The organism is Streptomyces sp. ISL-10, from assembly GCF_018614575.1.
Lineage (GTDB): Bacteria > Actinomycetota > Actinomycetes > Streptomycetales > Streptomycetaceae > Streptomyces.
On sequence record NZ_JAGGOJ010000017.1, the window covers coordinates 228,022 to 275,321 of the forward strand.

Sequence of the window (47,300 nt, forward strand, 5' to 3'; positions counted from 1 at the left end):
AGGTTGTTGCCGGGCTTGATGTCGGCGGCCGGGCCGTTCTCGACACGGTCGCCCTGGTTCAGGCCTCGCGGCGCGATGATGTAGCGCTTCTCGCCGTCTGCGTAGTGCAGGAGCGCGATGCGCGCGGTGCGGTTCGGGTCGTACTCGATGTGAGCGACCTTGGCCGGCACGCCGTCCTTGTCGTGACGACGGAAGTCGATCACGCGGTAGGCGCGCTTGTGGCCACCGCCCTGGTGACGGACGGTCACACGACCGGTGTTGTTACGGCCGCCCTTGCTGTGCAGGGGGCGGACCAGCGACTTCTCCGGCGTGGACCGCGTGATCTCGACGAAGTCGGCGACGCTGGAGCCACGACGGCCCGGAGTCGTCGGCTTGTACTTGCGGATACCCATTTCTCAGTCCTCGTCCGATATCGGACGACTCGACCTCCGTCAGGAGGTCGGGCCGCCGAAGATGTCGATACGGTCGCCCTCAGCAAGGGTCACGATGGCGCGCTTGGTGTTGGCGCGCTTGCCGAAACCGGTGCGGGTGCGCTTGCGCTTGCCCTGGCGGTTGATCGTGTTGACCCCGGTGACCTTGACCGAGAAGACCGCCTCGACGGCCTGCTTGATCTGGGTCTTGTTGGCACGCGGGTCGACGATGAACGTGTACTTGTTCTCGTCCAGCAGCGCGTAGCTCTTCTCGGAAACAACCGGCTTGACAAGAATGTCGCGCGGGTCCGAGTAGGTCTTGCTGGTGATAGTGGCCTCGGACATCAGGCCTCGCTCCCTTCGGTGTCGTTGGCGGCCTTGGGGCCGGACACGAAGGACTCGAAGGCGGCCTGGGTGAAGACCACGTCGTCGGAGACGAGCACGTCGTACGTGTTCAGCTGGCCCGGCTCCAGGATGTGGACCTGGGGCAGGTTGCGGGCGGACAGCCACGCGGCCTCGTCGCTGCGCTCGGCGATCAGGAGCAGGTTCTTGCGCTCCGAGATCTTGCCGAACAGGGACTTCGCGGCCTTGGTGGAGACCCCACCGTCGACCACGCCGGAGACGACGTGGATGCGGGAGTGGCGCGCCCGGTCCGAGAGGGCACCGCGCAGGGCGGCGGCCTTCATCTTCTTCGGGGTCCGCTGCGAGTAGTCACGCGGCACGGGGCCGTGGACGACGCCACCGCCGGCGAACTGCGGCGCACGGGTCGAACCCTGGCGCGCGCGGCCGGTGCCCTTCTGGCGGTAAGGCTTCTTGCCACCACCGCGGACCTCGCCACGCGTCTTGACCTTGTGCGTGCCCTGACGGGCAGCGGCCAGCTGCGCGACGACGACCTGGTGGATCAGCGGGATGCTGACCTTGGCGTCGAAGATCTCGGCCGGGAGCTCAACGGTCCCGGACTTGTCGCCCGCGGGCGACAGGATGTCAATGGTGCTCATAGTCCTCAGGCCCCCTTGGCCGCAGTGCGGACCAGGACCAGGCCGCCGTTCGGACCAGGAACTGCGCCCTTGATGAGGAGCAGGCCCTTCTCCGCGTCAACGGCGTGAACGGTCAGGTTCTGGGTGGTGACCCGCTCGTTGCCCATGCGGCCCGCCATGCGGAGGCCCTTGAACACACGGCCCGGGGTGGCGCAGCCACCGATGGAGCCGGGAGAGCGGTGCTTGCGCTGGGTGCCGTGACCGGCGCCGAGGCCCTTGAAGTTGTGACGCTTCATGACACCGGCGAAGCCCTTGCCCTTGCTCTTGCCCGTGACGTCGACCTTGACGCCGGACTCGAACACCTCGGCAGTGATCTCCTGGCCCAGCGTGTACTCGCTGGCGTCAGGGGTGCGGAGCTCCACCAGGTGGCGGCGGGGGGTCACGTCGGCCTTGGCGAAGTGGCCCTTGAGGGGCTTGTTCACCTTGCGAGGGTCGATCTCGCCGAAGGCGATCTGGACCGACTCGTAGCCGTCGATGTCATTCGTACGGACCTGGGTAACGACACAGGGCCCGGCCTTGACGACGGTCACCGGGACGACACGGTTGTTCTCGTCCCAGACCTGGGTCATGCCGAGCTTCTCGCCCAGGACGCCCTTGATCTGCTTTGCCATCTCTTCCGCGCCTCTCAGAGCTTGATCTCGATGTCGACGCCGGCCGGAAGGTCCAGGCGCATCAACGAGTCAACGGTCTTGGGCGTCGGGTCGAGGATGTCGATCAGGCGCTTGTGCGTGCGCATCTCGAAGTGCTCGCGCGAGTCCTTGTACTTGTGCGGCGACTTGATGACGCAGTACACGTTCTTCTCAGTGGGCAGCGGCACCGGGCCTGCGACCGACGCACCAGTGCGGGTCACCGTCTCGACGATCTTCTTCGCCGAGGAGTCGATGACCTCGTGGTCGTAGGCCTTGAGCCGGATGCGGATCTTCTGTCCCGCCATGGCTACTCAGTAGTCCTTTGTCTAGTGAAACGCTCTGGTACTCGGTGGGTCTTGCTCTCTTCTCCGACCCACGCGGTCGGGCGTGTCGCACTCCCTCTACGCAGATCTCCCGAAGGATTTCCCAACCAAGGGGGTGCGGCCTGCGGCCGCGTATCGGGGGAAGAGCTCCCGCCGAGCGCCTGGCCGGTACCCCGCTGACACTTCCCGGAAGATTCCCGTACGTCCGACCCGCATGGGGTCGACGAGTACTGTGGGACTCGCTTCCGGTCCTCCCGGCGGGAGGCGCGCAGCATCGGTACTCAACCGAGCAACCCGGACAGTCTGCCACACGGTCCGGCCCCCTGGCCAATCGAGCCGAAGAGATTACCCCGAGGGGGTTGACTGTCAAACCGCGGCACGCGGAAGACCAGGTTCCACCAGGGCCTCCACTTCCGCTCAGCCAGGTTCCGACAGGCGCTCACGCGGGGCTCCTTGGTCCAGCACGAGCGGCAACCCGGCGAGCAGGCCCGCCATGCACGTGCGGCCAGGGCGGCGGGCAGATCCAGCACCCTCGGGCGCGGCGTCGTCCCCTTGCGCACCCCTATGGCCGCGGCCATCCCCGTCACGATCACCCGCAAGCGCCGCCCGGTCAGGGTCCGCCGAGGCGGTCGACCGGGTCCCTGGCCACCGTGCCCGCCAGAGGACGCGTTTGCGCCTCCCCGCGGAACGCCGAGACGCGGCAGCGACCGCCGGGGGCGTCCACGCCGGACTCGAACCGGGAACCGATCACCGCCCCAGAGCGATCACGACCCTCGCCGCTTCTCCGGCCCGGCCCGCCCTCACCCGGTCCTCGCGCCTGCTCACGCCGTCCTCGCAAGGCCGGTGGCATCCGCCGCGGCCCCGTCGGATATCCGCTGGAGGCCCCGTCCCCGCACACCTAGAGTGACGGTGCAGTCGGCAATGACGGGGGATCGATCACCATGCGTACGCACTATCCGCGCACGCCGCACCTGCCCTGGTCGCCCGGCGTTGCCGCGGACGATGTACGGGTCACCGGTCTGTCCGGCCTGCGCGGGCGCGAGGTCGTCGTCACCGAGAAGCTCGACGGCGAGAACACCACGCTGTACGCCGACGGCCTGCACGCCCGGTCCCTGGACTCGGCGCACCATCCGTCCCGGGCCTGGGCCAAGGCGCTGCACGGGCGGATCGGGCACGCCATACCCGCGGGCTGGCGGGTGTGCGGCGAGAACATGTTCGCCCGGCACTCGCTCGCGTACGACGACCTGGACAGCTACTTCTACGGCTTCTCCGTATGGGACGCCCACGGCCGTTGCCTCGACTGGGACCTGACCGTGCCGTTCCTGCGCGATCTGGGCGTCCCCGTGCCGCGCGTGCTGTGGCGGGGCGTGTTCGACGCGCGGGCCGAGAAGGCGCTGCGCACGATGCGGCTCGACCTGACGCGGCAGGAGGGATACGTCGTCCGGACCGCCGAGGGATTCGCCGCCGAGGACTTCGGGCAGCGCGTGGCCAAGTGGGTGCGCCCCGGTCATGTGCAGACCGGTACGCACTGGATGCACGCGGCCGTCGTGGAGAACCGACTCGGCCCGAACGCCGCTTTGTGGGCGGTGCGTTCCGGCGCGTCCGCCGACGCGGAGGCGCTCGCGGCCGCGGTCGGGGTGCCCGGCGGGGACGCGGCCGCCCTGGGCAGGCTGGAGGCGGCCGGGGCGACGGGCGACGCCCGGCTCGCCGGCGTACTGGCCGCACTGCTGCACGGCACGCGGCGGGCGTGGCTCGCGCCGAAGCTGGCTCCGCTGCTCGGGATGCCACTTGCCCGGCGCGTCGGGGATCTCGTCGGGCTCCACCCGGCGCTGCACCGGCCCTACCCGGACGCGGACCGGCGTACCGGTCTGCTGCGGATGGCGTACGCCGCCGATCTCGGCGTCCTGCACGCCGTCGCACGGGCGACCGCCCCGACCGCCGGGGCGCGCGAGCAGGTGGAGTGGTCCGCGCTGCACGCGGAGGACGCGCGCCCTGTCGAAGGGCTGCGGGACGCCTTCGCCGGCCTGGACGACGACGCGGCCGCACGCTGCCTCGCCGAGTCCCGCGAGGCGTACGCGCTCGGCCGGATCGGCTCGGCCGAGGAGGCCGTCGCGGCGACCTGGCGGTGGCGTACGGGCGGCTTCCCCAAGCTGATCCAGATGGTGGGGCCGTCGGGCAGCGGCAAGAGCACGTTCGCACGCGGGCTCCCCGGGGTGGACGCGTACGTCTCCCTCGACGACCTGCGCGAGGCCCGCGGCGCGCGGTCCGACCAGAAGGCCAACCAGGAGGTCCTGCGCACAGGGCTCGGCAGGCTGGACACCGCCCTGGCCGCGGGAGGCACCGTGGTGTGGGATGCGACGTCGCTCAACCAGCAGCAGCGTTCCCTGGTGCATACGGTCGCCCGGCGCCGCGACGCCCTGATCACCCATGCCGTGGTCCTCGTCGACGAGGACGAACTCGTCCGCCGCAACGGCGAACGCGAGCACCCCGTGCCGCGTGAAGTCCTCGCCGCCCAGCTGCACCGCTTCGGCCCGCCGTACCCGGGCCAGGCGCACCGCACCTGGTACATCGGGGCGAGCGGGACCGTCGAGGAGGAGGCGTAGAGGTGCGCACCAGCGACGAGATCTACCACCGGGTGCGCTGGGACGCGCGCTTCGACCCCGCCCGCTTCGTGATCGGGGTCCTCCAGCGCGGGGCGCCGCCCAAGCGGGTGCCGCTGCCCGCGTTCGTGCCCGGCGGCGACATCCCCTGGCACCGGGTCCTGTTCTTCGAGGCCGACGGCGAGGTGGTCTGGGACCGGACGTCGGGCATCGACCGGATCGACGACACGGACGCGGGGCGGGTGCGCGAGGCTCGTCGGCTGCGGGCCCCGTTCTTCGCGGCCCGCACGCCGCACGTGTGGGACGGCGCCGACTGGGTGCCCGCGCGCACGCCCCGGGGCGCCGCGCCCGCGGGCCGGCTGCGCGTGCTCACGTGGAACACCCTGTGGGACCGCTACGACGCCGACCGCATCGACACCGCGCTGCGCAGGCCGCTGCTGATGGCCGCCCTCCGCGCCGCCGACGCCGACGTCATCGCGCTCCAGGAGGTCGAGCCCCGGCTGCTGACGATGGTGCTGGCCGAGCCGTGGGTGCGTAAGGCGTACACCCTCGGCACCGATCCGGGGGCGCGGGACGTCGACGAGTGCGGTCTGCTCCTGCTGAGCAGGCTGCCGGTGCGGGAGGCCGGTCACCACGAACTCGGCTCGCACAAGGCGGTGACCGCACTGGTCGTGGAGACGGGCACGGAGCCGGGGGCGGAACCGCTCACGGTGGCCGCGACCCATCTGAGCAGCGACCACTCGGAGAACGGCGCCGGGCGCCGCGACGCCGAACTGGCCCGGATCGCCGAGGGACTGGCGCAGCTGGACGGCGATGTCGTGCTGATGGGCGACTTCAACGACGGCACGGACGCACCGGGCACGGCCCTCGGGATGCGCGACGCCTGGAGCGAGGTCCACGGCCCGGACGACACGACCCCCACCTTCGATCCCGGCGTCAATCCGCTGGCCGCGGTCTCCTCGCTGACGGGGCGCGCCTCCCGGCTGGACCGGGTGCTGCTGCGCGCGGAGGGACTGCGGGTGCGGGAGGCCGTGCTCTGCGGCGACACGCCCACGGGCGAGGGCCTGTACATCTCCGACCACTACGGAGTGGGGGTCGAGTTGGGTCTCGCCGGGGCCGAGTCCGGGGAGATGCTGGACCTGCGGCCGACGTCCCGTACGGCGCTGGCGTGGCTCCCGCCGCACGAGGTGTGGCCGCCGCTGCAGGACATCCGCCGGGACCACGACCCGCAGATCCACCGCTGGCCGCCACACGTCAATCTGCTCTTCGGTTTCGTTCCGGAGCACGCCTTCGAGCGGGCGGCGCCGCTGATCGCGGCGGCCGCCGCGGAGAGCGCGCCCTTCGACGCGCTGCTCGACGGCGTGCAGTGGTTCGGCCACCGCGAGGACGCCACGGTGTGGCTGGACCCGGCGGCAGGCGGTGAGGAGCCGTGGGCGGCGCTGCGGGATGCGCTGGTCAGACGCTTCCCGGCCTGCCGGGGCCGCCGCGAGGGCTTCACCCCGCACCTCAGCCTGGGCCGGACCACGGATCCCCACGCCCTGGCCACCCGGTGTGCCGAACGGCTCGCCCCCGTGCGGGTGCGGGTCGGCGAGCTGGCGCTGCTCTCGCGCCGCGGCACCGAGCCGATGCGCGTCCGGGCGACGGTGGCACTGGGCACGGGCGAGGTGCGCTGGGTGCCGGAGGAGGTGTTTGCGGGCGAAGTGGCGGTGGACGCCGCCGAGGCCGCCCGCGCCGGGCGCATCGCAGAGCGCGTCGCGGCCGCGCTCCCCGACGGCGTCGTCCACGTCGTCGGCTCCCGGGCCATGGGATGCGCGCTGCCCGGCGCGGATCTGGACCTGGTCGCCGCGCTGCCGGGCGACGTCCGGCTCGCGGACGTGCGTGCCCGATCGGCGGCGGCCCTGCCCGAGGCGTCCGGTATGCGCGAGGTGGTCGGCGCGCGGGTCCCCGGCCTGCGGATGAACGTCGGCGCGCTGACCGTGGACCTGGTCGTGGTGCCCACCGGAACGACGGCCCCCGCCCGGGCCGTCGACCGCCGCACCGAACTGGGCGAGGCGGCGGCGATCGCGCTCAGCGCGGTCAGCGACGCGGAAGCGGTCCTCGCACTGGTCGGCGACCGCCGCGAGGTGTTCACCCGGCTGGCCAGGGAGGTCAAGGCGTGGGCGAAGGCGCGGGGCCTCGACTCGGCGCCGTTCGGCGGACTGCCGGGGCTGGCGTGGTCCGTGCTGGCCGCCCGCACCGTCCGCGAGGCCGGCGATCTGCCGCCCGCCGAGTTGCTGCGGCACTTCTTCGCGACGTGGGCGGCCTGGGACTGGCGCGAACCAGTGGGCACGCCCCTGCCGGGTGGGCCCGGCCTGCCGGTCACGATCACGACCCCGTCCGAGCCCGTGCGCCCCTGCAGCGATCAGGTCACGCCGGGCATGCGCGACCTGCTCACGCAGGAGCTGTTCCACGCCTGGGAGTTGCTCGGGACCGGTTCCACGGAACTGCTGCTGCGCCCGCCGCCGCTGCACCGGCGGCACGCGGCCTGGGCGGTCGTGACCGTACCCCCGGGCCCGGACGAGGGACGGGTCCGGGGCCGGATGCGCGCGCTGCTCACCGAGCTGTCCGAGGTGGCCCCCGACGCCCACGCCTGGCCCCGGGCCTGGGGCACGGACCCGCTGCGCCTGGCGATCGGGCTCGGCGCGACCCCGCCGGACCGGGCGGTGATCGACCGGATCGCGGACCGGTGGCTGCGGGGGCTCCCCGGTGTGACGGTGACGCGCGCCGACGGCGGGGACGCACCGACCCTGCACTGACGCGCACCGACGGCGGGGACGCACCGACCCTGCACTGACCACGCGGCCGCGCCACGGGAAGACCCGATGCCCCCACCTGGCCGGGCTGGGGAAGACCACATGCCCCCACCCAGCCGCGCCGTGGGAAGACCACACGCCCTGACCCGCCGCCCGGCCGAGACCACCTGACCCCACCCTGGCCGGCGGCCAAGGCCACACGTGCCGCCAGGCAACCCCACACCGCTCGCCGCCGTCTTGCTGATCGCGGAAGGGCCCTGACCAGCCCGTCCGCACCAGGGGGATCACAGTACGCAGTCGGGGGCGCCACACACTGCCCGTCCGCTGCGGGGGGAAGCGGACGGAGCATCACCAGTGAACGACAGAGCTGTCTGCGCGCTGCCCATGGCCGCGCGCGAGGACGACCGGAAGGCCGGCACCCGACCGAGGCCGCGCCGCCGCAGTGTCGTCGCCGCCCTCACCGCACTCGCCGCCCTGGCCGGCACCGGCGCGCTCGGCGGCTGTTCCGTACCCGCCCCGCGGCGATCGGGCCCGGTGGCCGATCCCGCGCCCGGCATTCCGATAGCCAGCTCCCGGCGTGCGCAGCTGATGCAGATCCTCGCGCACCCGGACGACGACCTGTACTTCATGAACCCGGACACGCAGCAGATGCTGGACGCCGGAGTGCCGCTGGTCTGCGTGTACGTCACCGCCGGCGAGGCCGACGGGAAGAACCACATACCGGGTGACTGGGACGTTCCTGCCGACAAGACCGCGTACTCCTCGGCCCGCCACCAAGGACTGCGCCAGGCGTACGCCGAGCTGCTCGGGCTCGACAGGTTCACCGACTGGCAGAAGGGCGTCGCGACCCTGCGCGGCGACCGGCGGGCCGAGATCAACACCCTGGCGAACGGCGTCCGCCGGGTCGAGCTGATCTTCCTCAATCTCGCCATGCACACCGCCCGGGGCGACCGTATGGGCCTGCCGAGCCTGTGGCACGACCGGGCGCTCGGACTTGCGACCGTCGTGGCCGACGACTCCCCCGTCCGCAAGGCCGACTCGTACGACTACGACCAACTCGTCGATGTGCTCGTCGGACTGATGGAGCGTTACCGGCCGACCGTCGTACAGACCCTCGACCCGGATCCGGACATCCAGCACAGCGACGAGGCGACGCGCAAGAAGGACAGTGAGCAGCGCGGCTACTCCGACCACGCCGACCACACGGCGGTGGCCTCCTTCAGCTGGGCGGCCATGGTCCGCTGGGTGGCCGAGGCGACGCAGGACGGCGGCGAGGTGCCCGCCTTCGTGGCGACGTCCTTCCGCGGGTACTACAACCGGCACTGGCCGAAGAACCTCCCCGCCGCCGTGCTGGGCCGCAAGGCGTCGCACCTCGTCCCCTACGGCGGTGACCCCGACTGGGACTGCGGCAACGCGGCCGGCTGCGGCGACTACAACGTCGGCGGCAAGCGCCCGCTGAAGAACAAGAAGGGCTGGGTCCGCTCCACCCACCACCGTTACCCCGGCCCCCGCACCGCCGTCGTGAAGGAACCGGACGGACGGCTGTCGGCCTACGGGGTGCTCGGGCTGCGGGCGGTCCGCTGGCGCGAGAGCGACCCCAGGAGCGGTCGCTGGGGCGAGCCCGCCGACCTCGGCGGCGGCCCGCTCGCCCCCGCCCTGGGCGCCGCCGCGCTCGAGGACGGCAGGCAACTGCTGTTCGGGCTGCGGTTCTCGGCGGTCAGCGGGCACGGCGGGGACAACGCCCGCGAGATCGTGCTGCTGGAGCAGCGCTCCCCCGGCGGGCCCTTCCTCGCCTGGCGCGGGCTGGGCAATCCCGAGCGCGACGACGACCGCGGCCGGCGCATCGGCGTACCGGTGGCCGTCACCGCGCCGGACGGCCGGGTGCATCTGTTCGTGCGCAACGCGGACAAGGGCGTCAGCACCCGGGTGCGGGACGCGGTCGGCGGCTGGAGCGGCTGGCAGGACCTCGGCGGCGGCGAGATCCAGGACGGCCTGACCACCGTCGTCGACACCGAGGGCCGCGTCCACCTCTTCGGCGCGGGGCACGACACCGTGCACCACTGGGCCCAGGACGCGCCCGGCGAGCCCATGACCCTGCATCCGGGGGGCCGGCTCCCGGCGGCCGTGGACGTTCCGGCCGCGCTGGCGGATGTCGACGGGTCCCTCCAACTGCTGTACCGGCAGGAGCGGTCCTACGAGCGGGCCACGCCGACGGACTCCCGCGGCACGGCGGCGGCCGGGCTCACCCGCGTACGTCCCGACGGCAAGCGGCTGCCGGCGATCCGCTTCGAGGGGTACGGGCCCGTCCGCGCGGCGGTCGGGAAGACCGGTGCCGCCCTCCTGGGCAGGGACCTGCACGGACGGATCCAACTCCGTTTCGCCGGCCGCCTGTTGACCCGTACGGCCGGGGTGCAGAGCATCGACGTGCCCAGCCTGCACATGAGCGGCGACGGCCCGGCCGTCGTGGGCCTGGGCGCGGACGCCCACCCGTGGACCTGGTGGCCCAGCGCCGGAACGGACGGCTGACGGCGCCCGCCACAACCTGGGACCCGTCGTCGCCGGACGGGCCCACGACAGCGAAGCGGGAACGCGAGACCCCCGGCATCCGGGGCCACCATCAGATCGGCGACCGTGCCCTCAGCCGCCGCAGCATCCGCGCGTCCTCGAAGCCCACCTCCCGGGCCGCGCTCTCCACGGTCGCACCGAGGCCGACCAAGTGCTCGGCCCGTTCGACCCGCAGCGCCTGCTGGTAGCGCAGGGGCGTCAGGCCCCCGGTGGCGCGGGCGAACAGCCGGGTGAGGGTGCGCCCGCTCACGCCGGCGAAGGCCGCCAGATCCGCCAGCGGCAGCGCCTCGGTGAACCGGGTGTCGATGAGGTCCTGGACCTCGTGGACGGTGTCGTCCACATGGGACCGGTGCCGCAGCATGGCGCTGGTCTGCGGCTCGTTGCCGTTGCGGCGGGCGTAGACGACCATCTCGCGCGCGACCCGGGCCGCGACGGCCGGGCCGTGCCGCCCGGCCACCAGGTGCAGCGCCAGGTCGATGCCGCTGGCGATGCCGGCCGAGGTCACCACCCGGTCGTCGGTGGTGAACAGCACGTCCCGCACGACGACCGCCCTCGGATGCCTCGCCGCCAGTTCGTCCTGGAGGTGGTGGTGCGTGGTGCACCGCCGCCCGTCCAGCAGCCCGGCGAGACCCAGGGCCTCGGCGCCGGCGCAGACACTGGCGACGGTGCCCCCGGCCGCATGGTGGGCGCACAGTCGTTCCAGCACCGACGGGCCGGGGAGCGGGCCGCCGCGCAGTGCGGGCGCGCGCCAGCCCGGCACCACGATCAGGTCGTCCGGTCCCAGCTCCGGCCAGTGGGTCGATGCCGCCAGCGGCAGGCCCTGGGCGCTGGGCACCTGCTCCCGCTCGGCGACATAGGCGAGCCGGTAGGGATGCCCGAAGTCCGCCGCGGTGCCGAAGGCCTGGGCGGGTCCGGCCAGGTCGAGCAGATGGACGCCGGGGACAAGGACGAAGACGACCTGGCTCACGCCGCGGACGCTCCCGACTCCGCCTCCAGCTCGGCCACGGTGGCGATGCGGGCGAACCGGTCGCGCAGGACCGCCTCGGTCCGCTCGATGATCGCTTCGGCGCTGAGTCCACCGATCGGGTTGGTGGTGGTGGCGTCGCTGACGAAGACCATCCGGTAGCCGAGGTCGCTGCCCAGCCGGGTGGTGGTCTCCACGCACTGTTCGGTGCGGATGCCGCACACCCACAGCTCGCCCACGCCTTCGGCGGTCAGGATCCGCTGCAGATCGGTGGTGGTGAAGGCGTTGTGCGACGTCTTGTGCAGCACGGGTTCGCCCGCCGCCGGACGCCGGAGCTCCGCCAGGAGCCGTACGTGTCCGAGCTCCGGGTCGAACACATCGCCGCTGCCGGGCTCGGTGTGCAGCACCCACACCACCAGGTCTCCGGCCGAACGGGCCAGCCCGACCAGCCGGTTGACCGGCTCGGCGATCTCCGGGTCGGCGATCTGCTCCCACAGGGGGCGCGCCCGGAAGGACTCCTGGACATCGATGACTATCAGCGCTCGTCTCATGGCACCCATTCTGACCAGGCAGGACAGCATACAGAAAGGCCCGATCGGGACCGGCAGCGGAACGATCAGGTCAGCCCGGGGCACCCGGTACGCACACCTGCGCGCAGACGCCGAAGGGCCCCGCACCAGCAGGTGCGGGGCCCTTCTTGCAGCTCAGGGAGCTACCAGGTCGAACCGTCGAAGTTCCGGGGAACTTACTTGACGATCTTGGTGACCTGGCCGGCGCCGACGGTCCGGCCACCCTCACGGATGGCGAACTTGAGGCCTTCCTCCATGGCGACGGGCTGAATCAGGTTCACCGTCATGGTGGTGTTGTCGCCCGGCATGACCATCTCGGTGCCCTCGGGGAGGGTCACGACGCCGGTCACGTCCGTGGTACGGAAGTAGAACTGCGGGCGGTAGTTGTTGAAGAAGGGGGTGTGACGGCCACCCTCGTCCTTCGACAGGATGTAGGCCTGGGCCTCGAACTCGGTGTGCGGCGTGACCGAACCGGGCTTGATGATGACCTGGCCGCGCTCGACGTCCTCGCGCTTGATGCCACGGAGGAGCAGACCGACGTTCTCACCGGCCTGGCCCTCGTCGAGCAGCTTGCGGAACATCTCGATGCCGGTGACCGTGGTGGTGGTCTTCTCGGTCTTGATACCGACGATGTCGACGGTCTCGTTGACCTTGAGGACACCACGCTCGATACGACCGGTGACGACGGTGCCACGACCGGTGATCGTGAAGACGTCCTCGATCGGCATCAGGAACGGCTTGTCGACGTCACGCTCGGGCTGCGGGATCGCCTCGTCGACGGCGGCCATCAGGTTCAGGACCGACTGGCCCCACTCCTTGTCGCCCTCGAGAGCCTTGAGCGCCGAGACCTTGACGACGGGAACGTCGTCGCCCGGGAACTCGTACTCGGAGAGGAGCTCACGCACCTCGAGCTCGACGAGCTCCAGGATCTCCTCGTCGTCCACCATGTCGGCCTTGTTCAGGGCGACGACGATGTACGGAACGCCGACCTGGCGGGCCAGGAGCACGTGCTCCTTGGTCTGCGGCATCGGGCCGTCGGTGGCGGCGACCACGAGGATGGCGCCGTCCATCTGGGCAGCACCGGTGATCATGTTCTTGATGTAGTCCGCGTGACCGGGGCAGTCGACGTGGGCGTAGTGACGCGACTCGGTCTGGTACTCGACGTGCGCGATGGAGATGGTGATACCGCGCTGGCGCTCCTCAGGAGCCTTGTCGATCTGGTCGAAGGCCGAGGCCTCGTTCAGGTCCGGGTACGCGTCGTGCAGCACCTTGGTAATGGCGGCCGTGAGGGTCGTCTTACCGTGGTCGATGTGACCGATGGTGCCGATGTTGACGTGCGGCTTAGTCCGCTCGAACTTCGCCTTCGCCACTGGGGTCCTCCTGTGGAGTGGTTCTGTACGCCTTACTCATCGGCGCCAGGTGATCTTTGCTGGGAAGCCGGCCGCCGGGGTTACGACCCTGAAGGTATCGGGGCGAACCCCCGGCGGACGGTGTCAAGCCTAAAGCGTGAACCCGGGTGAGTTACTCGCCCTTGGCCTTCGCGATGATCTCCTCGGCGACGTTCCGGGGAACCTCGGCGTAGGAGTCGAACTGCATCGAGTAGCTTGCGCGACCCGAGGTCTTGCTGCGGAGGTCTCCGACGTAGCCGAACATCTCCGAGAGGGGCACGAGGCCCTTCACGACGCGAGCGCCGCTGCGCTCCTCCATGGCCTGAATCTGACCACGGCGGGAGTTGATGTCGCCGATGACCTCACCCATGTAGTCCTCGGGCGTGGTGACCTCGACGGACATCATCGGCTCGAGCAGCACGGGCGAAGCCTTGCGCGCGGCCTCCTTGAAGGCCTGCGAGCCGGCGATCTTGAACGCGAGTTCGGAGGAGTCGACCTCGTGGTAGCCACCGTCGAGAAGAACGACGCGAACGCCGGTCATCTCGTAGCCCGCCAGGATGCCGAACTGCATGGCCTCCTGCGCACCCGCGTCCACCGAGGGGATGTACTCCTTGGGGATGCGGCCACCGGTGACCTTGTTCACGAACTCGTACGAGGCGTCGCCGCCCTCGATCGGCTCGATCGCAATCTGCACCTTGGCGAACTGACCGGTACCACCGGTCTGCTTCTTGTGCGTGTAGTCGTGACGCTCGACGGCCTTGCGGATCGTCTCGCGGTACGCGACCTGCGGCTTGCCGACGTTGGCCTCGACCTTGAACTCGCGGCGCATACGGTCGACGAGGACGTCGAGGTGAAGCTCGCCCATACCACCGATGATGGTCTGGCCGGTCTCCTCGTCCGAGTGAACCTGGAAGGAGGGGTCCTCCTCCGCGAGACGCTGGATGGCGACACCCAGCTTCTCCTGGTCACCCTTGGACTTGGGCTCGATCGCGACCTGAATGACCGGCGCCGGGAAGTCCATGGACTCCAGGATCACCGGGTTCTTCTCGTCGCACAGCGTCTCACCGGTGGTGGTCTGCTTCAGGCCCATGACGGCGACGATGTCGCCGGCGCCCACCGAGTCGATCTCCTCACGCTTGTTGGCGTGCATGCGGTAGATCTTGCCGATGCGCTCCTTCTTGCCCTTGACGGAGTTCAGCACCGAGGTGCCGGCCTCCAGGCGACCCGAGTAGACCCGGATGAAGGTGAGCTTGCCGAGGTGCGGGTCGCTCGCGATCTTGAACGCGAGCGCCGACAGCGGCTCGGTCTCGGACGGCTTGCGGCGGACGATCTCCTCCGGGTCCTTCACGTCGTGGCCCTCGATGGCCTCGACGTCCAGGGGGGAGGGGAGGTAGCGCACGACCGCGTCGAGCAGGGGCTGGACGCCCTTGTTCTTGAACGCGGTGCCACAGAACACCGGGGTGACCGTGGTGTCGCCGCCCTTGCCGGACGCGATGGTGATGCGACGGATCGCGGCGTACAGCTGCTCCTCGGTGGGCTCGACGCCCTCCAGGTACAGCTCCATGATCTCTTCGTCGTTCTCCGCGACCGTCTCGACCAGCTTGCCGCGCCACTCCTCGGCGGCCTCGGCGTGCGTGGCCGGGATGTCGACGACGTCGTACATCTCACCCTTGGTGGCCTCGGCGGACCAGACAAGGGCCTTCATGCGAACGAGGTCGACGACACCCTTGAAGTCGGCCTCGGCGCCGATGGGGAGCTGCATGACGATCGGGGTCGCGCCGAGGCGGTTCACGATCATGTCGACACAGCGGTGGAACTCGGCACCGGTCCGGTCGAGCTTGTTGACGAAGCAGATGCGCGGCACGCCGTAGCGGTCCGCCTGACGCCAGACAGTCTCGGACTGGGGCTCGACACCGGCGACACCGTCGAACACGGTGACAGCGCCGTCGAGGACGCGGAGCGAACGCTCCACCTCGACGGTGAAGTCGACGTGACCCGGCGTGTCGATGATGTTGATCGTGTGATCGACGTCCTCGAGCGGCCAGTGACAGGTCGTCGCGGCGGACGTAATCGTGATGCCGCGCTCCTGCTCCTGCTCCATCCAGTCCATCGTGGCGGCGCCGTCGTGGACCTCACCGATCTTGTAGCTCACACCGGTGTAGAACAGGATGCGCTCGGTGGTCGTCGTCTTGCCCGCGTCGATGTGGGCCATGATCCCGATGTTGCGGACCTTGGCCAGGTCAAGCGAAGTGGTGGCCATATGGCTCAGTCTTCTCTCGGTCTCGATGTGGGTAGCGACTACCAGCGGTAGTGCGCGAAGGCCTTGTTGGACTCGGCCATCTTGTGCGTGTCCTCACGCTTCTTGACCGAAGCGCCGAGGCCGTTGGAGGCGTCGAGCAGTTCGTTCATGAGGCGCTCGGTCATGGTCTTCTCGCGGCGGGCTCGGGAGTAACCCACGACCCAGCGGAGCGCGAGGGTGGCGGCACGACCGGGCTTGACCTCGATCGGCACCTGGTAGGTGGCGCCACCGACACGGCGGGACTTGACCTCGAGAGAGGGCTTGACGTTCTCGAGGGCGCGCTTCAGCGTGATGACCGGGTCAGCGCCGGTCTTCTCGCGGAGGCCTTCCATGGCGCCGTAGACGATCCGCTCGGCGGTGGAACGCTTGCCGTTGAGCAGGATCTTGTTGATGAGCGAGGTCACCAGAGGAGAACCGTAAACCGGGTCGATGATGACCGGGCGCTTCGGGGCGGGGCCCTTACGAGGCATTCTTACTTCTCCTTCTTGGCGCCGTAGCGGCTGCGGGCCTGCTTGCGGTTCTTGACACCCTGGGTGTCGAGGGAACCGCGGATGATCTTGTAACGAACACCAGGCAGGTCCTTCACACGGCCGCCACGCACGAGCACGATGGAGTGCTCCTGCAGGTTGTGTCCCTCACCCGGGATGTAAGCCGTGACCTCGATGCCAGAGGTCAGACGCACACGCGCGACCTTACGCAGGGCCGAGTTCGGCTTCTTCGGGGTGGTCGTGAACACACGCGTGCAGACGCCGCGGCGCTGAGGGGAACCCTCGAGTGCGGGCGTCTTGTTCTTCTCGACCTTGTCCTGCCGGCCCTTACGGACCAGCTGCTGGATCGTAGGCACTACTTCTCCGGTTTCTGTGTGCCGTCAGTGAAGCTAACCTGGAACGTCGCCGACCCACGCGGTCGGGTGTGTCGAATGCTGCGGACCTCCGCCGCGAGCGGAAAAGGGCGCAGATCACGGTGGCCGGTATCTGACTCGCCATGCGGTTGAGGACACGCACACGAGCCCAGGCACACCCCAGGCACAAGGTCTGAGCGTACCTACCTCACCGAGTTCGGTCAAAACAAATGCAAGCGGGCCTGACACGCCGATCAGCAATTCAGGCTGCGAGCACCCCGGTGAGCGGCTCTCGACTCCGCCGAGCCGGACATCCAGGACACCGCGGTGGGTCGCCAGAAGGCCGCAGGGAAGGCCCTGCCGGGCCGCTGCCCGCCCCCGGACCCCGCACACACCCTCCGCCTCCCGTCGGCGGCCACCGGAGGCTCACGGCCCCGCAGCGCCGGGGCACGCCGAAGGGCGGCCACCCCACAGGGTGACCGCCCTTCGGTTCAGACGTACGCCTTACTGGTTGTACGGACCGTAGTCGTAGTCCTCCAGCGGAACGGCCTGGCCGGAGCCCGTGCCGAACGGCGAGTAGTCGATGTCGTCGTAGCCGACGGCCGAGTACATCGCGGCCTTGGCCTCCTCGGTCGGCTCGACCCGGATGTTGCGGTAGCGGGACAGGCCCGTACCGGCCGGGATGAGCTTACCGATGATGACGTTCTCCTTGAGGCCGATCAGGGAGTCCGACTTGGCGTTGATCGCCGCGTCGGTCAGGACCCTGGTCGTCTCCTGGAAGGACGCCGCCGACAGCCACGACTCGGTGGCCAGCGAGGCCTTGGTGATACCCATCAGCTGCGGACGGCCGGAGGCGGGGTGACCGCCCTCGGTGACCACACGACGGTTCTCGGTCTCGAACTTCGAGCGCTCGACCAGCTCGCCCGGCAGCAGCTCCGCGTCGCCGGACTCGATGATCGTCACACGGCGCAGCATCTGCCGGATGATGATCTCGATGTGCTTGTCGTGGATCGACACACCCTGCGAGTTGTAGACCTTCTGGACCTCGCCGACCAGGTGGACCTGGACAGCGCGCTGGCCGAGGATCCGCAGCACGTCGTGCGGGTTGGTGGCACCCACGGTGAGCTTCTGGCCCACCTCGACGTGGTCGCCCTCGCCGACCAGCAGACGGGCACGCTTCGAGATCGGGAACGCCGTCTCGTCGCTGCCGTCGTCCGGGGTGACGACGAGCTTCTTGGTCTTCTCGGTCTCCTCGATACGGACGCGGCCGGCCGCCTCCGAGATCGGGGCGACACCCTTGGGCGTACGAGCCTCGAAGAGCTCGACGACACGGGGCAGACCCTGGGTGATGTCGTCACCGGCCACACCACCGGTGTGGAAGGTACGCATCGTCAGCTGCGTGCCGGGCTCACCGATGGACTGGGCGGCGATGATGCCGACCGCCTCACCGATGTCGACCAGCTTGCCGGTCGCGAGCGAACGGCCGTAGCAGTACGCGCAGGTGCCCACCGCGGACTCACAGGTCAGGACCGAGCGGGTCTTGACCTCCTCCACACCGGCCGCGACGAGGGCGTCGATGAGCACGTCACCGAGGTCGACGTTGGCAGGCGCGATGACCTTGCCGTCGACGACGACGTCCTCGGCGAGCATCCGGGCGTAGACGGAGGTCTCGACGTCCTCGGTCTTGCGCAGGCTGCCGTCGGCGCCACGCTCCGCGATCTTGAGCTTGAGGCCGCGGTCGGTGCCGCAGTCCTCCTCGCGGATGATGACGTCCTGCGAGACGTCCACCAGACGACGGGTCAGGTAACCCGAGTCGGCGGTACGCAGGGCGGTGTCCGCCAGACCCTTACGGGCACCGTGCGTGGAGATGAAGTACTCCAGCACGGACAGGCCCTCACGGAAGGACGCCTTGATCGGACGCGGGATCGTCTCGTTCTTGGCGTTGGACACCAGACCACGCATACCGGCGATCTGACGCATCTGCATCATGTTTCCACGAGCACCCGAGTTGACCATCATGAAGATGGGGTTGGTCTTCGGGAAGTTCTCGTTCATGGCCTCGGCAACCTCGTTGGTCGCCTTGGTCCAGATCGCGATGAGCTCCTGGGTGCGCTCGTCCTTGGTGATCAGGCCGCGCTCGTACTGCTTCTGGACCTTCTCGTCCTGCTCCTCGTAACCCTTGACGATCGCCTTCTTCGCCTCGGGCACGACGACGTCGGAGATGGCCACGGTGACACCGGAACGAGTCGCCCAGTGGAAGCCCGCCGCCTTCAGGTTGTCGAGCGTCGCCGCCACGATGACCTTGGGGTAGCGCTCGGCCAGATCGTTGACGATCTCGGAGAGCTGCTTCTTGCCCACCGAGTAGTCGACGAACGGGTAGTCCTCGGGCAGCAGCTCGTTGAAGAGCGCACGGCCCAGGGTCGTCCGCAGGCGGAAGCTGTCACCCTGCTGCCACTCCGGCTCACCCTCCTCCGCGACCGGGGGAACCCAGCCGCGCGGCGGGATGGTGCCGACGGGGAAGCGGATGTCGACCTTCGCCTGGAGCGAGAGCTCCCGGGCGTCGAAGGCCATGATCGCCTCGGCGGTGGAGTTGAACGCACGGCCCTCGCCGCGCACCTCGCGCTCCTCCTCGTCCGTGGTGAGGAAGAACAGGCCCAGCACCATGTCCTGGGTCGGCATGGTGACCGGACGGCCGTCGGCCGGCTTGAGGATGTTGTTCGAGGACAGCATCAGGATGCGGGCCTCGGCCTGCGCCTCCGCGGACAGCGGCAGGTGCACGGCCATCTGGTCACCGTCGAAGTCCGCGTTGAACGCGGTGCAGACGAGCGGGTGGATCTGGATGGCCTTGCCCTCGACCAGCTGCGGCTCGAAGGCCTGGATGCCGAGGCGGTGCAGCGTGGGCGCACGGTTCAGCAGCACCGGGTGCTCGGCGATGACCTCTTCGAGGACGTCGTACACCACGGTGCGGCCGCGCTCGACCATGCGCTTGGCCGACTTGATGTTCTGCGCGTGGTTCAGGTCGACCAGGCGCTTCATCACGAACGGCTTGAAGAGCTCCAGCGCCATGGCCTTGGGCAGACCGCACTGGTGCAGCTTCAGCTGCGGGCCGACGACGATGACGGAACGCGCCGAGTAGTCGACTCGCTTGCCGAGCAGGTTCTGACGGAAGCGGCCCTGCTTGCCCTTGAGCATGTCGGACAGCGACTTCAGCGGACGGTTGCCGGGGCCCGTGACCGGGCGGCCACGACGGCCGTTGTCGAAGAGCGCGTCCACGGCCTCCTGGAGCATGCGCTTCTCGTTGTTCACGATGATCTCGGGCGCGCCGAGGTCGAGAAGCCGCTTCAGGCGGTTGTTGCGGTTGATGACGCGGCGGTACAGGTCGTTGAGGTCGGAGGTCGCGAAGCGGCCACCGTCCAGCTGCACCATCGGACGCAGGTCCGGCGGGATGACCGGCACGCAGTCGAGCACCATGCCCTTGGGGCTGTTGGACGTCTGCAGGAAGGCGGAGACGACCTTGAGGCGCTTGAGCGCACGGGTCTTCTTCTGGCCCTTGCCGGTACGGATGATCTCGCGGAGACGCTCGGCCTCCTCCTCGAGGTCGAAGGACTCCAGACGCTTCTGCAGCGCCGCGGCACCCATCGAGCCGTCGAAGTACGTGCCGAAGCGGTCACGCAGCTCGCGGTAGAGCAGCTCGTCTCCCTCGAGGTCCTGGACCTTGAGGTTCTTGAAGCGGTTCCACACCTCGTCGAGACGGTCGATCTCGCGCTGGGCGCGGTCGCGCAGCTGCTTCATCTCGCGCTCGGCGCCCTCGCGCACCTTGCGGCGCACGTCGGCCTTGGCGCCCTCGGCCTCGAGCTCGGCCAGGTCGGTCTCGAGCTTCTTGGCGCGGGCCTCGAGGTCGGCGTCGCGGCGGTTCTCGATCTGCTGGCGCTCGACGGAGACGTGGGCCTCCAGCGACGGCAGGTCGCGCGTGCGGCGCTCCTCGTCCACGAACGTGATCATGTACGCGGCGAAGTAGATGACCTTCTCGAGGTCCTTCGGCGCCAGGTCCAGCAGGTAGCCCAGTCGCGACGGGACGCCCTTGAAGTACCAGATGTGGGTGACGGGAGCGGCAAGCTCGATGTGGCCCATCCGCTCACGACGCACCTTGGCGCGCGTGACCTCCACGCCACAGCGCTCACAGATGATGCCCTTGAAGCGGACACGCTTGTACTTGCCGCAGTAGCACTCCCAGTCCCGGGTCGGACCGAAGATCTTCTCGCAGAAGAGTCCGTCCTTCTCGGGCTTGAGCGTGCGGTAGTTGATGGTCTCCGGCTTCTTGACCTCGCCGTGGGACCAGGTCCGGATGTCGTCCGCGGTGGCGAGGCCGATCCGCAGCTCGTCGAAGAAGTTGACGTCGAGCACTTTTTCGTCAATCCCTCTTTCGGGGTTGTGCCCTCCGCGTCAGCGGAAAACGGGCTCTGTATCAGTGGTCTGTACGGTCCCGGGGGCGGTGGGGGGCTCGTTGTGAGAGCCCCCCACCGGGCCCGTCAGACCTCTTCGACGCTGCTCGGCTCGCGCCGGGACAGGTCGATACCGAGCTCCTCCGCAGCGCGGAAGACGTCCTCGTCCGTGTCGCGCATCTCGATGGACATGCCGTCCGAGGACAGCACCTCCACGTTGAGGCAGAGCGACTGCATTTCCTTGATGAGCACCTTGAAGGACTCGGGAATGCCGGGCTCGGGGATGTTCTCGCCCTTGACGATGGCCTCGTAGACCTTCACGCGGCCGGTCACGTCGTCGGACTTGATCGTCAGCAGCTCCTGGAGCGCGTAGGCGGCGCCGTACGCCTCCAGCGCCCACACCTCCATCTCACCGAATCGCTGGCCACCGAACTGGGCCTTACCACCCAGCGGCTGCTGGGTGATCATCGAGTACGGACCGGTCGAACGGGCGTGGAGCTTGTCGTCGACCAGGTGGTGGAGCTTGAGGATGTACATGTACCCGACCGAGATCGGGTCCGGGAACGGCTCGCCGGAGCGGCCGTCGAACAGGCGCGCCTTACCGGTCGGGAGCACCATGCGCTCGCCGTCCCGGTTCGGGATCGTGTGCTGCAGCAGGCCGGCCAGCTCGTCCTCGCGGGCACCGTCGAAGACCGGGGTCGCGACGTTGGTGCCGGGCGCGACGTCGTCGGCGCCGATGGCCTGCAGACGCTGGGCCCACTCCTCGCTCAGGCCGGAGACGTCCCAGCCGCGGCTGGCGAGCCAGCCGAGGTGGATCTCCAGGACCTGTCCCGGGTTCATTCGGGACGGGACACCCAGCGGGTTGAGGATGATGTCGACCGGGGTGCCGTCCTCCAGGAACGGCATGTCCTCGATCGGCAGGATCTTGGAGATGACGCCCTTGTTGCCGTGACGGCCGGCGAGCTTGTCACCGTCGGTGATCTTGCGCTTCTGGGCCACGTAGACGCGGACCAGCTGGTTGACGCCCGGGGGAAGCTCGTCGCCCTCCTCGCGGTCGAAGACGCGCACGCCGATGACCTTGCCGGTCTCGCCGTGCGGCACCTTCAGCGAGGTGTCGCGCACCTCGCGCGCCTTCTCACCGAAGATCGCGCGGAGCAGCCGCTCCTCCGGGGTCAGCTCGGTCTCACCCTTGGGCGTGACCTTGCCGACCAGGATGTCGCCGGCGACGACCTCGGCACCGATACGGATGATGCCGCGCTCGTCGAGGTCGGCGAGGACCTCCTCGGAGACGTTCGGGATGTCCCGGGTGATCTCCTCGGGGCCGAGCTTGGTGTCACGGGCGTCGACCTCGTGCTCCTCGATGTGGATCGAGGAGAGGACGTCGTCCTGCACGAGGCGCTGCGACAGGATGATCGCGTCCTCGTAGTTGTGACCCTCCCACGGCATGAACGCCACGAGCAGGTTCTTGCCGAGCGCCATCTCGCCGTTCTCCGTGGCGGGACCGTCGGCGAGGACCTGGCCCTCGATGACGCGGTCGCCCTCGGAGACGACGACCTTCTGGTTCACCGAGGTGCCCTGGTTGGAGCGGGAGAACTTCGCGACGCGGTACGTGGTGTACGTGCCGTCGTCGTTCGCCACGGTGACGTAGTCGGCCGAGACCTCCTGGATGACACCGTCCTTCTCGGCCTTGATGACGTCGCCGGCGTCGGTGGCACAGCGGTACTCCATGCCGGTGCCGACGAGCGGGGCCTCCGCCTTGATGAGCGGAACGGCCTGGCGCATCATGTTCGCGCCCATGAGGGCACGGTTGGCGTCGTCGTGCTCGAGGAACGGAATCATGGCGGTCGCGACCGACACCATCTGGCGCGGCGAGACGTCCATGTAGTCGACCTCGGTCGGCGGGACGTAGTCGACCTCGCCGCCACGACGGCGGACCAGCACGCGGGCCTCGGTGAAGCGCAGGTCCTCGGAGAGGGTCGCGTTCGCCTGCGCGATGACGAAGCGGTCCTCCTCGTCGGCGGTCAGGTAGTCCACCTCGTCGGTGACCTGGCCGTCGGTGACCTTGCGGTACGGGGTCTCGACGAAGCCGAACGCGTTGACGCGGCCGTAGGAGGCGAGCGAGCCGATCAGACCGATGTTCGGGCCTTCAGGGGTCTCGATCGGGCACATGCGGCCGTAGTGCGACGGGTGCACGTCACGGACCTCGAAGCCGGCCCGCTCACGGGAGAGACCACCCGGGCCAAGTGCCGACAGACGGCGCTTGTGGGTGAGACCCGACAGCGGGTTGTTCTGGTCCATGAACTGCGACAGCTGGCTGGTGCCGAAGAACTCCTTGATGGAGGCGACGACCGGCCGGATGTTGATCAGGGTCTGCGGCGTGATCGCCTCGACGTCCTGAGTCGTCATGCGCTCGCGCACCACGCGCTCCATACGAGCCAGACCCGTACGGACCTGGTTCTGGATGAGCTCGCCGACGTTGCGCAGACGACGGTTGCCGAAGTGGTCGATGTCGTCGGTCTCGACGACGATCTGAGTGCCGTTCTCGCCGACCGTCTCGGTCTCGCCGGCGTGCAGCTTGACCAGGTACTTGATGGTGGCGATGACGTCGTCGGTGGTGAGGACACCGGCGTCCAGCGGCTCATCGGCGCCGAGCTTCTTGTTCACCTTGTAGCGGCCGACCTTGGCGAGGTCGTAGCGCTTGGGGTTGAAGTAGAGGTTCTCGAGCAGCGTCTGAGCGGCCTCACGCGTCGGCGGCTCACCCGGGCGGAGCTTGCGGTAGATGTCGAGCAGCGCGTCGTCCTGGCCCTGGGTGTGGTCCTTCTCCAGGGTGGCGCGCATGGACTCGTACTCGCCGAACTCCTCGAGGATCTGCTCGGTGGTCCACCCGAGCGCCTTGAGCAGGACGGTCACGGACTGCTTGCGCTTGCGGTCGATGCGGACACCGACCATGTCGCGCTTGTCGATCTCCATCTCCAGCCAGGCACCCCGGGACGGGATGATCTTGGCCGTGAAGATGTCCTTGTCGGACGTCTTGTCGATGGAGGAGTCGAAATAGACACCCGGCGAGCGCACCAGCTGCGACACGACGACACGCTCGGTGCCGTTGATGACGAAGGTGCCCTTGTTGGTCATGAGCGGGAAGTCGCCCATGAAGACCGTCTGGGACTTGATCTCGCCGGTCTCGTTGTTGGTGAACTCGGCGGTGACGAAGAGCGGGGCGGCGTACGTGAAGTCGCGCTCCTTGCACTCGTCGATCGAGTTCTTCGGAGGCTCGAAGCGGTGGTCGCGGAAGGTCAGCGACATCGACCCGGAGAAGTCCTCGATCGGCGAGATCTCCTCGAAGATCTCTTCCAGACCGGACTTGGTGGGGACGTCCTGTCCGCTTTCGAGAGCCGCCTCGACACGAGCCTTCCACGCGGCATTGCCGAGCAGCCAGTCAAAGCTCTCGGTCTGCAGCGCGAGGAGGTTCGGAACCTCGAGGGGCTCCTTGATCTTTGCAAAGGAGATGCGCAGCGGGGCAGTGCTGGCGCCGTTGTTCGTATTCGCGGTCGAGGCGTTGCGCGAGGCGGCCAAGAGGGGGTCCTTCCGAGGGCTCGGACTCACTACGCGCGTACCGGTCCCATGCTGTGCACGGAGAGAGAAAGCCTGGTTAAGGGCGGATCTTCAACCGATGCTCAGGTATGGGCATGCCCCTGGTGACGGGCAGGGGGCAGCTAACAGGCAGCGCAAAGGGTCAGTGTAGCCACTTGGCACACTGATGTCCAGTGCGGGTTTTCGAGACCCTCGAGACCCTCGTTTTTCTCATCTCCGCGAACCCCATGCGCCGTGAGGCGCACATCGATACTGCCCGTTCGGTCGTCGATCCATGCCTCGGATACGGATCGTTGTGACGACGCGTCCTGAGAATTGCGCGCTGCGTTCAGTTCGTCAAGGCCCCTGTCCCTGAGCTGCTGCTCCGGGTGCCGCACAGACCACCGTGAGGGGGCGCACGGCGAAGATCACCATACTCGCCGGGAGGGGAAGAGCAAGACAGCCGTCCCGCGCATGCCGAAGGGCGACCACCCAGTTGGGTGATCGCCCTTCAGTGTGCGTGCGTTACACGCGAAGAGTCAGCGACTCTACGAGGTCACTTGACCTCGACGGAGGCGCCGGCGCCCTTGAGGGCCTCAGCGGCCTTCTCAGCGGCGTCCTTGGCGACCTTCTCGAGGACCGGCTTCGGGGTGCCGTCGACGAGGTCCTTGGCCTCCTTCAGACCCAGGGAGGTCAGCTCACGCACGACCTTGATGACCTGGATCTTCTTCTCACCGGCGCCGGTGAGGATGACGTCGAACTCGTCCTGCTCGGCCTCGGCCTCGGCCGGGGCGGCAGCGGCGCCACCGGCGGCAACGGCGACCGGGGCGGCGGCGGTGACGTCGAACTTCTCCTCGAAGGCCTTCACGAACTCGGAGAGCTCGATGAGGGTCATCTCCTCGAACTGCGCAAGCAGGTCGTCCTGGGACAGCTTCGCCATGATGGCGTCCTTCCACTCATTCGGCAGGTGCCGTGTGTACATGTGAGGCGGGCGTACGTTCGGCCCGCTGCGACCGTCGCCTCAGGCGGCGGTCAATGCGCGAGCCGAATTACTCGGCACCGCCCTGCTCGGCCTGCTTGGCACGAAGCGCCTCCGCGGTGCGGACGAACTTCGAGGGAAGGGCCTGGAAGAGCGCGGCAGCCTGGGACTGCTTGCCCTTCATGGCACCCGCCAGCTTGGCGAGCAGAACCTCGCGGGACTCGAGGTCCGCAAGCTTCTTGATCTCATCGGCGGACAGCGCCTTGCCATCAAGGACACCGCCCTTGATGATCAGGTTCGGGTTGTCCTTGGCGAAGTCACGAAGACCCTTCGCCGACTCCACCGGGTCACCGGTGATGAAGGCAACCGCCGTCGGACCGGTGAACTGGTCGTCGAGCGAGTTGATCCCGGCCTCGTTGGCCGCAATCTTGGTCAGCGTGTTCTTCACCACGGCGTACTGGGCGTTCTCACCGAGCGAACGGCGCAGCTGCTTGAGCTGAGCCACGGTGAGACCCCGGTACTCGGTCAGCACGGCGGCGTTCGAGCTGCGGAACTGCTCCGCGAGCTCGGCTACCGCGGCAGCCTTGTCGGGCCTTGCCATGAGCATCGGCCTCCTTCCGGGTGATGAGGACCGCTCAGAAGGGGCTGAACAAAACGAAACGCCCCGGCGCAGGCGCACGGGGCGTAGCTCGACCGGAACGGAATCCGACCCGGGAGCTTTCCACAGTCACCTGCGCAGGACGTCCGCTGCTGAGCGGATCCTTCGGCCACCGGACCCTCGGAAGGAGAGCACGGCAACGACCAGCGGTCTTTGGCTTCTGTGGAAGAGTACGGGAACGGCTCGCGGTCAGGCAAATCGGCTCATCGCCGACCGGGGGCCCGCCCCGATGGACGGGCCCGCAAGGCCGGTGCCACGAGGCTGCCTGGCGCGACTCCGGCGGCCGCGGGCTGCCTGCCGCGAGGGGACCGGCTAGGACGCGGCAGCGTCCGCCCCTTCGCCCTCGCCGGCTGCCCCGTCCTCACCGAGGCCCTCGAGCATCTCCATCAGGTCGACGGTCTCGCTCGCCGGCGGTGCCTGGACGGACGCCTTGGCGCCGTAGTCCGAGTAGTCGGCGACCATCTTGACGACACCCTGCGGGCTGTCCATGCCGACGTCCATGCGCGCCGGATAGCCGTCCTCGTTGACCCAGACCTCGATGTCGTAGCTCTCGATGCCGGACTTCTCCACGCCGGCGAGGAGATCCTTGCGCTCCTTGTCGGAGAGCACGTCCAGGGCCTTGTTGGCGTCCAACATCTCGGCGACGGTGAGCGAGCCCTTGTAGTGCTGGGTCGCGACCCCGTCGATCTTCTCGGCGCCGACGTGCTTCAGGTTCGGCGAGTCCAGCAGGATGGCGAGCTGCTGAGCCGGGTCCTGGTTCATGTTCTCCAGGCCGCCGGTCATCTGCTTCTGGAGGGCCTTGTCGCCGGACATCTCCGCGATGGCGCCGAGGTCCATCTTCATCCAGCGCTTGCCGTCCATCTCCGCCGCCCTCTCGGCGCCCACGTCCATGTACATGACGTTGTCGAGCCAGACCATGCGCATCTGCTCGGGAGAGTCGGGAGCGCTCTGGAACGCCTCGCCCTTCATCGTCATGTCCATCATCGTGGGGTCCCAGCCCATGACCCCGGTCATCTCCATGTCGCCGCCGCCCTCGGCTCCGGCGGGCATCGACAAGGTCATGTGGACCTTCGCCGATTTGGCCTCGGCGGTCTTCTTGTAGGTGGCGGTGAGCACCTTCGTGACGTCCGAGCGGGACGGCGACTTCGGCGCGTCCCCCGCCTTCGGCTCCCCGCCCTGACATCCGGCCGCACCCACGAGCACGGCAACCGCCGTCGCCGAAACGCCCACGCGCCTGATTGTGGACATGGTCATTCCCCACCCCTGTTGTCGTTTTGCGATCTCTTGAACCGTAACGCACAGCGCCGACAGGCCACCCACGAAAAAACCGGCCCCCAGGGGCTCCGAAGAGCACTGGGGGCCGGTTTCAGACGCGAGACCCGCGACTGCCGTCAGACTCAGACGGCGGCCGGGTCCTCCTCGACGAGGAGGTTGCGGGTGCGGTTCGAGTCCAGCGGGATGCCGGGGCCCATCGTGGTGGTCAGGGTCGCCTTCTTGATGTAGCGGCCCTTCGCGGCGGACGGCTTCAGACGGAGGATCTCCTCCAGAGCCGCGGCGTAGTTCTCGACCAGCTTCGTCTCGTCGAAGGAGACCTTGCCGATGATGAAGTGCAGGTTCGAGTGCTTGTCGACGCGGAACTCGATCTTGCCGCCCTTGATCTCGTTGACGGCCTTGGCGACGTCCATCGTGACGGTGCCGGTCTTCGGGTTCGGCATCAGACCACGCGGACCGAGCACGCGGCCGAGGCGGCCGACCTTGCCCATGAGGTCCGGGGTGGCGACAACGGAGTCGAACTCGTTCAGGCGCTGGCCCTTGGAGATCTCGTCGATGAGCTCGTCGGAGCCGACGATGTCGGCGCCCGCGGCACGCGCGGCCTCGGCACGGTCACCGGTCGCGAAGACCAGGACCCGGGCGGTCTTACCGGTGCCGTGCGGAAGGTTCACGGTGCCACGGACCATCTGGTCGGCCTTGCGCGGGTCAACGCCCAGACGGAAGGCGACCTCGACAGTGCCGTCGAACTTGGTGGCGGCGGTGTCCTTGGCGAGACGAACGGCCTCGAGCGGGGCGTAGTTGCGCTCCCGGTCGATCTTGGCGTCCGCAGCGCGGAGAGTCTTGCTGCGCTTCACTTCTGCTCCTGATGTGTTGAGCGTGGAGTCGTGGTGCGGGCCAGCGCTTGGCCCTACCACTGAGGTCAGACGGGGACTGTCAGCCCTCGACCGTGATGCCCATGGAACGGGCGGTACCGGCGATGATCTTCTCGGCGGCGTCCAGGTCGTTGGCGTTCAGGTCGGGCATCTTGGTGGTGGCGATGTCACGGACCTGGTCGCGCGTCAGCTTGGCGACCTTGGTCTTGTGCGGTTCGCCGGAGCCCTTGTCCACACCCGCGGCCTTGAGGATCAGCTTGGCGGCCGGCGGAGTCTTGGTGACGAAGGTGAAGGAACGGTCCTCGTAGACCGTGATCTCCACCGGCACGACCATGCCACGCTGCGACTCGGTCGCGGCGTTGTAGGCCTTGCAGAACTCCATGATGTTGACGCCGTGCTGGCCCAGGGCGGGGCCGACCGGCGGAGCCGGGTTGGCCGCACCGGCCTGGATCTGGAGCTTGATAAGCCCCGTGACCTTCTTCTTCTTGGGAGGCATTGCTCTCTCCGGGTCCTAGTGAGAGTTTTCAGCACCCCAACCGATCATCCGGATGGAGGCATACCGCACAACGATAACGGGTATCCATGCGCGGCCAAAAACCGAGCAGGTCAGACAGCCTGCGAGAGGCGGTCTGACCTGTTCGGAAGCAGTGGGTCCGAAAAACGTCAGTTCTTCTGGATCTGGTCGAAGCTGAGCTCGACCGGGGTCTCGCGGCCGAAGATCTCGACAAGGCCCTTGACCTTCTTCGAGTCGGCGTTGATCTCGTTGATCGTGGCCTGCAGCGTCGCGAACGGGCCGTCGGTGACGGTGACCGAGTCGCCGACCTCGAAGTCCAGCACCTGGACCTCGACCTTGCGGGCCGGAGCCGGCTTGCCCTCGGCCTCGGCGGCCTCGCGGGCGGCCTTCTCCTCGGCCTCCGGGGCGAGCATCTTGACGATCTCGTCCAGGGTCAGCGGGTACGGGTCGTAGGCGTTGCCCACGAAGCCGGTGACACCGGGGGTGTTGCGTACGACGCCCCAGGACTCGTTCGTCAGGTCCATGCGGACGAGCACATAGCCGGGCAGCTTGTTCTGCCGGACGTTCTTGCGCTCGCCGTTCTTGATCTGGACGATCTCTTCCTCGGGGACCTCGGCCTGGTAGATGAAGTCCTCGACGTTCAGCGAGACGGCACGCTGCTCCAGGTTGGCCTTCACGCGCTTCTCGTAGCCCGCGTAGGTGTGGATGACGTACCACTCGCCGGGCAGCCCGCGCAGCTCGTCACGCAGAGCGGCGACCGGGTCCGCGGGAGCCTCGGGCTCAGCCTCGGCCTCTTCGGCGTCCTCGGTCTCCACGTCGGCGTCGACCTCGTCCGCAGCCTCGGCGTCGGTCTCGTCCTCCGTGTGCAGCGCGGCTTCCTCGGCCGGCTCGCCGGCGGTGTCGTCGGCAGCTTCGGCCTCGTCCGGGTCCACACCGTCTGCCGCCTCGACGATGTCGAGCTCGTCCTCGGCGGACTCGAAGCTCTCGCCGGACGTGGCGGAGTCGTTCAGGTTCGGGTCAGACACGGTGGCTGCTTCTTCCTGGATACAGATGGGGTGGAACAATGCGAAAGGGGCGCCGATTCCGGCGCCCTCCGCGGATCAGCCGAAGACGTACTTGACTGCTTCCTGGAAGCCATAGTCAATCACGGTCACGAGGCCGATCATGATGACGACGAAGACGATCACCACGGTGGTGTAGGTCGTCAGCTGGTTGCGCGTCGGCCAGACGACCTTGCGCAGCTCAGCGATGATCTGGCGATAGAAAAGCCCGAGACGGCCCAGCGGGCCCTTCTTGCCGCGCTTTCCGCCCTTACGGGACTTCTTCTTCGACTCCGGCGACTCGTCCTCGGCATCAGGCATGTCGATGGAGCCCACGGCGTCCGTCACGATCTCTCACCTGATTCCGGGTCGTGGCCGTGCCGCGCCCGGTGGAGCCGCACGGCGGTGCATAGAAGTACGTACATGCGCACACAGCCTGGCGAAGGTGTGTGTAGCAGGGCCGGAGGGACTTGAACCCCCAACCGCTGGTTTTGGAGACCAGTGCTCTACCAATTGAGCTACGACCCTTTGTGGTTCCCCCAACCTACCGCATCCGGCCGGGTGCACTAAGTGCCCGGTGCGGATGTGGCTGGTGAAGGCCAACGACCAGTGAGTGTACGTGTTCCCAGGCCCGTCGTCGAACACAATGCCCTCGGGTCCACTTCTGACCACTGTTGTCCGCTCCGCGAAACCTGTGTGCCGCCTCCGTTCGCCGTCTGCGAGCATGGGCGGCATGAGCGCTGCAACCCCTCCCACCGAGCGCCGGGTCTCCGCCCGCATCGGCGCGATCTCCGAGTCCGCGACCCTCGCCGTCGACGCCAAGGCCAAGGCCCTCAAGGCCGCCGGGCGTCCGGTGATCGGCTTCGGCGCGGGTGAGCCCGACTTCCCGACGCCCGACTACATCGTCGAGGCCGCCGTCGAGGCCTGCCGCAACCCGAAGTACCACCGCTACACGCCGGCCGGCGGTCTGCCCGAGCTGAAGAAGGCCATCGCCGCCAAGACGCTGCGCGACTCCGGCTATGAGGTCGACCCCGCCGAGATCCTGGTGACCAACGGCGGCAAGCAGGCCATCTACGAGGCCTTCGCCGCGATCCTGGATCCGGGTGACGAGGTCATCGTCCCGGCGCCGTACTGGACGACGTACCCCGAGTCCATCCGCCTCGCGGGCGGCGTCCCGGTCGAGGTCGTCGCCGACGAGACCACCGGATACCGCGTCTCGGTCGAGCAGCTGGAGGCCGCGCGTACGGAGCGGACCAAGGTCGTCCTCTTCGTCTCGCCGTCCAACCCGACCGGGGCCGTCTACAGCGAGGCCGACGCCCGCGCGATCGGCGAGTGGGCCGCCGAGCACGGCCTGTGGGTGCTGACCGACGAGATCTACGAGCACCTGGTCTACGGCGACGCGACGTTCACCTCGCTCCCCCAGCTCGTGCCGGCGCTCCGCGAGAAGTGCATCGTCGTCAACGGTGTCGCCAAGACGTACGCCATGACCGGCTGGCGCGTCGGGTGGATCATCGGCCCGAAGGACGTCGTCAAGGCCGCGACCAACCTGCAGTCGCACGCCACGTCGAACGTCTCCAACGTGGCTCAGGTGGCCGCCCTCGCCGCCGTCTCCGGTGACCTGGACGCCGTCGCGGAGATGCGCAAGGCCTTCGACCGCCGCCGCCAGACCATCGTGAAGATGCTCAACGAGATCGACGGCGTGGTCTGCCCGACCCCCGAGGGCGCGTTCTACGCGTACCCGTCGGTCAAGGGGCTGCTGGGCAAGGAGATCCGCGGACAGCGTCCGCGGACCTCGGTGGAGCTCGCCGCTCTGATCCTCGACGAGGTCGAGGTCGCGGTCGTCCCGGGCGAGGCCTTCGGCACCCCCGGCTACCTGCGTCTTTCGTACGCACTCGGCGACGAGGACCTGGTCGAGGGCGTGTCCCGGGTCCAGAAGCTGCTCGCCGAGGCCCGCGACTGACCCGGCCCCGTGCGGTACGGGCCCCCGGCTTCGGCCGGGGGCCCGTTTCTGTGTTCGAGCAAGAACCCGATCGGGGAAAACGGCTGACCGGGACGGGTTTCGTGCGGCAGGATCCCCGAATGGAGCACGTACGAGACGTCAGCCTGCTGCCCAAGGCCCATCTGCACCTGCACTTCACCGGGTCGATGCGGCACGCCACCCTCCTCGAACTCGCCGACAAATACGGCGTGCACCTGCCCGAGGCGCTGACCGGAGGCGAGCCGCCCAAACTGCGCGCCACGGATGAGCGGGGCTGGTTCCGCTTCCAGCGGCTGTATGACATGGCCCGCTCCTGTCTGCGTGAGCCGCAGGACATCCAGCGGCTGGTGCGCGAGGCGGCCGAGGAGGACATCAGGGACGGCTCCGGCTGGCTGGAGATCCAGGTCGACCCGACGTCGTACGCGCCCCGGCTGGGGGGCCTGATCCCGGCACTGGAGATCATCCTCGACGCGGTGGACAGCGCGTCGCGGGAGACCGGTCTGGGGATGCGCGTCCTGGTCGCGGCGAACCGGATGAAGCACCCGCTGGACGCCCGCACCCTCGCACGGCTCGCCGTTCGCTACGCGGACCGGGGCATCGTCGGGTTCGGGCTCTCCAACGACGAGCGCAGGGGCATGGCGCGGGACTTCGACCGCGCCTTCGCCATCGCCCGCGAAGGCGGCCTGCTGGCGGCCCCGCACGGCGGCGAGCTGACGGGTCCCGCCTCGGTACGGGACTGCCTCGACGATCTGCACGCCACCCGCATCGGCCATGGCGTGCGCGCGGCGGAGGACCCGCGGCTGCTGCGCAAGCTGGCCGAGCGCCAAGTGACCTGCGAGGTGTGCCCGGCGTCGAACGTGGCGCTGGGCGTGTACGAGAAGCCGGAGGACGTACCGCTGCGGACGCTGTACGACGCCGGGGTCCCGATGGCGCTGGGTGCGGACGACCCGCTGCTGTTCGGCTCCCGACTGGCGGCCCAGTACGAGCTGGCCCGCCGCCATCACGGCTTCACGGACGCGGAACTCGCGGAGCTGGCCCGCCAGTCGGTGCGCGGCTCGGCGGCGCCGGAGGAGGTCAAGGAGAAACTGCTCGCCGGGGTCGACGACTGGCTGGCCGGCCCGGGGGGCTGAAGGGGCGGTTGAACGGCCCCGAGACTCTCCGTCCGGCCGTCGCCGGGCGGGACGCGGTGCTGTCGGGCTCGGCCCCGCAGGAAGACCGACGCCGCAATCGCGGCCCGGCTGACCCGGTCGGTGCCGGCCGCGATGGAGGCCGAGCAAACCCGCCGGCTACTCGTTGTCAGCGGCGCCACTGCGCGTGGCGGCGGAACGGGAGCCGCTGCTGGACCGCGCCGATGTCCCTGATCAGCTCGGTGCTGAAGGACATCTTCACGGACCTGCGAGGTCATGGAGAGCGAGTCGGCGCGCAGCGCCACGGACTGGACGGCCGTGCGGCCGCCCCGGCTGCTCGACAAGCCGCTACCGCACGGTCGTCGGCGGCAACCCGCCCAGCTCCCGGACGATCGGCCCCGGGGACGGGGACGTCGCGCACGCGGTGCTCGCGGTGACCGGTGACCCCGCGACGGTCGGGCAGGGCGACGGCGTCGCGTACTGACGCGCCCGAAGACCGGCGCGGGGAAGTGTGCCGGAGGCCGTGAGATTGGGGGACGTCCCACGCCGGAGGTCGTGGGGGCAAAGCGTCGCGGGCCAGGCGACACCTCGCGGGACACGGCCTGGCTAGAGGCTGACGCCGACCGTCACGGGCTCGTTGACGAGGGTCACGCCGAAGGCGTCCCGGACCCCGGCCACCACTTCGCGGGCCAGCGCCAGCAGGTCCTCGGTGGTGGCTTCGCCCCGGTTGGTGAGCGCGAGGGCGTGCTTGGTGGAGATCCGCGCCGGGCCGGAGCCGTAGCCCTTGGTGAAGCCCGCCCGGTCGATCAGCCATGCGGCGGAGGTCTTGGTGCGGCCGTCGCCGGCCGGGTAGGCGGGCGGGGCGACGCCGTCGCCGAGCCGGTCGTGTACGCGGCCGAGGAAGGTCTCGTACTCGGCCGCCGTGAGGATCGGGTTGGTGAAGAACGAGCCCGCCGACCAGGTGTCGTGGTCCTCCGGGTCCAGCACCATGCCCTTGCCGGCGCGCAGCCGGAGCACGGTCTCTCGGGCATGGGCCGCGGGGACCCGGTCACCGACCTCGACGCCGAGAGCCCTGGCGGTCTCGGCGTACTTCACGGGGGCGGACAGACCGCCCGCGTCCTCCAGCGCGAACCGGACGCGCAGCACGACGTAGCGCTCGGGGTGCTCCTTGAAGCGGCTGTGCCGGTAGGAGAAGGCGCACTCCTCGTTGGCCAGCGTCACGGTCTGCCCGGTGACGCGGTCGTAGGCGACGACCTCGGTGATCGTGCCGGACACCTCCTGGCCGTATGCGCCGACGTTCTGGATCGGGGTGGCGCCCGCCGAGCCGGGGATTCCGGCGAGGCACTCGATCCCGGCGAGGCCCGCTTCGACGGTGCGGGCGACCGCGTCGGTCCAGACCTCGCCCGCGGCCAGCTCCAGCCGCGTCCCGTCGAGCGCGAAGCCTCGGGTGGCGATGCGCAGGGCGGTGCCGTCGAAGCCCTTGTCGCCGATGACCAGGTTGCTGCCGCCGCCGATGATCAGCAGCGGGGTGCCGCTGCCGTCGGCCTCGCGGACGGCGGCAATCACCTCGTCGTCGGTGGTGGCCACCACCAGGCGGGTCGCGGGACCGCCGAGCCGGAAGGTGGTCAGGGGGGCGAGGGGGGCGTCGTGAAGTTCCTGCACGGGGACAAGGGTACGGTCCGTGGCCGCGCCGCTCGGGCGGGGCCACGGACCGGGGGCGTACGGGACGGGGCCGTAGCGGGGCGGACGGGGCGTGGTCAGACGGCAACCCGCTCCGGCTCCGCGACCGTGTCGCTCTTGGCCGGCGGCTCACTCGCCGCTGAGTCGCTTCCCGGTGAGTCGGGCGTGGTCCGCCCGCGCGGGATCATCAGCGCGACGAGGGCGGCCACGGCCACCACCGCAGCGCCGATCCAGAGAGCGGGAACGGTGCCGTCGGTGAACGCCTGGGCCGACTCGTAGCCTCCTCGGGCCGCGAAGACCGCGCCGAGCACGGCGATGCCGAGGGCGCCGCCGACCTCGCGCAGCGCGTTGTTGGCACCGGAGGCGATGCCCTGTTCGGCGGGCCGGACGCTGGACATCACGACGCTGGCGGCCGGGGCGAAGTACAGGGCCATGCCGACGCCGCCGAGGATCAGTGCCGGCAACTGCGCCGCGTACGAGACGCCGGGCTCGAGGACCAGGGCGAACAGCCCGAGCCCCACGGCCTGCAGTGCGAGGCCGGCGGCGACGACGGGACGGCCGCCGATCCGGTCGGACAGGTAGCCCGCGACGGGCGCGACGAGCAGCGGCATACCCGTCCAGGGGAGCATCCGCAGGCCTGCCTCGGTGGGCGAGTAGCCCGCGACGCCCTGCAGGAACTGGCTGAGGAGGAAGATCGACCCGAACATTCCCAGGAACATCAGCAGACTCGCGATGTTGATCCCGAAGAAGGCACGGTTGCGGAACAGCCGCATCGGGAGCATGGGCTTGGCAGCCGCATGACCGTGCCACACGAAGGAGACCAGCAGCACGGCGCCGGCTATCAGGCCGAACAGGACGCGGGTACTGGTCCAGCCGTGGGCGTTTCCGTTGACGAGGCCGTAGACGATGCCGAAAAGGCCGCCGCTGACCAGCAGCGTGCCGGGTACGTCCAGGCGGGCGTCGGGGGCGTACGACTCGGCGAGACGCAGCCGGGCGAGGGGCAGCAGTGCCAGGCCGATCGGCACGTTCAGCCAGAAGATCCACTGCCAGGCGATGTGTTCGGTGAGGCTGCCGCCGATGAGCGGACCGCTGGCGACGGCGAGGCCGGTGACGGCGCCGAAGATCCCGAGTGCCGCGCCTCTGCGGGCGGCCGGCACGGCGGCGGTGAGGATGGTCAGCGTGAGCGGCATCATGATCGCGGCCCCGACGCCCTGGACCGCGCGGGCGGCGACGAGGGCGTCGATGCCCGACGCGAGTGCGGCGGCGGCGGACGCGCCGGTGAAGATCGTCAGGCCCGCGAGGAACATCCTGCGCCGGCCGAAGCGGTCCCCGAGTGCGGCGCCCAGCATCAGCAGGACGGCGAACGTGAGCGTGTAGGCGTTCACCGTCCATTCCAGGTCTTCGAGCGCGCCGCCCAGGTCCTCCCGGATGGCAGGGAGGGCGGTGGTGACGACGAGGTTGTCCAGGGCCGCCATGAAGCCGGCGACGCTGGTGATCACGAGGGCCCAGGCGGCACTGCCGCGGGGTGCGGGCGGATTCTGTTTCACTGCTCCCCTAGAGGGTTAGTTATCGATGACTAACTTTCACGGGCAGAGAAGAGCGCTGATCGCGCTCCGCGCCGGATCACTCCCCGGCAGGGCGCGTGACGTGGAAGCCCGACCAGATGCGGTGATCGGCGGGAAAGCCCATGGACACCAGAACGTTGATCAGCATCCCGTAGGCCAGGAACGTGGTCGTCTCCTTCACGTCCGCACCGAGGTGCAGATGAATCGCGTCCCACAGCTCCAGCCACCCGGCCCGCACCTGCTCGCCGAACGCGTGGTCACCGGCGGCCTCGGCCGCCGCCACCGCGACGTGCGTCTGCATCTGCATGAGCAGCTTGTCGGGGTCGTCGGCGATCAGACGCTGATAGGCGCCTGCCATCGCATCCAGGGCCTCCTCCCCCGTGCGCCCCTCGGCGGCCTCGTCGAAGACGCGGCGGGTGTCGGCGAGGCACCGCGTGGACGCGGCGAGGAAGATGGCCTGCTTGTTCGGGAAGAGACGGAACAGATACGGCTGGGAGACACCGACCCGCTTGGCGATGACCTCGGTCGACGTCCCCTGATAACCGGCGCGGGCGAACTCGGTGATCGCCGCCTGCACGACGCTCTCGCGCCGCTCCTCCGCACTCATCCTGACCATGGAAGCCAAGTTAGTGACCAATTACTAATCTGGTCAACCCTGAAGGCACATGTCCTGGTGACACATATAAGGAGCGCTCCCAGGTCAGGGGTGTGCCTGCCGTAAGGGGCGCCCTACTCGGAGGAGCGCCCCTTACCGCTGCCGTGCCGCTCAGGCGAGCTGGACCACCGCGCGGGACATGCCGAGCACCTTCTGCCCACCGCTCGTGGCCGTCAGGTCCACCCGCACCCGCTTGTCGTCCAGGAGCGCCGCGACCTTGCCGCTGACCTCGATGACCGCGCCCTTGTCGTCGTTCGGCACGACGACCGGCTTGGTGAAGCGCACTCCGTACTCGACCACCGCGCCCGGGTCGCCCAGCCAGTCCGTCACCACACGGGCCGCCTCGGCCATCGTGAACATGCCGTGCGCGATCACGTCCGGCAGCCCGACCTCGACGGCGAACTTCTCGTTCCAGTGGATCGGGTTGAAGTCGCCGGAGGCACCCGCGTACTGCACGAGCGTGGCACGGGTCACGGGGAAGCTCTGCGCCGGCAGCTCCGTGCCGACCTCGACGTCCGCGTAAGAGATCTTCGCTGCCATCACGCCTCCTCGGCGGCGCGCGCCACCAGCTTGGTCCAGGCGGTCACGACGTGCTCGCCCGCCTCGTCGTACACCTCACCGCGGATGTCGAGAACGTCGTTGCCCGCGAGGGACTTGATCGACTCGATGGTCGAGGTGACCGTCAGCCGGTCCCCCGCCCGCACGGGGCGCCGGTAGGCGAACTTCTGGTCGCCGTGCACCACTCGGCTGTAGTCCAGCCCCAGCTGCGGGTCCTGCACGACCTCGCCGGCCGCCTTGAAGGTGATGGCGAACACAAAGGTCGGCGGGGCGATCACATCGGCGTGCCCGAGCGCGGCGGCCGCCTCCCGGTCGATGTAGGCGGGATTCGCGTCTCCCACCGCCTCGGCGAACTCACGGATCTTCTCCCGGCCCACCTCGTACGGCGCGGTGGGCGGATAGGTCCGCCCGACAAAGGACTGGTCGAGCGCCATGGACTGGCTCCCTCCTGCTTCGATCCCACTACTGGGGATCCCACTACTACGGGACTGCCGCGTGATCCCGCCGAGCTACCGCGTGATCCCACCGCCGGAGTGCCGACGTGACGGCGATAAACGACACGAGGCCGCCCCCATCGGGGACGGCCTCGTGTACGAGCCTGATTCAGCGCGTTTCGCGGTGCGCCGTGTGCGAGTTGCAGCGCGGGCAGTGCTTCTTCATCTCAAGACGGTCCGGGTTGTTGCGCCGGTTCTTCTTGGTGATGTAGTTCCGCTCCTTGCACTCCACGCAGGCCAGCGTGATCTTCGGGCGGACGTCGGTGGCAGCCACGTGAGTGCTCCTTGGACGGACGGATGGACGGATGAACGCAGAAAAGAGTAGCCGATCGAAGGACCGACCCCACAATCGGCTACTGTGTGTAGCGGTGACCGGACTTGAACCGGTGACACAGCGATTATGAGCCGCTTGCTCTACCGACTGAGCTACACCGCTTTGATACGGAGTCCCTCACCCGAAGGTGAGGGCTACCGCACCAGAGCCCCAATACGGAATCGAACCGTAGACCTTCTCCTTACCATGGAGACGCTCTGCCGACTGAGCTATTGGGGCGAGCGATGAAGACATTACACGGTCGCGCGCCGATCGCCCAAATCCGTTTCCCACGCCTCTGTCCGGGCCCTCGGCCGCGCGGCGCCTCCGGTCAGCACTCCCGCCCCACGCCTCAGCGACGCCCCCTGTGCCACCCGGGTGGCACCCACGGCCACGCCCCCGTTGCCCCGCTTGCTCCCCCGCGCCCCGGACGTCCCGTACGCCACATGCGACCACACCGGTACGACTATTGCGCTCTTCCTCGAAGCCCACTGCGAGCCGCCCTAGGCTCGACTCACGCTGCGTGATCCTCTCCGGTTCCTCCGGCCCCGGTCCCCGGCCCCGACCCCCGGGAAAGCCGATCCCCGCCGGTGCCTACACCCCGAGCCCGACCGCCCCCACAGGAGCGCGATGCCCGACAGCCAGCCGCAGCCCCCCGACGGCGCGACCGCGGACTCCACAGCGCTGCTGCTCTGCGGCGCCCGGCTCACGGACGGCCGCATCGTCGACGTACGGCTCGGCGGCGGCCTCATCGAGGCGGTGGGCACCGCCGGCAGCCTCCCCCCGCACGCCGCCCGTCTCGACCTGCGCGGCTTCCTGCTGCTCCCGGCGCCCGCCGAGCCGCACACCCACGGCGACACGGCGCTCAGTGCGGAGTACCCGGGCCCGGTCTCGTACGACCCCGACGACATCCAGCGGCGCGCCACCGAGGCCGCTCTGCTGCAACTCGGGCACGGGGCGACCGCGCTGCGCTCCCATGTGCGCATCGGGGACGTGCAGGGGCTCGGCGCCCTGGAGGCGGTGCTGCAGGCGCGGTGTTCGCTGCGCGGCCTCGCCGATCTGACCACGGTCGCCGTGCCCCGGCTGCTGACGGGCGTCGCGGGTGCCGAGGGCCTGTCCGTGCTGCGCGACGCGATGAAGATGGGCGCCGGGGTCGTCGGCGGCTGCCCGGACGCCGATCCCGACCCCACCGGCTACACCGAGACGGTCCTGGAGATCGCCGCCGAACACGGCTGCCCGGTCGACCTGCACACCCATGGCGACGACCCGGCCCGGCTCGCCCGGCTGGCCGCCATGGCCGGCGGGCTGCGCCCGGGCGTGACGATCGGCCCCTGCGCCGGACTCGCCAGGCTGCCGCGCGACATCGCCGCCCGTGCCGCCGACCAACTGGCCGCCGCCGGCGTCACGGTGGTCTCACTGCCCCAGGGCGGCTGCGCGGGCGTCGAACAGCGGGGCAACGCGCCCGTGCGGCTGCTGCGCGCCGCCGGCGTCACCGTCGCCGCGGGCAGCGGCGCCTTGCGCGACATCGTCGCCAACCCGGTGGGGCGGGGAGATCCGCTGGAAGCCGCCTACCTGCTCGCCTCGCAGGGCGGGATGCGGCCGACGGACGCGTACGACCGCGTGGCCGGCACCGCCCGCAGGGTGATGGGCCTGCCCGAGGTACGGGTCGAGGCGGGATTCCCCGCGGAGCTGCTCGCCGTGCGCGGTGAGCTGATCTCGGGCGTGCTGTCCCTCGCGTACAGCCGGATCGTCATCCACCGCGGCCGCGTAGTGGCCCGCACCAGCGCCGTACGCGAATACTGCGACTCGGCGGCGGCCGTCGCGCTCGAACTGCCGCGCCAGGGGCGGCCGGACGGCTGTCCCTGAGCGCAGGCCGCGTTTCGGACGTACGGTCGTAGGCATGCGCATTGTCATCGCTGGTGGACACGGTCAGATCGCGCGCCGACTCGAGCGGCTGCTCTCCGCGGGCGGGCACGAGGTGGCGGGCATCATCCGCAACCGGGAGCAGGGCGACGATCTGCGGGAAGCGGGAGCCGAACCGGTTCTGCTCGATCTGGAGTCGGCGTCGGTCGAAGAGGCCGCCGCGGTGCTCCAGGGCGCCGACGCGGCGGTCTTCGCGGCAGGCGCGGGCCCCGGCAGCGGCATCGCACGCAAGGACACCGTCGACCGCGGCGCCGCGGTACTCTTCGCCGACGCGGCGGAACGAGCAGGCGTACGGCGGTACATCGTCGTCTCCACGATGGGCGCGGACGCGCGACACGAGGGCGACGAGGTGTTCGACGCGTATCTGCGGGCCAAGGGCGCCGCGGACGATTACGTACGCGGCAAGTCCGGCCTCGACTGGACGATCCTGCGCCCTGGAACGCTCACGAACGACGCCGGCAACGGGCTGGTGCGACTGGAGGCGTCCACGGGACGGGGCTCGGTACCGCGGGACGATGTAGCGGCGGTGCTCGCCGAGATGACCGAGTCAGCGGCAACGGCGGGGCTGACGCTCGAACTCGTCAGCGGCTCGGTCCCGGTGACGGTGGCCGTGAAGGACGTCGCCGGCAACTGACGCGCCATCGACCGATCCCGGCCGATGAATTCCCCACACCCGCAAGGTCATTGATGTCATGAGTCAGCAGACACCAGAGATCAGCCCCACGGTCGTGGAACGCGGCGAACAGCTCTACGCCTACATCCGCGGTTCCGTCCGGATGGACGACTTCGCCGTGATCGCCGACCGCCTGCCCGAACTGATCGGCTGGCTGAACGCCCGGGGCGCCGGTTTCGCGGGGGCGCCGTTCTTCCGCTTCGACACCGTCGCCATGGGTGCGGAGTCGGTGGTCGAGGCAGGCATGCCGGTGACGTCGATGCCGGAGCCGGAGGGCGACATCGGCATGGCCCTGCTCCCGGCGGGCCGCTATGCGACGGTCCACCACCTCGGCCACCCGGACCAGCTGTCCGACGTGGTCGCGGCCCTGCACGCGTGGGCGGTCCGGGAAGGCCTGACCTGGGACATGACCGAGGTCGACGGCGTGGAGCACTGGGCGTGCCGCCTGGAGTCGTACCTGACCGATCCCCGCCTGGAGCCGGACCCGTCGAAGTGGGAGATCGAACTGGCCTTCCGCCTGGCGGATCGGGTGGACTGAGCACACCGAGCGCACCTGAGCGCACCGAGCCGGGGCGGCGTCTGCATGCGCGGACGCCGCCGGCGACGGAGACGGCCCGAGCCCTTTCACGTACCCGGATCCTGACCGTGCTGCTGCTCCCAGCGCTCCCGCTCGGCCGCGAGCCGGGCCCGGAGGACGTCCGTCGTGTCGGCGTCGTCGACGAGCGGCAGCCGCAGGCTCTTCGATCCGCCGCAGCCCCCATGTCGGCGTTCGCTTCACAGCGCACCGCGCGGTACACGTGGACGTGCACCACGCACCACGGCCGGCCTTGCGGGAGTGTCATGGAGTGGTGTTGCCGCCTCGGCCGAGATACTTCAGGAACTGTCGCTGGTCGTCCAGGAATCCGTCCGCGAAGAGCGAGCGCGGGGAGAAGAGCGCGGTGAGCGTAATCTTGGGGTCCGAGCGTTCGACGGACTGCTTGAGCAGTGAATGGGTCGCGTCCGGGTACCGCTTGGCTTCCAATGCACCGCCCGCGTCCAGCACCTTGCGGTAGACGCGCTCCGTGTCGGCGGTGTCCACGTTGATGTCATGGCCCGCGAGAGTCAGCAGCACCGGCACCCCGCGCAGGGCACGGAGGTCCTGCGTGGCGTCCGCGGTGTAGTTCTTGGAGATGAAGCCCCAGCGGCCGGCCGTCATGCCGTCCGTGTCGCCGCGCATGGCCTCGACGTACTCCTCGAAGGTCGCGTGGCGTGCCAGCAGCCGGCGGGTGGTGTCGCTCTTGGCGATCTCGGCCTTGGTGCGGGCCGGCGACGCGCCGTCGGCCCGCAGCTCGGCGAGGAGGTTGTAGCGGCCCTGCTGGAGCCAGTTGATCGCGGGCGAGACGGCGATGACGAAGCTCACCGGCGTCTTGGCGGCGACCTTCGGCAGGACCCAGCCCGCCTGGCTGGCGCCCCAGAGCCCGATCCGGTCGCCGTCGATATCCGGACGGGCGCGCGCCCAGGCGATGGCGGCGGATGCCTCGTCGGCCCGGTCGTCCATGGACTGGTCGAGCCAGTCGCCGGGTGCGCCGGCGACCCCGGGCTTGTCCCAGGACAGGGAGGCGTACCCCGCCTTGGCGTTCGCTTCCCACAGGGGCTTGTAGCCGTCGTCGTGAGTGGCGTCGATGGGGCCGTCGCCGTGGACGTACACGACCAGGCCGTGGCGCTTTCGGCCGTCCTCGGGGGTGGCCAGTACGCCGTTGAGGGTGTGGCCGCCGTGGCGGATCGAGACCCGCTGCTCGTGCATGTCGTAGGAGTGCTGCCACAGCACCACACCGACGAGCCCGGCGGCCACGACCAAGGACGTGACGAGTGACCACACGGCGATGCGGAGCCCGCGCCGTCGGGGCTGGATCTTTGGACACATGGGATCTGACCGCCTCTGCTCGGGTTCACGCTCCACTTGAAACTATCATTGCTGGAACGGTCGTCGCGAGAGTGATAGTTTTGAGCGAAGGTTGCAGCGAGAAGGGGGCACGGCATGGGACTGGACCCGACTGATACCGGCACGGGACCGGTGACGGTCCGGCGGGGCGTTCCGGCCGGCGCCGAGCGGCAGGCGGCCGAGCTGTACTGGGGTGCCTTCGGCCGTAAACTCGGCCCCGCCCTGAACCCGCCGGACAAGGCGGTGCCCTTCATCGCCGCCCACCTGAACGCCGATCGCGCGGTCTGCGCGCTCCTCGACGGACAACTCGTCGGCCTCGCCGGCTACCAGCTCGGCGGCCGGGCCCTCACCGGCGGATCGGCGGCTGCCGTGCTGCGCACGTACGGACACCTGAGAGGACTGCACCGACTCCTGATCCTCGCCCTGTTCGAACGCCACCCGGCCCCCGGGCAACTCGTCATGGACGGCATCGCCGTGGACGCGGGCCTACGCGGCCGCGGCGTCGGGAGTCTGCTCATCGAGGAAGTGGCCGCCGTCGCGGCGGAGCAGGACTGCCGGGAGATCAGACTGGACGTGATCGACACCAATCCGCGCGCCAGAGCCCTCTACGAGCGGCGCGGCTTCACGGCCGTACGGACCGAGCACACGCCTTACCTGCGCAGACTGCTGGGATTCGGCGCGGTGACCACCATGCACCGCCCCGTCGAGGCGAAGGGGCCGAGAGGACTGCGCACGCCATGAGCGACCACATCGAGATCCCCACCCGCATGCTCGTCCACGCACTGATCCGCGAGGACGGCACGGTCAGCGCGGACGAGCTCTACACCGTCGCCGCGACCCTCGGCATGAGCGACCAGCAGGTACGGCTGTGCGTCAAACGCCTCGTGGCCGAGAGCCGGTTCACCCACGAAGGCCGCGGCCGCAAAGCACTGCTGCACGCAACCGAAGCCACCACACACGCCCTGGCCCCCAACGAGGACTTCCTGCGGCACGCATTCCGCCAGGACGCCGGGCTCGCCCCCTGGGACGGCGTCTGGCACCTGGCCGCCTTCGCCGTGCCCGAATCGGCACGCACGGCCCGCGGCGCCCTGCGCGAGACGCTCGTCCACCTCGGGGGCGCGCCGCTCCAGGGCGGACTGTACGTCTGCGCCAACACCTGGGAACCGTACGTCGAAGACGCGGCCCACCGCCTCGGCGCCCACGGCGCGCTCACCCTCCTCACCACGACGGACCTGCGCAGGGGCGACATCCAAGAGCCTGCCGAACTCGCCCGCCACCTGTGGCCCCTGCAGGGGATCGCCGACCGCTACCACCGCCTCAGCCGCATCGCCCAGCCCCGCCTCGACCGGCTCACCGGCCCTGCCGGACTCTCCCCCTCCGCGCTCCTCACCATCGCGGTCGAGCTGGCCGCCGAACTCACCCGCGCCATGGAGCCCGACCCGCTGCTGCCGCCTCAGCTCCTGCCCCAGCCCTGGCCCGGCACCCAGGCCCGGGAGCTCATCGCCGGGTGCTGGGCAGCCCTGCACGAACGCGACCATGGCGAAGCCCGCCCGGCCCTCTTCCGCCTCTACGCCGACATCACCCGCGAAGCAGCGGACCGGGCCACGCGCTGAAAACGGATCAGACGGCGCAGGTCATGCCGGGGGAAGGCGCCGAGAGAGCCTTGCTGTCCAGGGCGTGTTCGGCATGCCGGTCATGATCCGGCAGCCATCGGGGGCGGCACCGGTGCACCGTGACGAACGCCGGCAGTTCGAGGCGAGCGCCCATGCGCGTGCACCCTGGCGCGCGGACCCGCCTCCTGGACACCTACCAGGCGCGGCCGGCGCGGACCGGGGGCCGGGGCCGGGGCCGGGGGCTCAACGCGGAACACTGCCGGGCCGCCTCACGCACTCGCATCGGGCATGACTGCTGCCGCATTTAATCGAACAGGCGTATGATTCTGGTCATGGCCGGAACCGACTTCCCCGACGACCTGCGCGCTGCGCAGATCCGCCTTCACCAGGCGACTTCCGAGCTGGCCGCCCTCTGCCGCACCCTGCCGTGGAGCGTGGAACCCATGGCCGGCTGGCCCGGCACCGAGCACCCGCACACCGGCGAGGTCACCGGTGGCCGGGAGAGCAGCCCCGGCTGGAGCAACGAGCAGAAGCAGGCGGTGAAGCGGCTGCGGATGGAGTGCACCGACCTGTCCGTCCGGATCGCCTCGCATCCGTACTGGCAGACGCTGGACGGCGAGGAGCGGGTGAAGGCCCGCAGCGTGCTCAGGGCCGAGACGCGGCCGTCGGCGGTGCCGACGGTCGACGTCGACACCGCCGCCTGACCGCACGTCTGCTGGTACGGCTATGTCGGATCTGCCGCCTGATCTGCCCCGGCTACGCACCCTGGAGACGTGGCTCGTCATGACCCTCCAGCGGGTGCGAGAGCGGATCAACGCGGTCGAGCAGCGGGAGGCCGAGCGGCAGCGCGGTGCCGCTCACCGGCCGACGCAACCGGACTGGGTTCTGGAGATGGGCATCGGCCGCGATCATCTGCCCGTATACGTGCACGTCGGCGGCTGCCACATGACAGGCGGGCGCAGCGCAGGCGTGCCGCGGCAGACGGCGGTGCGGGCGCTTGCCGAGGGTGTCGAGGCATGCCCGCACTGCCGGCCGGACACGGAACTCGGGGTGCTGGACTAGGAGGCAGACTTCCGTCGGCTGCTCGTCTTCTTGGCCGCGGTCTTCTTCGCGGCCGTCTTCTCCGCGGCCGTCTTCTTCGCGGGGGCCTTCTTCGCGGGGGCCTTCTTCGTCTTCTTCGCCGCCTTCTTCTCGGACATGTCGTGCACCGTGGCGTCCTCGCCCCTCGACTCACGTGCCGCCTCCACGCTCGCGTTCAGGGCGGCCATCAGGTCGACGACCTGCCCGCCCGGCTCCGGAGCCTCCTCGGGCTGCGGCGGCTTCTTCCCCTCCGCCTTCGCGGAGATGACGTCTTCGAGGGCCTGGCGGTAGTGGTCGGTGTAGGCGGGCATGTGGTCCTCGGACATCGCGTCCATGAGCCTCATCGCCTCGTCGACCTCCGAGTCACCCAGTTCGACGGGCGGCGGGGCGACCTCGCCGGAGTCCCGGATCTCGTCGGGCCAGTGCATGGAGTGCAGAACGAGCGCGTCGTCTTTGACCCGCAGGAGCCCGAGCCGCTCGCGGCCGCGGAGCGCGAACTTCGCGACGGCCACCTTGGAGCTGCGCTGGAGGGCCTGGCGCAGGAGCTTGTAGGGCTTGGCCGCGACTTGCCCGTCGCCGGCCAGGTAGTAGCTGTCGCCGATCCGCACGGCATCGATCGATTCGGCGGGCACGAACGCCACGATTTCGATCGCCTTCGCGGTCGGCAGCGGCATCTCCTCGAGGTCCTCGTCCCGCACGGGCACGAGAGTGTCCTTGGAGACCTCGTAACCGCGGATGATCTCGTCGTCGGACAGCTGCTTGCCGTCCAGCTCGCAGATCTTCCGGTAGCGGATCCGGCCGCCGTCTTCCAGGTGGATCTGCCGGAAGGAGATGTTGTGGCTCTCGGTGGCGGGCACGACCTTGATCGGGATCGTGACCAGCCCGAAGCTGATCGCGCCGGTCCAGATGGGACGGGGCATGACGAGACCTCCACGATGAGCCCCGAGCATGGCCAGCCTACGGTGATCGGCAGCGCGAGGCAGACCATCTCTGGTTCAACAGCCATCGGTCGGCGGGCAGTCGGGACACCGGTGCTCAGCGCTGCCCGGCCTGTTCTTGCTGGTCAGAGACCTATCCAAACAGCGCTGGCAGCAGCGCCAGACTTATCCACACCGATGAGAACCGCGGGCATCTCTCCGGCCGGAGGGGTGCCCGCCCCCACAGAAGGCCCCTGGACCGGCCGAGCACGAGCGGTTTACTACCTCGACCATGCCGCGGACTTCGTCTCAGCGGCCTGGCCGGGAGAACATGCTGCCGCTCGATTCTTCGTCTCGACGGGCCGAACGTGCTCATCCTCGCCGAGCGGGCGGTGACGGAGGACGAGGATGAGCAGCTCGGCAGGGACCTGCGGCTGCTGCTGGACTCCCCGCTCCCGGCTACGGTCATCCACGCCGTGCGGGCTGGCCGCCGTACGCAGATGCTTCGACCCGGTCGAGGACGGCACAGCATGCGGGCGTGGCCGCGCCGAGTATCGGACGTACGCCCACCGCCGAGGCCGGAGCCGGCCGGAGCCGGCCGGGTCCGGCGACGGCAGCCCAGGTCGGTGACGCGCCCGCTTTCGCGGATGTGATGACACGTCTGCGAGTTCCCCTCCGCCGTGGACCGCCCCGGACCAACCGGATCTGGTCCCGGCCGACAAGGCGTACCCGTCCCGCGCCATCCGCGAGCACCTGCGCAAGCGCGGTGTCCGGGCGTGGTGATAGCCGTTCCGGCGGATCAGCGGGCCACCGGCTGCGTCGGGGCAGCCGGTGGCGGCAGGCCACCTGCCTTCCGCCGCGAGGCCCACAGCGCAACACCGTCGAGCGGTGCATCAACCGCCTCAAGCCGTGGCGCGGCATCGCCACCCGATGGGAGAAGACCGCGGACCTCTACCTGGCGGACTCCACGTCGTCGGGCATCTCCCTCTGGTCAAACCGGTGATCCAAACGAAGCCGGCTAGTGTCCTGCGCCAGTAGT

General features: G+C 69.5%; 41 protein-coding genes, 3 tRNA genes and 1 pseudogene (1 of these 45 running past the window's edge). 13 read left to right on the forward strand and 32 right to left on the reverse strand.

The genetic code is table 11. The features are described 5' to 3' along the window. The 5 genes in view from rplB to rpsJ are tightly spaced (at most 39 nt apart) and all read right to left on the reverse strand, a layout consistent with a single transcriptional unit that may run on beyond the window. Nucleotides 1-392, reverse strand: the beginning of a protein-coding gene (rplB, locus tag J7E88_RS21975) for a 50S ribosomal protein L2 (RefSeq protein WP_177148618.1). The gene continues 445 nt to the left of window position 1, outside the view; the window shows 392 of its 837 coding nt (coding positions 1-392); its start codon is at nucleotides 390-392; its stop codon lies off the left edge, out of view. 39 nt (nucleotides 393-431) lie between these two features. After that, nucleotides 432-755 carry a 50S ribosomal protein L23 gene (gene rplW / locus J7E88_RS21980; RefSeq protein ID WP_215183665.1) on the reverse strand — a complete coding sequence of 108 codons (324 nt, stop codon included), beginning with the start codon at nucleotides 753-755 and terminating at the stop codon, nucleotides 432-434. Beyond that, on the reverse strand, nucleotides 755-1,408 hold the full coding sequence (rplD, locus tag J7E88_RS21985) for a 50S ribosomal protein L4 (RefSeq protein WP_215183667.1): 654 nt from the start codon (nucleotides 1,406-1,408) through the stop codon (nucleotides 755-757). The genes rplW and rplD overlap by 1 nt, the downstream gene beginning before the upstream one ends. A gap of 5 nt (nucleotides 1,409-1,413) precedes the next feature. Further along, the gene (rplC, locus tag J7E88_RS21990) at nucleotides 1,414-2,058 is read right to left on the reverse strand and encodes a 50S ribosomal protein L3 (protein ID WP_005313592.1); all 645 of its coding nucleotides are present in this window, start codon (nucleotides 2,056-2,058) and stop codon (nucleotides 1,414-1,416) included. Between the two features lie 14 nt (nucleotides 2,059-2,072). Next, nucleotides 2,073-2,381: a 30S ribosomal protein S10 gene (gene rpsJ, locus J7E88_RS21995; RefSeq protein ID WP_003948644.1), complete on the reverse strand. Its 309-nt coding sequence runs from the start codon at nucleotides 2,379-2,381 to the stop codon at nucleotides 2,073-2,075. Nucleotides 2,382-3,340: 959 nt separating this feature from the next. On the opposite strand from rpsJ, the gene J7E88_RS22000 reads away from it, so the two are divergent. The 3 genes from J7E88_RS22000 (at nucleotide 3,341) to J7E88_RS22010 (ending at nucleotide 10,317) form a co-directional block, all read left to right on the forward strand. Then, nucleotides 3,341-5,002 (forward strand): RNA ligase family protein, encoded by a 1,662-nt coding sequence (locus J7E88_RS22000; RefSeq protein WP_215183669.1) that lies wholly within the window; start codon nucleotides 3,341-3,343, stop codon nucleotides 5,000-5,002. Nucleotides 5,003-5,004: 2 nt separating this feature from the next. Then, complete coding sequence (locus J7E88_RS22005; protein ID WP_215183671.1) at nucleotides 5,005-7,794, forward strand: poly(A) polymerase; 2,790 nt, start codon at nucleotides 5,005-5,007, stop codon at nucleotides 7,792-7,794. Between the two features lie 381 nt (nucleotides 7,795-8,175). Continuing rightward, a complete protein-coding gene (locus J7E88_RS22010) occupies nucleotides 8,176-10,317 on the forward strand; it encodes a PIG-L family deacetylase (RefSeq protein ID WP_215183768.1) in 2,142 nt (713 codons plus the stop codon). A 91-nt stretch (nucleotides 10,318-10,408) separates the two neighbouring features. On the opposite strand, the gene J7E88_RS22015 is transcribed toward J7E88_RS22010, so the two are convergent. From J7E88_RS22015 to J7E88_RS22090, 16 genes are all read right to left on the reverse strand, one after another. Continuing rightward, a complete protein-coding gene (locus J7E88_RS22015; RefSeq protein ID WP_215183673.1) occupies nucleotides 10,409-11,323 on the reverse strand; it encodes a GlxA family transcriptional regulator in 915 nt (304 codons plus the stop codon). Continuing rightward, complete coding sequence (locus tag J7E88_RS22020) at nucleotides 11,320-11,871, reverse strand: cysteine hydrolase family protein (RefSeq protein ID WP_215183675.1); 552 nt, start codon at nucleotides 11,869-11,871, stop codon at nucleotides 11,320-11,322. Before J7E88_RS22020 ends, J7E88_RS22015 begins: the two co-directional genes overlap by 4 nt. Before the next feature lie 194 nt (nucleotides 11,872-12,065). Continuing rightward, a complete protein-coding gene (tuf, locus tag J7E88_RS22025; protein ID WP_215183678.1) occupies nucleotides 12,066-13,259 on the reverse strand; it encodes an elongation factor Tu in 1,194 nt (397 codons plus the stop codon). Nucleotides 13,260-13,410: 151 nt separating this feature from the next. After that, nucleotides 13,411-15,537: an elongation factor G gene (fusA, locus tag J7E88_RS22030; RefSeq protein WP_215183680.1), complete on the reverse strand. Its 2,127-nt coding sequence runs from the start codon at nucleotides 15,535-15,537 to the stop codon at nucleotides 13,411-13,413. A 38-nt stretch (nucleotides 15,538-15,575) separates the two neighbouring features. Continuing rightward, on the reverse strand, nucleotides 15,576-16,046 hold the full coding sequence (rpsG, locus tag J7E88_RS22035) for a 30S ribosomal protein S7 (protein ID WP_147987673.1): 471 nt from the start codon (nucleotides 16,044-16,046) through the stop codon (nucleotides 15,576-15,578). A 2-nt stretch (nucleotides 16,047-16,048) separates the two neighbouring features. Then, entirely contained in the window at nucleotides 16,049-16,420 is a 372-nt protein-coding gene (rpsL, locus tag J7E88_RS22040) for a 30S ribosomal protein S12 (RefSeq protein WP_003948652.1), read from the reverse strand. A gap of 501 nt (nucleotides 16,421-16,921) precedes the next feature. Next, nucleotides 16,922-20,821, reverse strand: a complete 3,900-nt coding sequence (locus J7E88_RS22045; RefSeq protein ID WP_215183682.1) for a DNA-directed RNA polymerase subunit beta' — start codon at nucleotides 20,819-20,821, stop codon at nucleotides 16,922-16,924. Between the two features lie 125 nt (nucleotides 20,822-20,946). Then, complete coding sequence (gene rpoB, locus J7E88_RS22050; RefSeq protein WP_215183683.1) at nucleotides 20,947-24,432, reverse strand: DNA-directed RNA polymerase subunit beta; 3,486 nt, start codon at nucleotides 24,430-24,432, stop codon at nucleotides 20,947-20,949. A gap of 553 nt (nucleotides 24,433-24,985) precedes the next feature. Beyond that, nucleotides 24,986-25,369: a 50S ribosomal protein L7/L12 gene (rplL, locus tag J7E88_RS22055; protein ID WP_030782597.1), complete on the reverse strand. Its 384-nt coding sequence runs from the start codon at nucleotides 25,367-25,369 to the stop codon at nucleotides 24,986-24,988. A gap of 109 nt (nucleotides 25,370-25,478) precedes the next feature. Beyond that, nucleotides 25,479-26,009 carry a 50S ribosomal protein L10 gene (rplJ, locus tag J7E88_RS22060; RefSeq protein WP_215183685.1) on the reverse strand — a complete coding sequence of 177 codons (531 nt, stop codon included), beginning with the start codon at nucleotides 26,007-26,009 and terminating at the stop codon, nucleotides 25,479-25,481. A 369-nt stretch (nucleotides 26,010-26,378) separates the two neighbouring features. Further along, nucleotides 26,379-27,320 carry a DUF4412 domain-containing protein gene (locus J7E88_RS22065; protein ID WP_215183687.1) on the reverse strand — a complete coding sequence of 314 codons (942 nt, stop codon included), beginning with the start codon at nucleotides 27,318-27,320 and terminating at the stop codon, nucleotides 26,379-26,381. A 143-nt stretch (nucleotides 27,321-27,463) separates the two neighbouring features. Then, on the reverse strand, nucleotides 27,464-28,192 hold the full coding sequence (rplA, locus tag J7E88_RS22070) for a 50S ribosomal protein L1 (RefSeq protein WP_215183689.1): 729 nt from the start codon (nucleotides 28,190-28,192) through the stop codon (nucleotides 27,464-27,466). Between the two features lie 79 nt (nucleotides 28,193-28,271). After that, nucleotides 28,272-28,706 carry a 50S ribosomal protein L11 gene (rplK, locus tag J7E88_RS22075; RefSeq protein WP_003956479.1) on the reverse strand — a complete coding sequence of 145 codons (435 nt, stop codon included), beginning with the start codon at nucleotides 28,704-28,706 and terminating at the stop codon, nucleotides 28,272-28,274. A gap of 167 nt (nucleotides 28,707-28,873) precedes the next feature. Then, a complete protein-coding gene (nusG, locus tag J7E88_RS22080; RefSeq protein ID WP_215183691.1) occupies nucleotides 28,874-29,749 on the reverse strand; it encodes a transcription termination/antitermination protein NusG in 876 nt (291 codons plus the stop codon). Nucleotides 29,750-29,824: 75 nt separating this feature from the next. Continuing rightward, complete coding sequence (gene secE / locus J7E88_RS22085) at nucleotides 29,825-30,112, reverse strand: preprotein translocase subunit SecE (RefSeq protein WP_215183693.1); 288 nt, start codon at nucleotides 30,110-30,112, stop codon at nucleotides 29,825-29,827. Between the two features lie 107 nt (nucleotides 30,113-30,219). Next, nucleotides 30,220-30,292: transfer RNA gene (locus J7E88_RS22090), tRNA-Trp, on the reverse strand. 205 nt (nucleotides 30,293-30,497) lie between these two features. Here J7E88_RS22090 and J7E88_RS22095 point away from each other — a divergent pair. From J7E88_RS22095 to J7E88_RS37465, 3 genes and pseudogenes are all read left to right on the forward strand, one after another. After that, nucleotides 30,498-31,724, forward strand: coding sequence for a pyridoxal phosphate-dependent aminotransferase (locus J7E88_RS22095; protein WP_215183695.1), 1,227 nt, complete (start codon nucleotides 30,498-30,500; stop codon nucleotides 31,722-31,724). Nucleotides 31,725-31,843: 119 nt separating this feature from the next. After that, nucleotides 31,844-32,872: an adenosine deaminase gene (locus J7E88_RS22100; protein ID WP_215183697.1), complete on the forward strand. Its 1,029-nt coding sequence runs from the start codon at nucleotides 31,844-31,846 to the stop codon at nucleotides 32,870-32,872. Nucleotides 32,873-32,877: 5 nt separating this feature from the next. Then, nucleotides 32,878-33,353 (forward strand): annotated as a pseudogene (locus tag J7E88_RS37465) (NAD(P)H-binding protein); the annotation flags it as partial. A gap of 122 nt (nucleotides 33,354-33,475) precedes the next feature. Here J7E88_RS37465 and J7E88_RS22105 read toward each other — a convergent pair. The 8 genes from J7E88_RS22105 to J7E88_RS22140 all read right to left on the reverse strand — a co-directional run bounded on the left by J7E88_RS22105 (nucleotide 33,476) and on the right by J7E88_RS22140 (nucleotide 38,374). Further along, nucleotides 33,476-34,531 carry a UDP-N-acetylmuramate dehydrogenase gene (locus J7E88_RS22105; RefSeq protein ID WP_215183698.1) on the reverse strand — a complete coding sequence of 352 codons (1,056 nt, stop codon included), beginning with the start codon at nucleotides 34,529-34,531 and terminating at the stop codon, nucleotides 33,476-33,478. Nucleotides 34,532-34,626: 95 nt separating this feature from the next. Continuing rightward, nucleotides 34,627-36,096 (reverse strand): MFS transporter, encoded by a 1,470-nt coding sequence (locus J7E88_RS22110; protein WP_215183700.1) that lies wholly within the window; start codon nucleotides 36,094-36,096, stop codon nucleotides 34,627-34,629. Between the two features lie 76 nt (nucleotides 36,097-36,172). Beyond that, the gene (locus tag J7E88_RS22115) at nucleotides 36,173-36,730 is read right to left on the reverse strand and encodes a TetR/AcrR family transcriptional regulator (protein ID WP_215183702.1); all 558 of its coding nucleotides are present in this window, start codon (nucleotides 36,728-36,730) and stop codon (nucleotides 36,173-36,175) included. A 150-nt stretch (nucleotides 36,731-36,880) separates the two neighbouring features. Next, entirely contained in the window at nucleotides 36,881-37,309 is a 429-nt protein-coding gene (locus tag J7E88_RS22120; protein ID WP_215183704.1) for a MaoC family dehydratase, read from the reverse strand. After that, complete coding sequence (locus tag J7E88_RS22125; RefSeq protein WP_215183706.1) at nucleotides 37,309-37,761, reverse strand: MaoC family dehydratase N-terminal domain-containing protein; 453 nt, start codon at nucleotides 37,759-37,761, stop codon at nucleotides 37,309-37,311. Before J7E88_RS22125 ends, J7E88_RS22120 begins: the two co-directional genes overlap by 1 nt. Nucleotides 37,762-37,930: 169 nt before the next feature. After that, a complete protein-coding gene (gene rpmG, locus J7E88_RS22130; protein ID WP_003956487.1) occupies nucleotides 37,931-38,095 on the reverse strand; it encodes a 50S ribosomal protein L33 in 165 nt (54 codons plus the stop codon). A gap of 89 nt (nucleotides 38,096-38,184) precedes the next feature. Further along, a tRNA-Met gene (locus tag J7E88_RS22135) sits at nucleotides 38,185-38,257 on the reverse strand. Between the two features lie 44 nt (nucleotides 38,258-38,301). Beyond that, nucleotides 38,302-38,374, reverse strand: a tRNA-Thr gene (locus tag J7E88_RS22140). A gap of 390 nt (nucleotides 38,375-38,764) precedes the next feature. Between J7E88_RS22140 and J7E88_RS22145 the strand changes: the two genes are divergently transcribed. From J7E88_RS22145 to J7E88_RS22155, 3 genes are read left to right on the forward strand one after another with little or no spacing between them, the layout of a single operon-like run. After that, nucleotides 38,765-40,000 (forward strand): amidohydrolase family protein, encoded by a 1,236-nt coding sequence (locus J7E88_RS22145; RefSeq protein ID WP_215183708.1) that lies wholly within the window; start codon nucleotides 38,765-38,767, stop codon nucleotides 39,998-40,000. Between the two features lie 34 nt (nucleotides 40,001-40,034). Then, nucleotides 40,035-40,691, forward strand: a complete 657-nt coding sequence (locus J7E88_RS22150; RefSeq protein WP_215183710.1) for an SDR family oxidoreductase — start codon at nucleotides 40,035-40,037, stop codon at nucleotides 40,689-40,691. A 58-nt stretch (nucleotides 40,692-40,749) separates the two neighbouring features. Next, nucleotides 40,750-41,268, forward strand: coding sequence for a GyrI-like domain-containing protein (locus tag J7E88_RS22155; RefSeq protein WP_215183712.1), 519 nt, complete (start codon nucleotides 40,750-40,752; stop codon nucleotides 41,266-41,268). Between the two features lie 300 nt (nucleotides 41,269-41,568). Here J7E88_RS22155 and J7E88_RS22160 read toward each other — a convergent pair whose 3' ends face one another. Beyond that, nucleotides 41,569-42,633 (reverse strand): S9 family peptidase, encoded by a 1,065-nt coding sequence (locus J7E88_RS22160; protein ID WP_215183714.1) that lies wholly within the window; start codon nucleotides 42,631-42,633, stop codon nucleotides 41,569-41,571. A 114-nt stretch (nucleotides 42,634-42,747) separates the two neighbouring features. Here J7E88_RS22160 and J7E88_RS22165 point away from each other — a divergent pair, with 114 nt between their 5' ends. After that, nucleotides 42,748-43,392, forward strand: coding sequence for a GNAT family N-acetyltransferase (locus J7E88_RS22165; RefSeq protein ID WP_215183716.1), 645 nt, complete (start codon nucleotides 42,748-42,750; stop codon nucleotides 43,390-43,392). Beyond that, nucleotides 43,389-44,264 (forward strand): PaaX family transcriptional regulator C-terminal domain-containing protein, encoded by an 876-nt coding sequence (locus J7E88_RS22170; protein WP_215183718.1) that lies wholly within the window; start codon nucleotides 43,389-43,391, stop codon nucleotides 44,262-44,264. The genes J7E88_RS22165 and J7E88_RS22170 overlap by 4 nt, the downstream gene beginning before the upstream one ends. 7 nt (nucleotides 44,265-44,271) lie before the next feature. Here J7E88_RS22170 and J7E88_RS22175 read toward each other — a convergent pair whose 3' ends face one another. Further along, nucleotides 44,272-44,418: a hypothetical protein gene (locus J7E88_RS22175; RefSeq protein ID WP_215183720.1), complete on the reverse strand. Its 147-nt coding sequence runs from the start codon at nucleotides 44,416-44,418 to the stop codon at nucleotides 44,272-44,274. A 178-nt stretch (nucleotides 44,419-44,596) separates the two neighbouring features. Here J7E88_RS22175 and J7E88_RS22180 point away from each other — a divergent pair, with 178 nt between their 5' ends. Together J7E88_RS22180 and J7E88_RS22185 are read left to right on the forward strand one after the other, a co-directional pair. Then, nucleotides 44,597-44,968: a hypothetical protein gene (locus J7E88_RS22180; protein ID WP_215183722.1), complete on the forward strand. Its 372-nt coding sequence runs from the start codon at nucleotides 44,597-44,599 to the stop codon at nucleotides 44,966-44,968. Nucleotides 44,969-44,990: 22 nt separating this feature from the next. Continuing rightward, complete coding sequence (locus J7E88_RS22185; RefSeq protein WP_215183724.1) at nucleotides 44,991-45,326, forward strand: DUF6233 domain-containing protein; 336 nt, start codon at nucleotides 44,991-44,993, stop codon at nucleotides 45,324-45,326. Here the strand turns inward: J7E88_RS22185 and J7E88_RS22190 are convergent. Further along, nucleotides 45,323-46,264 (reverse strand): Ku protein, encoded by a 942-nt coding sequence (locus J7E88_RS22190; RefSeq protein ID WP_215183726.1) that lies wholly within the window; start codon nucleotides 46,262-46,264, stop codon nucleotides 45,323-45,325. The two genes, J7E88_RS22185 and J7E88_RS22190, sit on opposite strands and share 4 nt — an antisense overlap. Nucleotides 46,265-47,300 lie beyond the last annotated feature (1,036 nt).

Bases quoted from the DNA above. Each gene is read 5' to 3' on its own strand.
- rplW (WP_215183665.1), bottom strand. From the start codon at position 755: ATGTCCGAGGCCACTATCACCAGCAAGACCTACTCGGACCCGCGCGAC.
- rplD (WP_215183667.1), bottom strand. From the start codon at position 1,408: ATGAGCACCATTGACATCCTGTCGCCCGCGGGCGACAAGTCCGGGACC.
- rplC (WP_005313592.1), bottom strand. From the start codon at position 2,058: ATGGCAAAGCAGATCAAGGGCGTCCTGGGCGAGAAGCTCGGCATGACC.
- rpsJ (WP_003948644.1), bottom strand. From the start codon at position 2,381: ATGGCGGGACAGAAGATCCGCATCCGGCTCAAGGCCTACGACCACGAG.
- J7E88_RS22000 (WP_215183669.1), top strand. From the start codon at position 3,341: ATGCGTACGCACTATCCGCGCACGCCGCACCTGCCCTGGTCGCCCGGC.
- J7E88_RS22010 (WP_215183768.1), top strand. From the start codon at position 8,176: ATGGCCGCGCGCGAGGACGACCGGAAGGCCGGCACCCGACCGAGGCCG.
- J7E88_RS22020 (WP_215183675.1), bottom strand. From the start codon at position 11,871: ATGAGACGAGCGCTGATAGTCATCGATGTCCAGGAGTCCTTCCGGGCG.
- fusA (WP_215183680.1), bottom strand. From the start codon at position 15,537: ATGGCCACCACTTCGCTTGACCTGGCCAAGGTCCGCAACATCGGGATC.
- rpsG (WP_147987673.1), bottom strand. From the start codon at position 16,046: ATGCCTCGTAAGGGCCCCGCCCCGAAGCGCCCGGTCATCATCGACCCG.
- rplL (WP_030782597.1), bottom strand. From the start codon at position 25,369: ATGGCGAAGCTGTCCCAGGACGACCTGCTTGCGCAGTTCGAGGAGATG.
- rplJ (WP_215183685.1), bottom strand. From the start codon at position 26,009: ATGGCAAGGCCCGACAAGGCTGCCGCGGTAGCCGAGCTCGCGGAGCAG.
- J7E88_RS22065 (WP_215183687.1), bottom strand. From the start codon at position 27,320: ATGACCATGTCCACAATCAGGCGCGTGGGCGTTTCGGCGACGGCGGTT.
- rplK (WP_003956479.1), bottom strand. From the start codon at position 28,706: ATGCCTCCCAAGAAGAAGAAGGTCACGGGGCTTATCAAGCTCCAGATC.
- J7E88_RS22095 (WP_215183695.1), top strand. From the start codon at position 30,498: ATGAGCGCTGCAACCCCTCCCACCGAGCGCCGGGTCTCCGCCCGCATC.
- J7E88_RS22100 (WP_215183697.1), top strand. From the start codon at position 31,844: ATGGAGCACGTACGAGACGTCAGCCTGCTGCCCAAGGCCCATCTGCAC.
- J7E88_RS22115 (WP_215183702.1), bottom strand. From the start codon at position 36,730: ATGGTCAGGATGAGTGCGGAGGAGCGGCGCGAGAGCGTCGTGCAGGCG.
- J7E88_RS22120 (WP_215183704.1), bottom strand. From the start codon at position 37,309: ATGGCAGCGAAGATCTCTTACGCGGACGTCGAGGTCGGCACGGAGCTG.
- J7E88_RS22125 (WP_215183706.1), bottom strand. From the start codon at position 37,761: ATGGCGCTCGACCAGTCCTTTGTCGGGCGGACCTATCCGCCCACCGCG.
- J7E88_RS22145 (WP_215183708.1), top strand. From the start codon at position 38,765: ATGCCCGACAGCCAGCCGCAGCCCCCCGACGGCGCGACCGCGGACTCC.
- J7E88_RS22150 (WP_215183710.1), top strand. From the start codon at position 40,035: ATGCGCATTGTCATCGCTGGTGGACACGGTCAGATCGCGCGCCGACTC.
- J7E88_RS22155 (WP_215183712.1), top strand. From the start codon at position 40,750: ATGAGTCAGCAGACACCAGAGATCAGCCCCACGGTCGTGGAACGCGGC.
- J7E88_RS22160 (WP_215183714.1), bottom strand. From the start codon at position 42,633: ATGTGTCCAAAGATCCAGCCCCGACGGCGCGGGCTCCGCATCGCCGTG.
- J7E88_RS22165 (WP_215183716.1), top strand. From the start codon at position 42,748: ATGGGACTGGACCCGACTGATACCGGCACGGGACCGGTGACGGTCCGG.
- J7E88_RS22170 (WP_215183718.1), top strand. From the start codon at position 43,389: ATGAGCGACCACATCGAGATCCCCACCCGCATGCTCGTCCACGCACTG.
- J7E88_RS22175 (WP_215183720.1), bottom strand. From the start codon at position 44,418: ATGGGCGCTCGCCTCGAACTGCCGGCGTTCGTCACGGTGCACCGGTGC.
- J7E88_RS22180 (WP_215183722.1), top strand. From the start codon at position 44,597: ATGGCCGGAACCGACTTCCCCGACGACCTGCGCGCTGCGCAGATCCGC.
- J7E88_RS22185 (WP_215183724.1), top strand. From the start codon at position 44,991: ATGTCGGATCTGCCGCCTGATCTGCCCCGGCTACGCACCCTGGAGACG.
- J7E88_RS22190 (WP_215183726.1), bottom strand. From the start codon at position 46,264: ATGCCCCGTCCCATCTGGACCGGCGCGATCAGCTTCGGGCTGGTCACG.